This window comes from Streptomyces sp. NPDC058741 (assembly GCF_042746715.1).
In the GTDB taxonomy this organism is placed as follows: Bacteria; Actinomycetota; Actinomycetes; order Streptomycetales; family Streptomycetaceae; genus Streptomyces.
Map to the genome: position 1 here is coordinate 1 of NZ_JBHYQH010000037.1, position 54,773 is coordinate 54,773.

The 54,773-nt window shown below is 71.9% G+C and carries 52 protein-coding genes and 7 pseudogenes (1 of these 59 running past the window's edge); 30 read left to right on the top strand and 29 right to left on the bottom strand.

Annotated elements, in window-relative coordinates; all coding sequences use genetic code 11:
• Positions 1-125: 125 nt before the first annotated feature.
• The 5 genes from pgl to tkt are packed head-to-tail and all read right to left on the bottom strand — an operon-like array spanning position 126 to position 6,812.
• The gene (gene pgl / locus ACFW6P_RS24735) at positions 126-911 is read right to left on the bottom strand and encodes a 6-phosphogluconolactonase (RefSeq protein ID WP_386358374.1); all 786 of its coding nucleotides are present in this window, start codon (positions 909-911) and stop codon (positions 126-128) included.
• The gene (gene opcA / locus ACFW6P_RS24740; protein WP_386424816.1) at positions 908-2,047 is read right to left on the bottom strand and encodes a glucose-6-phosphate dehydrogenase assembly protein OpcA; all 1,140 of its coding nucleotides are present in this window, start codon (positions 2,045-2,047) and stop codon (positions 908-910) included. The genes pgl and opcA overlap by 4 nt, the downstream gene beginning before the upstream one ends.
• Positions 2,044-3,567: a glucose-6-phosphate dehydrogenase gene (gene zwf, locus ACFW6P_RS24745; protein ID WP_386358377.1), complete on the bottom strand. Its 1,524-nt coding sequence runs from the start codon at positions 3,565-3,567 to the stop codon at positions 2,044-2,046. The genes opcA and zwf overlap by 4 nt, the downstream gene beginning before the upstream one ends.
• A gap of 4 nt (positions 3,568-3,571) precedes the next feature.
• The gene (gene tal, locus ACFW6P_RS24750; protein WP_386424819.1) at positions 3,572-4,690 is read right to left on the bottom strand and encodes a transaldolase; all 1,119 of its coding nucleotides are present in this window, start codon (positions 4,688-4,690) and stop codon (positions 3,572-3,574) included.
• 34 nt (positions 4,691-4,724) lie between these two features.
• Complete coding sequence (gene tkt, locus ACFW6P_RS24755) at positions 4,725-6,812, bottom strand: transketolase (protein WP_386358380.1); 2,088 nt, start codon at positions 6,810-6,812, stop codon at positions 4,725-4,727.
• A gap of 382 nt (positions 6,813-7,194) precedes the next feature.
• Here tkt and ACFW6P_RS24760 point away from each other — a divergent pair, with 382 nt between their 5' ends.
• The 3 genes and pseudogenes from ACFW6P_RS24760 to ACFW6P_RS24770 all read left to right on the top strand — a co-directional run.
• The gene (locus ACFW6P_RS24760) at positions 7,195-8,112 is read left to right on the top strand and encodes a heme o synthase (protein WP_386358462.1); all 918 of its coding nucleotides are present in this window, start codon (positions 7,195-7,197) and stop codon (positions 8,110-8,112) included.
• A 58-nt stretch (positions 8,113-8,170) separates the two neighbouring features.
• Positions 8,171-8,503, top strand: coding sequence for a hypothetical protein (locus tag ACFW6P_RS24765; RefSeq protein ID WP_386358382.1), 333 nt, complete (start codon positions 8,171-8,173; stop codon positions 8,501-8,503).
• 109 nt (positions 8,504-8,612) lie between these two features.
• Positions 8,613-9,674 (top strand): annotated as a pseudogene (locus ACFW6P_RS24770) (amidohydrolase family protein); the annotation flags it as partial.
• 50 nt (positions 9,675-9,724) lie between these two features.
• Here ACFW6P_RS24770 and ACFW6P_RS24775 read toward each other — a convergent pair.
• The 4 genes from ACFW6P_RS24775 to ACFW6P_RS24790 all read right to left on the bottom strand — a co-directional run bounded on the left by ACFW6P_RS24775 (position 9,725) and on the right by ACFW6P_RS24790 (position 13,465).
• Positions 9,725-10,747, bottom strand: a complete 1,023-nt coding sequence (locus ACFW6P_RS24775) for a heme A synthase (protein ID WP_386424822.1) — start codon at positions 10,745-10,747, stop codon at positions 9,725-9,727.
• A gap of 58 nt (positions 10,748-10,805) precedes the next feature.
• Positions 10,806-11,522 (bottom strand): ABC transporter permease, encoded by a 717-nt coding sequence (locus ACFW6P_RS24780; protein WP_386424862.1) that lies wholly within the window; start codon positions 11,520-11,522, stop codon positions 10,806-10,808.
• Positions 11,523-11,664: 142 nt separating this feature from the next.
• Positions 11,665-12,588, bottom strand: a complete 924-nt coding sequence (locus ACFW6P_RS24785; protein WP_386358386.1) for an ABC transporter ATP-binding protein — start codon at positions 12,586-12,588, stop codon at positions 11,665-11,667.
• Between the two features lie 31 nt (positions 12,589-12,619).
• Entirely contained in the window at positions 12,620-13,465 is an 846-nt protein-coding gene (locus ACFW6P_RS24790) for an aminoglycoside N(3)-acetyltransferase (RefSeq protein ID WP_386358387.1), read from the bottom strand.
• 160 nt (positions 13,466-13,625) lie between these two features.
• On the opposite strand from ACFW6P_RS24790, the gene ACFW6P_RS24795 reads away from it, so the two are divergent.
• The 8 genes from ACFW6P_RS24795 to ACFW6P_RS24830 are packed head-to-tail and all read left to right on the top strand — an operon-like array spanning position 13,626 to position 20,252.
• On the top strand, positions 13,626-14,378 hold the full coding sequence (locus tag ACFW6P_RS24795; RefSeq protein WP_386358389.1) for a helix-turn-helix transcriptional regulator: 753 nt from the start codon (positions 13,626-13,628) through the stop codon (positions 14,376-14,378).
• Positions 14,375-15,796, top strand: a complete 1,422-nt coding sequence (gene sufB, locus ACFW6P_RS24800; RefSeq protein ID WP_386358391.1) for a Fe-S cluster assembly protein SufB — start codon at positions 14,375-14,377, stop codon at positions 15,794-15,796. The genes ACFW6P_RS24795 and sufB overlap by 4 nt, the downstream gene beginning before the upstream one ends.
• Before the next feature lie 57 nt (positions 15,797-15,853).
• Positions 15,854-17,074 carry a Fe-S cluster assembly protein SufD gene (gene sufD / locus ACFW6P_RS24805; protein ID WP_386358393.1) on the top strand — a complete coding sequence of 407 codons (1,221 nt, stop codon included), beginning with the start codon at positions 15,854-15,856 and terminating at the stop codon, positions 17,072-17,074.
• A complete protein-coding gene (locus tag ACFW6P_RS24810; protein WP_386358395.1) occupies positions 17,071-17,388 on the top strand; it encodes a non-heme iron oxygenase ferredoxin subunit in 318 nt (105 codons plus the stop codon). The genes sufD and ACFW6P_RS24810 overlap by 4 nt, the downstream gene beginning before the upstream one ends.
• A gap of 7 nt (positions 17,389-17,395) precedes the next feature.
• Positions 17,396-18,181, top strand: coding sequence for a Fe-S cluster assembly ATPase SufC (gene sufC / locus ACFW6P_RS24815; RefSeq protein ID WP_386424825.1), 786 nt, complete (start codon positions 17,396-17,398; stop codon positions 18,179-18,181).
• On the top strand, positions 18,178-19,434 hold the full coding sequence (locus ACFW6P_RS24820) for a cysteine desulfurase (protein ID WP_386358398.1): 1,257 nt from the start codon (positions 18,178-18,180) through the stop codon (positions 19,432-19,434). The genes sufC and ACFW6P_RS24820 overlap by 4 nt, the downstream gene beginning before the upstream one ends.
• A gap of 18 nt (positions 19,435-19,452) precedes the next feature.
• Positions 19,453-19,923: a Fe-S cluster assembly sulfur transfer protein SufU gene (sufU, locus tag ACFW6P_RS24825; RefSeq protein ID WP_386358400.1), complete on the top strand. Its 471-nt coding sequence runs from the start codon at positions 19,453-19,455 to the stop codon at positions 19,921-19,923.
• Positions 19,920-20,252 carry a metal-sulfur cluster assembly factor gene (locus ACFW6P_RS24830; protein ID WP_386424828.1) on the top strand — a complete coding sequence of 111 codons (333 nt, stop codon included), beginning with the start codon at positions 19,920-19,922 and terminating at the stop codon, positions 20,250-20,252. Before sufU ends, ACFW6P_RS24830 begins: the two co-directional genes overlap by 4 nt.
• Positions 20,253-20,310: 58 nt before the next feature.
• Here the strand turns inward: ACFW6P_RS24830 and ACFW6P_RS24835 are convergent, their stop codons facing one another.
• Entirely contained in the window at positions 20,311-20,430 is a 120-nt protein-coding gene (locus tag ACFW6P_RS24835) for an AbfB domain-containing protein (protein WP_386358404.1), read from the bottom strand.
• Between ACFW6P_RS24835 and ACFW6P_RS24840 the strand changes: the two genes are divergently transcribed.
• Both ACFW6P_RS24840 and dapD read left to right on the top strand, forming a co-directional pair.
• Complete coding sequence (locus tag ACFW6P_RS24840) at positions 20,422-20,967, top strand: TetR/AcrR family transcriptional regulator (protein ID WP_386358406.1); 546 nt, start codon at positions 20,422-20,424, stop codon at positions 20,965-20,967. The genes ACFW6P_RS24835 and ACFW6P_RS24840 overlap by 9 nt on opposite strands.
• A 148-nt stretch (positions 20,968-21,115) precedes the next feature.
• Positions 21,116-22,105, top strand: a complete 990-nt coding sequence (gene dapD / locus ACFW6P_RS24845) for a 2,3,4,5-tetrahydropyridine-2,6-dicarboxylate N-succinyltransferase (protein WP_386358407.1) — start codon at positions 21,116-21,118, stop codon at positions 22,103-22,105.
• A gap of 129 nt (positions 22,106-22,234) precedes the next feature.
• Here the strand turns inward: dapD and ACFW6P_RS24850 are convergent, their stop codons facing one another.
• Positions 22,235-22,699, bottom strand: coding sequence for a hypothetical protein (locus tag ACFW6P_RS24850; RefSeq protein WP_386358409.1), 465 nt, complete (start codon positions 22,697-22,699; stop codon positions 22,235-22,237).
• A 9-nt stretch (positions 22,700-22,708) separates the two neighbouring features.
• Entirely contained in the window at positions 22,709-23,593 is an 885-nt protein-coding gene (dapA, locus tag ACFW6P_RS24855) for a 4-hydroxy-tetrahydrodipicolinate synthase (protein WP_386358411.1), read from the bottom strand.
• A gap of 156 nt (positions 23,594-23,749) precedes the next feature.
• Between dapA and ACFW6P_RS24860 the strand changes: the two genes are divergently transcribed.
• The 3 genes from ACFW6P_RS24860 (at position 23,750) to ACFW6P_RS24870 (ending at position 25,065) form a co-directional block, all read left to right on the top strand.
• Entirely contained in the window at positions 23,750-24,172 is a 423-nt protein-coding gene (locus tag ACFW6P_RS24860) for a phage holin family protein (RefSeq protein WP_386358413.1), read from the top strand.
• Complete coding sequence (locus tag ACFW6P_RS24865; RefSeq protein WP_386358415.1) at positions 24,169-24,531, top strand: DUF3618 domain-containing protein; 363 nt, start codon at positions 24,169-24,171, stop codon at positions 24,529-24,531. The genes ACFW6P_RS24860 and ACFW6P_RS24865 overlap by 4 nt, the downstream gene beginning before the upstream one ends.
• 192 nt (positions 24,532-24,723) lie before the next feature.
• Positions 24,724-25,065 (top strand): hypothetical protein, encoded by a 342-nt coding sequence (locus ACFW6P_RS24870; protein ID WP_386358417.1) that lies wholly within the window; start codon positions 24,724-24,726, stop codon positions 25,063-25,065.
• Between the two features lie 36 nt (positions 25,066-25,101).
• Here ACFW6P_RS24870 and ACFW6P_RS24875 read toward each other — a convergent pair whose 3' ends face one another.
• The gene (locus ACFW6P_RS24875) at positions 25,102-26,931 is read right to left on the bottom strand and encodes an endonuclease/exonuclease/phosphatase family protein (RefSeq protein ID WP_386424832.1); all 1,830 of its coding nucleotides are present in this window, start codon (positions 26,929-26,931) and stop codon (positions 25,102-25,104) included.
• A gap of 304 nt (positions 26,932-27,235) precedes the next feature.
• On the opposite strand from ACFW6P_RS24875, the gene ACFW6P_RS24880 reads away from it, so the two are divergent.
• The 3 genes from ACFW6P_RS24880 (at position 27,236) to ACFW6P_RS24890 (ending at position 32,179) form a co-directional block, all read left to right on the top strand.
• On the top strand, positions 27,236-28,654 hold the full coding sequence (locus ACFW6P_RS24880) for a hypothetical protein (protein ID WP_386358420.1): 1,419 nt from the start codon (positions 27,236-27,238) through the stop codon (positions 28,652-28,654).
• Between the two features lie 155 nt (positions 28,655-28,809).
• Positions 28,810-30,255 carry an alkaline phosphatase PhoX gene (locus tag ACFW6P_RS24885; RefSeq protein ID WP_386424834.1) on the top strand — a complete coding sequence of 482 codons (1,446 nt, stop codon included), beginning with the start codon at positions 28,810-28,812 and terminating at the stop codon, positions 30,253-30,255.
• A 340-nt stretch (positions 30,256-30,595) separates the two neighbouring features.
• A complete protein-coding gene (locus ACFW6P_RS24890) occupies positions 30,596-32,179 on the top strand; it encodes a TROVE domain-containing protein (RefSeq protein ID WP_386424837.1) in 1,584 nt (527 codons plus the stop codon).
• Between the two features lie 253 nt (positions 32,180-32,432).
• Here the strand turns inward: ACFW6P_RS24890 and ACFW6P_RS24895 are convergent, their stop codons facing one another.
• A complete protein-coding gene (locus ACFW6P_RS24895) occupies positions 32,433-32,708 on the bottom strand; it encodes a hypothetical protein (RefSeq protein WP_386424840.1) in 276 nt (91 codons plus the stop codon).
• 145 nt (positions 32,709-32,853) lie between these two features.
• Between ACFW6P_RS24895 and ACFW6P_RS24900 the strand changes: the two are divergent.
• The 3 genes and pseudogenes from ACFW6P_RS24900 to ACFW6P_RS24910 all read left to right on the top strand — a co-directional run.
• Positions 32,854-33,138, top strand: a pseudogene (locus ACFW6P_RS24900) (VOC family protein); the annotation flags it as partial.
• A gap of 118 nt (positions 33,139-33,256) precedes the next feature.
• Complete coding sequence (locus ACFW6P_RS24905; RefSeq protein ID WP_386358425.1) at positions 33,257-34,300, top strand: LacI family DNA-binding transcriptional regulator; 1,044 nt, start codon at positions 33,257-33,259, stop codon at positions 34,298-34,300.
• Positions 34,301-34,385: 85 nt separating this feature from the next.
• Entirely contained in the window at positions 34,386-34,970 is a 585-nt protein-coding gene (locus tag ACFW6P_RS24910) for a TetR/AcrR family transcriptional regulator (protein WP_386424842.1), read from the top strand.
• A 343-nt stretch (positions 34,971-35,313) separates the two neighbouring features.
• Here ACFW6P_RS24910 and ACFW6P_RS24915 read toward each other — a convergent pair whose 3' ends face one another.
• The 8 genes from ACFW6P_RS24915 to ACFW6P_RS24950 all read right to left on the bottom strand — a co-directional run bounded on the left by ACFW6P_RS24915 (position 35,314) and on the right by ACFW6P_RS24950 (position 43,001).
• Positions 35,314-36,516 (bottom strand): TerD family protein, encoded by a 1,203-nt coding sequence (locus tag ACFW6P_RS24915; protein ID WP_386358466.1) that lies wholly within the window; start codon positions 36,514-36,516, stop codon positions 35,314-35,316.
• Between the two features lie 64 nt (positions 36,517-36,580).
• Positions 36,581-36,802, bottom strand: coding sequence for a hypothetical protein (locus tag ACFW6P_RS24920; RefSeq protein WP_386358429.1), 222 nt, complete (start codon positions 36,800-36,802; stop codon positions 36,581-36,583).
• 71 nt (positions 36,803-36,873) lie between these two features.
• Positions 36,874-37,863, bottom strand: a complete 990-nt coding sequence (locus ACFW6P_RS24925; protein ID WP_386358431.1) for a zinc-dependent alcohol dehydrogenase family protein — start codon at positions 37,861-37,863, stop codon at positions 36,874-36,876.
• Positions 37,860-38,726: a carbohydrate ABC transporter permease gene (locus ACFW6P_RS24930; protein WP_386358432.1), complete on the bottom strand. Its 867-nt coding sequence runs from the start codon at positions 38,724-38,726 to the stop codon at positions 37,860-37,862. Before ACFW6P_RS24930 ends, ACFW6P_RS24925 begins: the two co-directional genes overlap by 4 nt.
• Positions 38,726-39,670 carry a carbohydrate ABC transporter permease gene (locus ACFW6P_RS24935; RefSeq protein ID WP_386358434.1) on the bottom strand — a complete coding sequence of 315 codons (945 nt, stop codon included), beginning with the start codon at positions 39,668-39,670 and terminating at the stop codon, positions 38,726-38,728. The genes ACFW6P_RS24930 and ACFW6P_RS24935 overlap by 1 nt, the downstream gene beginning before the upstream one ends.
• Complete coding sequence (locus ACFW6P_RS24940; RefSeq protein WP_386358436.1) at positions 39,667-41,034, bottom strand: ABC transporter substrate-binding protein; 1,368 nt, start codon at positions 41,032-41,034, stop codon at positions 39,667-39,669. Before ACFW6P_RS24940 ends, ACFW6P_RS24935 begins: the two co-directional genes overlap by 4 nt.
• A gap of 112 nt (positions 41,035-41,146) precedes the next feature.
• On the bottom strand, positions 41,147-41,917 hold the full coding sequence (locus tag ACFW6P_RS24945; RefSeq protein WP_386358438.1) for a DeoR/GlpR family DNA-binding transcription regulator: 771 nt from the start codon (positions 41,915-41,917) through the stop codon (positions 41,147-41,149).
• Between the two features lie 262 nt (positions 41,918-42,179).
• Positions 42,180-43,001, bottom strand: a complete 822-nt coding sequence (locus ACFW6P_RS24950; RefSeq protein WP_386358440.1) for an NAD-dependent epimerase/dehydratase family protein — start codon at positions 42,999-43,001, stop codon at positions 42,180-42,182.
• A gap of 220 nt (positions 43,002-43,221) precedes the next feature.
• Here ACFW6P_RS24950 and ACFW6P_RS24955 point away from each other — a divergent pair.
• Positions 43,222-43,543, top strand: a pseudogene (locus tag ACFW6P_RS24955) (dihydrodipicolinate synthase family protein); the annotation flags it as partial.
• Here the strand turns inward: ACFW6P_RS24955 and ACFW6P_RS24960 are convergent.
• Positions 43,512-43,775: pseudogene (locus ACFW6P_RS24960) on the bottom strand (MFS transporter); the annotation flags it as partial. The pseudogenes ACFW6P_RS24955 and ACFW6P_RS24960 sit on opposite strands and share 32 nt — an antisense overlap.
• A gap of 283 nt (positions 43,776-44,058) precedes the next feature.
• Between ACFW6P_RS24960 and ACFW6P_RS24965 the strand changes: the two are divergent.
• From ACFW6P_RS24965 to ACFW6P_RS24980, 4 genes and pseudogenes are all read left to right on the top strand, one after another.
• A complete protein-coding gene (locus ACFW6P_RS24965) occupies positions 44,059-44,667 on the top strand; it encodes a TIGR03086 family metal-binding protein (protein ID WP_386358442.1) in 609 nt (202 codons plus the stop codon).
• Positions 44,668-44,817: 150 nt separating this feature from the next.
• Positions 44,818-45,220: pseudogene (locus tag ACFW6P_RS24970) on the top strand (GntR family transcriptional regulator); the annotation flags it as partial.
• 1 nt (position 45,221) lies between these two features.
• Positions 45,222-45,407 (top strand): annotated as a pseudogene (locus tag ACFW6P_RS24975) (dihydroxy-acid dehydratase); the annotation flags it as partial.
• A 210-nt stretch (positions 45,408-45,617) separates the two neighbouring features.
• On the top strand, positions 45,618-47,075 hold the full coding sequence (locus ACFW6P_RS24980) for an NCS2 family permease (RefSeq protein ID WP_386358444.1): 1,458 nt from the start codon (positions 45,618-45,620) through the stop codon (positions 47,073-47,075).
• 111 nt (positions 47,076-47,186) lie between these two features.
• On the opposite strand, the gene ACFW6P_RS24985 is transcribed toward ACFW6P_RS24980, so the two are convergent.
• The 6 genes from ACFW6P_RS24985 to ACFW6P_RS25010 all read right to left on the bottom strand — a co-directional run bounded on the left by ACFW6P_RS24985 (position 47,187) and on the right by ACFW6P_RS25010 (position 53,040).
• A complete protein-coding gene (locus ACFW6P_RS24985) occupies positions 47,187-48,644 on the bottom strand; it encodes a peptidoglycan D,D-transpeptidase FtsI family protein (RefSeq protein WP_386424845.1) in 1,458 nt (485 codons plus the stop codon).
• 54 nt (positions 48,645-48,698) lie between these two features.
• A complete protein-coding gene (locus tag ACFW6P_RS24990) occupies positions 48,699-49,361 on the bottom strand; it encodes a response regulator (RefSeq protein ID WP_386424847.1) in 663 nt (220 codons plus the stop codon).
• Positions 49,358-50,707, bottom strand: a complete 1,350-nt coding sequence (locus ACFW6P_RS24995) for a sensor histidine kinase (protein WP_386358450.1) — start codon at positions 50,705-50,707, stop codon at positions 49,358-49,360. Before ACFW6P_RS24995 ends, ACFW6P_RS24990 begins: the two co-directional genes overlap by 4 nt.
• Positions 50,704-51,711, bottom strand: a complete 1,008-nt coding sequence (locus ACFW6P_RS25000; RefSeq protein WP_386424850.1) for a hypothetical protein — start codon at positions 51,709-51,711, stop codon at positions 50,704-50,706. The genes ACFW6P_RS24995 and ACFW6P_RS25000 overlap by 4 nt, the downstream gene beginning before the upstream one ends.
• A gap of 80 nt (positions 51,712-51,791) precedes the next feature.
• Positions 51,792-52,262, bottom strand: coding sequence for a GNAT family N-acetyltransferase (locus ACFW6P_RS25005; protein ID WP_386358454.1), 471 nt, complete (start codon positions 52,260-52,262; stop codon positions 51,792-51,794).
• A gap of 4 nt (positions 52,263-52,266) precedes the next feature.
• Positions 52,267-53,040: an IclR family transcriptional regulator gene (locus ACFW6P_RS25010; protein ID WP_386358455.1), complete on the bottom strand. Its 774-nt coding sequence runs from the start codon at positions 53,038-53,040 to the stop codon at positions 52,267-52,269.
• A 196-nt stretch (positions 53,041-53,236) separates the two neighbouring features.
• Here ACFW6P_RS25010 and ACFW6P_RS25015 point away from each other — a divergent pair, with 196 nt between their 5' ends.
• The 3 genes and pseudogenes from ACFW6P_RS25015 to ACFW6P_RS25025 all read left to right on the top strand — a co-directional run.
• Positions 53,237-53,794, top strand: a complete 558-nt coding sequence (locus ACFW6P_RS25015) for an aldehyde dehydrogenase family protein (RefSeq protein ID WP_386424853.1) — start codon at positions 53,237-53,239, stop codon at positions 53,792-53,794.
• Positions 53,795-53,830: 36 nt separating this feature from the next.
• Positions 53,831-54,257, top strand: a pseudogene (locus tag ACFW6P_RS25020) (GNAT family N-acetyltransferase).
• Positions 54,258-54,330: 73 nt separating this feature from the next.
• On the top strand, positions 54,331-54,773 hold the 5' portion of the coding sequence (locus ACFW6P_RS25025) for a DsbA family oxidoreductase (RefSeq protein ID WP_386358459.1). It continues 274 nt past the right edge of the window; 443 of the gene's 717 nt are visible here — the first part of the coding sequence; the start codon lies at positions 54,331-54,333; its stop codon lies beyond the right edge, outside the window.

Genomic DNA, 54,773 nt, shown 5'->3' on the forward strand with positions numbered 1-54,773 from the left:
CTCCGGGCCGGGCCCTGGGGGGGGGGGGGGGGGGGGGGGGGGGTAGACCGGTGACCCCCCGCGCCGCGGCTCCCCCCGCGCCCCGCTGGCGCCCCCCCGGCTTGGGCGGAGAGGGGCGCGCGTGGTCAGGCGGACGCCGGCGGATACAGCGACCGCGGAAGCTGCGAGGCCGCCGCCGCGTCCAGCAGCCACAGCGTGCGGCCGCGGCCGTACGCGCCCGCCGCCGGGGCCTGGATCTCGCCCGCGCCCGAGAGGGCGATCGCCGCGGCCCTGGCCTTGTCCTCCCCGGCCGCGAGCAGCCACACCTCTCGGGCGGCGCGGATCGCCGGGAGGGTCAGCGTGACCCGCGTCGGCGGCGGCTTGGGCGCGCCGTGGACGCCCACGACCGTGCGGTCCGTCTCGCGCACCGCCGGCAGCTCCGGGAACAGCGACGCGACATGCGTGTCGGGCCCCACTCCCAGCATCAGGACGTCGAACGCCGGGACGGGGCCGTGGTTCTCCGGGCCCGCCGACGCCGCCAGTTCCTCCGCGTACGCGGCCGCCGCCGCGTCCACGTCGTCGCCGTGCGGGCCGTCCGACGCGGGCATCGCGTGCACCCGCTTCGGATCGAGCGGCACCGCGTCGAGCAGCGCCTGCCTGGCCTGGGTGACGTTGCGGTCCGGGTCGCCCTCGGGCAGGAACCGCTCGTCGCCCCACCACAGGTCCAGCCGGCTCCAGTCGACGGCGTCCCTGGCCGGGGCGGCCGCCAGCGCGGCCAGCAGGCCGTTGCCGTTGCGGCCGCCCGTCAGGACCACCGACGCCGAGCCCCGGGAGGCCTGCGCGTCCACGATCCGGGTGATCAGCCGGGCCGCCGCGGCCTGCGCCATCAGCTCCTTGTCGCGGTGGACGACCAGCTGCGCTGCCGTGCTCACTTCGGCGCCTTCCGTACCGGTTCCAGCCTGGACGGCTCCTGCGTCACCGGCGCCTGCGCCGCCGCTTCCGCAGCGGGTGCTTGCGCAGCCTTCCCGGCGGGAGCGGGGAGGGGGAGCCGGTCACTTCTGGGATCGCCCCGCTCTCCTTTGGCCACCGGCTCGTCGCCGGCCGGGGACTCGTCGGACACCGGCTGCGCCGGAGCCGACCAGGAGGACTTCAGCCGGTCCACCCCGTACCGCAGGGCAGACGCGTACGTGTCGTCCGGGTCCAGGCGCCGCAGCTCCTCCGCGATCAGCTCCGCCGTGTCGCGCCGCTTGAGCGCCACCGCCCGGTCGGGCTGGCCCTCGATGGACAGCGTCGCCAGGGAGCCGTCGGCCCGGTCCAGGTTGATCGGGCCGCAGTTGGTGACCATGCGCACCGCCGTCAGGCCCGGGCCGCTGGACAGCGAGCGCTTGACGGGCACGTCCAGCCGGTCCGCGAGCCACATCGCCAGCAGCTCGCAGCTCGGGTTGAACTCCTCGCCCTCCACCTCGACGGCCCGCACCTCGCAGGCCACCTGGTCGAGCGCCGCCGCCAGCATCGAACGCCAGGGCGTGATGCGGGTCCAGGACAGGTCAGTGTCGCCCGGGGTGTACGTCCGGGACCGGGTGGCCAGGTCCCGCACCGGCTGCTCGGAGGCGTACGTGTCGGTGACGCGGCGCTGCGCGAGGGCACCCAGGGGGTCCTTCGCCGGGTCCAGCGGCGCGTTCACCGGCCACCACACCACCACCGGGGCGTCCGGCAGCAGCAGCGGCAGCACCACCGACTGGGCGTGGTCGGCGACCTCGCCGTACAGCCGCAGCACCACCGTCTCGCCGGTGCCGGCGTCCGCGCCGACCCGGACCTCGGCGTCGAGGCGGGACTTCGTGCGGTCGCGCGGCGAGCGGGAGACACGCTTGATGACGACGAGGGTGCGCGAGGGATGCTCGTGGGCGGCGTCGCTCCCGGCCCTCAGCGCGTCGTAGGCGTTCTCCTCGTCCGTCACGATGACCAGCGTGAGCACCATGCCGACGGCCGGGGTGCCGATGGCCCGGCGGCCCTGCACCAGCGCCTTGTTGATCTTGCTGGCGGTGGTGTCCGTGAGGTCGATCTTCATGGCCGACGCCAGCTCCGTCCGTGTCGCTCGAGCATCTCGTCCGCCTCGACGGGCCCCCAGGTACCGGCCGGGTACTGGGCGGGCTTGCCGTTGTTGTCCCAGTACTCCTCGATCGGGTCGAGGATCTTCCAGGACAGCTCGACCTCCTCGGTGCGCGGGAAGAGGTTCGAGTCCCCGAGGAGCACGTCCAGGATGAGGCGCTCGTACGCCTCCGGGCTGGACTCCGTGAAGGACTCGCCGTACGCGAAGTCCATCGACACGTCCCGGATCTCCATCGAGGTGCCGGGGACCTTCGAACCGAAGCGGACCGTGACGCCCTCGTCCGGCTGGACGCGGATGACGATCGCGTTGGAGCCGAGCTCCTCGGTGGCCGTCGAGTCGAAGGGGGAGTGCGGGGCGCGCTGGAAGACGACCGCGATCTCCGTGACCCGCCGGCCCAGGCGCTTGCCGGTGCGCAGGTAGAAGGGGACGCCCGCCCAGCGGCGGTTGTCGATCTCCAGCTTGATCGCGGCGTAGGTGTCGGTCTTGGAGGAGTGGTCGATGCCGTCCTCCTCCAGGTAGCCGCGTACCTTCGTGCCGCCCTGCCAGCCGGCCGCGTACTGGGCGCGCACGGTGTCGCGGCCCATGTCCTTGGGCAGTCGCACCGCGCCGAGCACCTTGGTCTTCTCGGCGGCCAGCGCGTCCGCGTCGAAGGACGCCGGCTCTTCCATGGCGGTGAGGGCCATGAGCTGCAGCAGGTGGTTCTGGATGACGTCGCGGGCGGCGCCGATGCCGTCGTAGTAGCCGGCCCGGCCGCCGATGCCGATGTCCTCGGCCATGGTGATCTGCACGTGGTCCACGAAGGACCGGTTCCAGATCGGCTCGAACATCGTGTTGGCGAAGCGCAGCGCCAGGATGTTCTGGACGGTCTCCTTGCCGAGGTAGTGGTCGATCCGGAAGACCTGCTCCGGGGCGAACACCTCGTGGACGACCTTGTTGAGTTCCTCGGCCGACGCCAGGTTGTGCCCGAACGGCTTCTCGATGACCGCGCGCCGCCAGGACCCGCCGGTCTGGTCGGCCAGCCGGTGCTTCCTCAGCTGCTGGATGACCACCGGGAAGGCCGACGGCGGCACGGACAGGTAGAAGGCGAAGTTGCCGCCGGTGCCCTGTGCCTTGTCCAGCTCGTCGATCGTGGAGCGCAGCCGCTCGAACGCGTCGTCGTCGTCGAACGTGCCCTGCACGAAGCGCATGCCCTGGATGAGCTGCTGCCAGACCTCTTCGCGGAACGGCGTGCGGGCGTGCTCCTTGACGGCGTCGTGGACCTCCTGCGCGAAGTCCTCGTGCGCCCACTCGCGGCGGGCGAAGCCCACCAGCGAGAAGCCCGGCGGCAGCAGACCCCGGTTGGCGAGGTCGTACACGGCCGGCATGAGCTTCTTGCGGGACAGATCGCCCGTGACACCGAAGATGACCAGGCCCGACGGCCCCGCGATACGCGGGAGCCGTCGGTCCGCGGGGTCACGCAGCGGGTTGCTGCTCGACACCTGTTCAGCCCTCCGAGGGGGCGAGGCGCTGGAGTTCGGCCTCGGTCGACTTCAGCAGGTCGGTCCAGGAGTCCTCGAACTTCTGGACGCCTTCCTCCTCCAGCAGCCGCACCACGTCGTCGTACTTGATCCCGAGCTCCTCGACCGCGTCGAGGTCGGCGCGGGCCTGCTCGTACGTCCCGGCGACGGTGTCGCCGGTGATCTGGCCGTGGTCCTCGGTGGCCAGCAGGGTGGCCTCCGGCATGGTGTTCACCGTGTTCGGCGCGACCAGCTCGGTGACGTACATGGTGTCGCTGTAGGTCTTGTCCTTCACACCGGTCGACGCCCACAGCGGACGCTGCTTGTTGGCGCCGGCCTTCTCCAGGGCGTTCCAGCGGTCCGAGGAGAAGACCTCCTCGTACGCCTGGTAGGCCAGGCGGGCGTTGGCGACGGCGGCCTTGCCGCGCAGGGCCTTGGCCTCGGCGGTGCCCAGCGCGTCGATCCGCTTGTCGATCTCGGTGTCCACGCGGGAGACGAAGAACGACGCCACGGAGTGGATCTGCGACAGGTCCAGGCCGCGCTCCCTGGCCTTCTCCAGGCCCTCCAGGAACGCGTCCATGACCAGGCGGTAGCGCTCCAGGGAGAAGATCAGCGTGACGTTGACGCTGATGCCCAGTCCGATGGTCTCGGCGATGGCCGGGATGCCCGCCTCGGTCGCCGGGATCTTGATGAGGGTGTTGGGCCGGTCCACCAGCCAGGCGAGCTGCTTGGCCTCGGCGACCGTCGCCCGCGTGTTGTGCGCCAGACGGGGGTCGACCTCGATCGAGACCCGGCCGTCCTTGCCGCCGGTGGCGTCGAAGACGGGCCGCAGGACGTCGGCGGCGTCACGGACGTCCGCCGTCGTGATCATGCGGACGGCCTCTTCGACGGTGACCTTGCGGGCGGCGAGGTCGGTCAGCTGCGTGTCGTATCCGTCGCCCTGCGAGATCGCCTTCTGGAAGATCGACGGGTTGGTGGTGACGCCCACGACGTGCTGCTGGTCGAGCAGCTCGGCGAGGTTGCCGGACGTGATCCGCTTGCGCGACAGGTCGTCCAGCCAGATCGCGACGCCCTCCTCGGAGAGGCGCTTGAGTGCGTCTGTCATGGAAATTCCATCTCCTACGTGTCGTATGTGAGCGTCAGCGCTGGGCTGCGGCGATAGATTCCCGGGCGGCGGCGGCCACGTTCTCGGCGGTGAAGCCGAACTCGCGGAAGAGCACCTTGCCGTCGGCCGACGCACCGAAGTGCTCCAGGGAGACGATGCGGCCCGCGTCTCCCACGTACTTGTGCCACGTCAGACCCACGCCGGCCTCCACCGCGACCCGGGCCCGCACGGACGGCGGCAGGACGCTGTCCCGGTACCCCTGGTCCTGCTGCTCGAACCACTCCACGGACGGCATGGACACCACACGCGTGGGCACGCCGGCGCCCTGGAGCTGCTCGCGCGCCTCGACGGCGACGTGCACCTCGGAACCGGTGGCGATCAGGATGACCTCGGGCTCGCCGCCGTCGGCCTCGAACAGGACGTACCCGCCCTTGGCCGCGTCGTCGTCGGGCTCGTAGGTCGGCACGCCCTGCCGGGTCAGCGCCAGGCCGTGCGGCTGGCCCTTGCCGAACTCCTTCGTCCAGCGGCGCAGGATCTCGCGCCAGGCGACGGCGGTCTCGTTGGCGTCGGCCGGGCGCACGACGTTCAGGCCCGGGATGGCGCGCAGCGACGCGAGGTGCTCGACCGGCTGGTGCGTGGGGCCGTCCTCGCCCAGGCCGATGGAGTCGTGCGTCCACACGTACGTCACCGGCAGGTGCATCAGCGCCGACAGCCGCACCGCGTTGCGCATGTAGTCGGAGAACACCAGGAACGTGCCGCCGTAGATCCGGGTGTTGCCGTGCAGCGCGATGCCGTTCATCTCGGCGGCCATCGCGTGCTCGCGGATACCGAAGTGGATCGTGCGGCCGTACGGGTCCGCCTCCGGCAGCGGGTTGTCCGCCGGGAGGAAGGAGCTGGTCTTGTCGATCGTGGTGTTGTTCGAGCCGGCCAGGTCCGCCGAGCCGCCCCACAGCTCGGGGATGACCCCGCCGAGGGCCTGCAGCACCTTGCCGGAGGCGGCACGCGTGGCCACGCCCTTGCCCACCTCGAAGACCGGGATCTTCTCCTCCCAGCCGGCGGGCAGCTCACCCTTGGCGATGCGGTCGTACTCGGCGGCGCGCTCGGGGTTGTTGTCCCGCCACTGCTGGTAGGCCTTCTCCCACACCGCGCGGGCCGCCTGGCCCCGCTCCAGCGCCTTGCGGGTGTGCGTGATGACCTCGTCGGAGACCTCGAAGCTCTGCTCCGGGTCGAAGCCCAGGACGCGCTTGGTGGCGGCGACCTCGTCGTCGCCGAGCGCCGAGCCGTGCGCGGCCTCGGTGTTCTGCGCGTTCGGCGCCGGCCAGGCGATGATCGAGCGCATCGCGATGAACGACGGCCGGTCCGTGACGGCCTTGGCCCGCTGGATCGCCTCGTAGATCGCGGCCGGGTCCAGGTCGCCGTTCTCCTGCGGCTCGACGCGCTGCACGTGCCAGCCGTAGGCCTCGTACCGCTTCACCGTGTCCTCGGACACGGCCGTCTCGGTGTCGCCCTCGATCGAGATGTGGTTGTCGTCCCACAGCAGGATCAGGTTGCCGAGCTCCTGGTGGCCCGCCATCGACGAGGCCTCGGCGGAGATGCCCTCCTGGAGGCAGCCGTCGCCGGCGATGCAGTAGACGAAGTGGTCGAACGGGGACTCGCCCTCGGCGGCCTCCGGGTCGAACAGACCGCGCTCGTAGCGGGCGGCCATCGCCATGCCCACCGCGTTGGCGACGCCCTGGCCGAGCGGCCCGGTCGTCGTCTCCACACCGGTCGTGTGCCCGTACTCCGGGTGGCCGGGGGTCTTCGAGCCCCAGGTGCGGAAGGACTTCAGGTCGTCCAGCTCCAGACCGAAGCCGGCCAGGTAGAGCTGGGTGTAGAGGGTCAGGGACGAGTGTCCCGCGGACAGCACGAAGCGGTCCCGCCCGACCCAGTCGGCGTCCGCCGGGTCGTGCCGCATCACCTTCTGGAAGAGGGTGTAGGCGGCAGGCGCCAGGCTCATCGCCGTACCCGGATGGCCGTTACCGACCTTCTGTACGGCATCGGCGGCCAGGACACGCGCGGTGTCGACGGCCCGCTGGTCCAACTCGGTCCACTCGAGGTCTGTCGTGGTCGGCTTGATGCTCACCCTGGGTCAGGGCTCCTCTCCACATGTCGGATGCCGGTGTATCGGGGCGCCCACCGGCCGCAGTCGAGCCTACCCCCGTGGGACGTGCGTTCTTCCGGGTCGCTCCGGAGTGCAGGGAGTCATCCGGATCCGCGCACGATGGGGCCGTACCGCGTTTCGACAGGTGAATACGGAGCGGCTCATCCGGGTGCTCAATCGAGCTCGCCGCCGCCCGTCGGAAGCCGTCCGCCAACACGGGAGGACCCCCGCGAATGTCCGACTCTGGGCAACGTCTAAAGTGGCGTGGTACGCGCGAGCCCTTACCGGGACTTCACACGGTGGGGCTCGCTGGACTGTCTCTGTAGGGGTGTGCGTGACGGCCGTTGAATCCCGTCCAGCGGGGATGCTCGGGACGGACCAGAGCCCGGCCCACCGGCCGTTCGGGGCCCGTGTGATGGCGTTCGTGGCTCTCACCAAGCCGCGGATCATCGAGCTGCTCCTGATCACCACCGTGCCGGTGATGTTCCTGGCGCAGCAGGGGGTGCCCGATCTGAAGCTCGTGCTGCTGACCTGCGTCGGCGGCTACCTGTCCGCGGGCGGCGCCAACGCCCTCAACATGTACATCGACCGCGACATCGACGCGCTGATGGACCGCACCGCGCAGCGCCCGCTGGTCACCGGCATGGTCAGCCCGCGCGAGTGCCTCGCCTTCGGCATCACCCTGGCGATCACCTCCACCCTGCTGTTCGGCCTCACCGTGAACTGGCTGAGCGCCTGGCTCGCCCTCGGCGCGCTGCTGTTCTACGTGGTCGTCTACACGATGATCCTCAAGCGCCGGACCTCGCAGAACATCGTCTGGGGCGGCATCGCCGGATGCCTGCCCGTGCTGATCGGCTGGTCCTCGGTCACGAACTCGATGTCGTGGGCGCCGGTCATCCTGTTCCTCGTCATGTTCTTCTGGACGCCGCCGCACTACTGGCCGCTGTCCATGAAGGTCAAGGAGGACTACGCGCGCGTGGGCGTGCCGATGCTGCCCGTGGTCGCCTCCAACAAGGTCGTCGCCAGGCAGATCGTGCTCTACAGCTGGGTCATGGTCGCCGTCTCGCTCCTGCTGACCCCGCTCGGCTACACGGGCTGGTTCTACACGGTGGTCGCCCTGCTGGCGGGCGGCTTCTGGCTCTGGGAGGCGCACGGCCTGCAGAACCGCGCGAAGGCCGAGGTCACGGGCGCGAAGCTGAAGGAGATGCGCCTGTTCCACTGGTCGATCACCTATGTGTCGCTGCTCTTCGTGGCGGTCGCGGTCGACCCGTTCCTGCGCTGACGCAGGTCACACCGCCCTGCTCTCGCGCGTCGATCTACTCGTGAGTAGCATTCTGGTCATGGCAGACACGCAGCAGGCAGACCCGAAGGCCGAGCGCAAGGTGGCCCGGCTCGCCAGGCAGATCACGTCCTTCTCCAAGGCCCACGGCGGTGCCGAGGGCCAGGTCGCCTACCTCGGTGAACGCGGCGCCCGCATCGTCCTCGTCGGTGAGGACGGCACCTGGGGCGACCTCGTGGCCCCCTCCTACGAGATCGCCGGGAAGGCCGTGGAGAAGTCGGGTGTCACCCGCCACGAGGCCTTCGACGGCGACTTCGCGGCCAAGGTGAGGACCGGCCCCTACGAGTGGTCGCGCATGGCCGGGATCCAGGTCGGCGGCCCCAAGAACACCTGACCCTCCCGGGAGCGCGGGCAACCGCATCCGGATCGCACCCGCCGGACACACCCCGCCACCGCCCCACCCCGGGAACGCGACCTCGAAGCCGGTTCACCCGTGAGGGCCCGTGAGAACGGCGGGGTCCACGCCGGGGAGCCCGGGTGATCGAAACGCCGTCCCTCGTGGACCAGTACTGCCACGGAGTGCTCCGCACCGGTCTGGGCCTCGGCACCTTCGAGGCCCACCTCGCGCAGTTGAGGGAACGCCGGCGCCCGGCACCTCGGCCTTCGACACGCAGACCGGCTTCGCCGTCAGACGCTGGTGCCCGCCCCTGATCGGCCTCGACCGCACCGCCCGCCCGCTCCCCGGCCCGCCGACGCGAACTGGGCGTCCAGGAGTCCGGCCGCCGGCTGCTGCGCGGCAGCGGCATCACGACGTACCAGGTCGACGCCGGCCTTCCCGGGGACCTCACCGAGCCCCCCGAGCCGGCCTCGGCCGCGGACGCCCGGGCCCACGAGGTCGTCCGCCTCGACCTGCTCGCCGAGCAGCTCGCCGACACCTCCGGGACCGTGGAGTCCTTCCTCGCCAACCTCGCCGAGTCCGTGCACGCCGCCGCGCACGCCGTCGCCTTCACCTCCGTGGCGGGACTGCGGCACGGCCTCGCCCTCGCGCCGGAGCCGCCCGGGCCGAGGTACGGGGCGCCGCCGGCCGCCGGCTCGCCGGGCGGGAGGCCGACGGGGAGCTGAACGACCCCGTGCTGCTGCGCCACCTGCTGTGGAGCGCCGTCGCCGCGGGGCTGCCGCTCCAGCTGCACGCGGGGCTCGGTGCGCCGGGGCTGCGCATCGACCGTACGGACCCGCTGCTGCTGACGGACTTGCTGCGGGCCACCGCCGGCCTCGGCACGGACCTGGTCCCGCTGCACGGCTACCCGTACCACCGCGGCGCCGCGCACCTGGCCGGTGTCCTGCCGCACGTCCACGTCGACCGCGGGGCGGCCCTGGTGCGCACCGGCGCCCGAGCCGCGACCGTCCTCGCCGAGGTCCTGGAGCTGGCCCCGTTCGGCAAGATCCTCTTCTCCACCGGCGCCCGGGGGCTGCCCGAACTGCACGTGGTGGGCGCCCGCCTCCTCCGCGAGGCCCTCGGCCGGGTGCTCGGCACCTGGGTCGCCGAGGGCGCCTGGTCCCTGACCGACGCGCAGCGGGTGGCGGGCGTGCCGGCCTCGGGCAACGCGCGCCGGGTCTACGGGCTGGACCAGGCCTTGCTCAGTGTGGTGTCGGGGGAGGGGCCGGGCACCTCGGCGGTGAGCTGCGGCCGCTCGCGCAGTGACAGCACCACGAGCAGCACCCAGATCCACATCACGGCCGATCCGAGCATGTGCAGCCCGACCAGCACCTCCGGCAGGTCCGTGAAGTACTGGACGTAGCCGATGGCGCCCTGCGCGAGCAGGATCACGAACAGCTCGCGGGTGCGGTCCAGCGGGCCCTTGGGCGCGTCGACCGCCTTCAGTACGAACCACAGGGCGAACGTCAGCGTCACCACGATCCACGCCAGCACGGCGTGCAGCTTGCTCACCGTCTCCCAGTCGACCGGTATCCGCGGGACCTCGCTGGAGTCGCCCGCGTGCGGGCCGGCGCCCGTGACGACCGTGCCGACCAGGATGAGGAGCACGGACGCCGCCACCAGGAACCAGACCAGCTGCTGCACGGCCTTGCCGACCAGCGGACGCGGGGCCCCGTCGCCCTCGCCGGCCCGCTGCCACATGACCGTGGCGACCGCGATCAGCGCGGAGGTTGCCACGAAGTGGGCCGCGACCGTGTACGGGTTGAGACCGACCAGCACCACGATGCCGCCGAGCACCGCGTTGCTCATCACGATCCAGAACTGCGCCCAGCCCAGCCGGGTCAGGCTGCGGCGGAACGGCTTCTGCGAGCGCGCGGCGACGATCGCCCAGCCGACGGCGGCGCACAGCACGTACGTCAGCAGGCGGTTGCCGAACTCGATGGCGCCGTGCACGCCCATCTCGGCGGTGGAGGCGAGCGAGTCGCTGGTGCACTTGGGCCAGGTCGGGCAGCCCAGGCCCGAGCCGGTCAGCCGCACGGCACCGCCGGTGACCACGATGATCACCGACATCACGAGTGCGGACAGGGCCGCCCGACGGACCGTCCGGGGGTCCGGGGTCCAGCGGTCGGCGATGAAGGCGAGCGGATTGCGCACGGCCGCCACCACGGCGTCGGCGCGGGTCACGTTTGGCACGCCGACCATCGTAGGCCGCCCGCTTGTGCATGCTTTCACGAGGGTCGTGATCGCGCGCGTGCCCGGCTCACTCCCAGCGGAAGAGGCGTCCGGCCGCCGCCAGGCCCACGACCGCCCAGGCCGCCAGGATCCCCAGGTGGCCCCAGGGCATCGTGGCCCCGTCCCGGAGCACGTCCCGCAACCCGTCGGACAGCGCGGCGACGGGCAGCAGGCCGAGCACGTCCTGGGCGGCGGAGGGGAACTTCTCCAGCGGGACCACGACCCCGCCGCCGACGAGCAGCAGCAGGAACACCAGGTTCGCCGCGGCGAGCGTGGCCTCGGCCTTCAGGGTCCCGGCCATCAGCAGGCCGAGCCCCGAGAAGGCCGCCGTACCGAGGACCAGGAGCAGCAGCACGGCGAACGCGTTGCCGTGCGGCGACCAGCCGAGCGCGAAGGCGATCGCCGTGAGCAGGATCACCTGGAGCACCTCGGTCGCCAGCACCGACAGCGTCTTCGCGGTCATCAGGCCCCAGCGCGGCAGGGGCGAGGAGGCGAGCCGCTTCAGGACGCCGTAGCGGCGCTCGAAGCCGGTGGCGATCGCCTGGCCGGTGAACGCCGTCGACATCACCGCCAGGGCGAGGACGCCGGGCGTGAGGAAGTCGACCGCCTCGCCGGACCCCGTGTCGACGATGTCGACGGTGCTGAACAGGACCAGCAGCAGCGTCGGGATGACGACGGTGAGCAGCAGCTGCTCGCCGTTGCGCAGCAGCATCTTCGTCTCGAGGACGGCCTGGGCCGCGATCATGCGGGACAGGGGCGCGGCCCCCGGCTTCGGCGCATAGGTGCCGGTGGCGGTCACGAACGCGGCTCCTTACGCGTGGGCTCCGGGCTGTGCCTTTCCGGGAGCCGGCCCCCGGAACCCCGGCCGGTCTCCGTGCGGACCGCGATCATGAGCGCAACTCCTTGCCCGTGAGCTCCAGGAAGACGTCTTCGAGGGTGTGCCGTTCCACCGAGATCCTGTCCGGCATCACCCCGTGCTGGGCGCACCAGGAGGTGACGGTCGCGAGGAGCTGCGGATCGACCTTGCCGGCGACCCGGTAGGAGCCCGGGGTCAGCTCGGCTGCCGAGCAGTCGGCGGGCAGGGCCTTGAGCAGCGAGCCCACGTCCAGTCCGGGCCGGCCGGAGAAGCGGAGGGTGTTCTCGGCGCCGCCGCGGCACAGCTCCTCCGGGGAGCCCTGCGCGATGACCCGGCCCGCGTCGATGATCGCCACGTCGTCGGCGAGCCGCTCGGCCTCGTCCATGTAGTGCGTGGTGAGGATCACCGAGACGCCGTCTGCGCGCAGGTCGCGGACCAGGTCCCAGGTGGCGCGGCGGGCCTGCGGGTCGAGTCCGGCGGTCGGCTCGTCCAGGAACACCAGCTCGGGGCGCCCCACCACGGCCATCGCCAGGGCGAGCCGCTGCTGCTGGCCGCCGGACAGCCGCCGGTACGTCGTCCGGCCGCAGGATCCGAGCCCCAGGCGCTCGATGAGCGCGTCCACGTCGAGGGGGTGCGCGTGCAGCCTGGCCACGTGCCGGAGCATCTCGTCGGCGCGGGAGCCGGAGTAGACGCCGCCGGACTGGAGCATCACGCCGACGCGGGGCCGCAGCTCGCGGGACTGGCGGACCGGGTCGAGGCCCAGGACGCGCACCGTACCGGAATCCGGCTTCCGGTACCCCTCGCAGGTCTCGACCGTGGTCGTCTTGCCCGCCCCGTTGGGGCCCAGCACGGCGGTCACGCCCTGGCGTGCCACCAGGTCGAGTCCGTCCACCGCGGTCTTCGTGCCGTACCGCTTCAGCAGGGCCTGGACCTGGACCACGGGCTCACTTCGCATGGGTCCAGAGTCTAGGTACGCCGCCGGAGTCTCAGACCCGGGGGTCCCCGGGCGCCCGGGTGGCCGGGGGCGGAGGGTGCGGGAGTTCCTCCTCACGGGGCCGGTGCACCGCCAGCCACCGCTCGGCGTAGGCCACCGCGTCCGCCACCGGGAACAGCCGAGCCTCGGCCGCCCCGACCTTGCCGCGTACGACGGGCCGGTCCCGCTCGAAGTCGTAGCCCAGCTCGTCGAAGCGGTCGGAGCTGATCGACACCTCGGTCACGGTCTCCCAGCCGCCGGGTCCCGGTCGTCCCACCGCGACGCGCGGGGACGGTATGCGGTACTCGGCGAGGTGGAAGCTGGTGCAGGAGGCGTATCCGGCGCCGAGCAGCAGGACCCGGGCCCCCGTCGCCTCCAGGGTGGCGAGCGGGCTGCGCTCGCCGAGCCGGCAGTCGGGCGCGTGTCCCTCCACCACCTGTGCCGCGCGCGGTCCGAGCGCCGCGAACGAGGTCTGCGGGTGCGCGCTGCGCAGGGCGCCGGGCCAGGTGCGGACGGTCTCCGGCACGACGCCGACCCCGAGCGAGGGCGTGATCCGCGGGTCGTAGGCGGGCATCGAGGCGCGGATGTCCGGCCACCACTGCGGCGGCACGGGCGGGTTGCTCCACAGGGACGGGTCGGAGAGGTGGCCGGTCTGTGTGGGCACCACCAGCGTGCCCTCGGGGCCGAGGGCGTCGAGCAGTCCGAGTACCACCGCGACGGGACCGCCGCTCACCCAGCCGAGGGAACGGAGCGAGGAGTGCACGAGGAGCGTCTCGCCGGGCCGCACGCCCAGCTCGCCCAGCTGTTCGCGCAGGGTGTCCCGGGTGACGAGAGGGCCGGTGGGAGGGTGTGTGGACATGGTCCCGGAGTCTCCCCGAAGGAGCTTCCCCATGCCACCCCCTGATCGATCACCGATCGTCCCCGCAGGTCAGGTTAGCTTTACCTAAGTGATGCAGGGCACCGCCGGGTCCGTCGCTCGCGGCTTGCCCGGCCCGGATGAATTACGCAACAATGGCGTTGTGAAAAACGTCGGCGAGGCTCGGGAGACCCCCACGGGGACCCCGCAGGATGAGCTCGCGGCTGGGATGCGCTCGGACCGCTCGACGCGCAACCGGGTCGCGCGATCCATCCTGGACCACGGCCCGTCGACCGTCGCGGACCTCGCCGGGCGGCTGGGCCTCACCCAGGCGGCCGTGCGCCGGCATCTCGACGCCCTCACCGGCGACGGTGTCGTGGAAGCCCGCGACCAGCGGGTCTACGGCACGCGCACGCGCGGGCGGCCCGCCAAGGTGTTCGCCCTGACCGACTGCGGGCGCGACGCCTTCGACCAGTCCTACGACCAGCTCGCCGCGGACGCCCTGCGCTGGATCGCCGACCGCGAGGGCGGCAGCGAGGCCATCGCCGCCTTCGCCCGCGCACGGATCGCCGAGCAGGCCCAGGCCTACCGCTCGGCCGTCGAGTCTGCGCCCCCCGAGCGGCGCGCCGAAGCGCTGGCCAAGGCCCTGAGCGCGGACGGGTACGCTGCTACCGCGCGCAGCGCGCCCCACCCCCAGAAGGGTGAACAGCTCTGCCAGCACCACTGCCCGGTCGCCCACGTCGCCGGGCAGTTCCCCCAGCTGTGCGAGGCGGAGACCGAGTTTTTCGCCGAGCTGCTCGGTACGCACGTACAGCGGCTCGCCACCATCGCGCACGGCGACGGCGTCTGCACGACGTACATCCCCAAGATTTCCCACAACGCATCCGCTAGCACGGCCGGGAGGAACCCCGCATGACTCTCCCCACGGAGACTGCCCACCCTGAGCTCGAGGGCCTGGGCAAGTACGAATACGGCTGGGCCGACTCCGACACGGCCGGCGCCTCCGCCAAGCGCGGCATCAACGAGGACGTCGTCCGCGACATCTCCGCGAAGAAGAGCGAGCCGGAGTGGATGACCAAGCTCCGCCTCAAGGGCCTGCGCCTGTTCGAGAAGAAGCCCATGCCGAACTGGGGCTCGGACCTGTCAGGCATCGACTTCGACAACATCAAGTACTTCGTGCGCTCCACGGAGAAGCAGGCGGAGTCCTGGGAGGACCTGCCCGAGGACATCAGGAACACCTACGACAAGCTCGGCATCCCCGAGGCGGAGAAGCAGCGCCTCGTCGCCGGCGTCGCCGCGCAGTACGAGTCGGAGGTCGTCTACCACCAGATCCGCGAGGACCTGGAGGAGCAGGGCGTCATCTTCCTCGACACCGACACCGCGCTGAAGGAGCACCCGGAGCTCTTCAAGGAGTACTTCGGCACGGTCATCCCCGCCGGTGACAACAAGTTCGCCGCGCTGAACACCGCCGTGTGGTCGGGCGGCTCCTTCATCTACGTGCCGCCGGGCGTGCACGTCGAGATCCCGCTCCAGGCCTACTTCCGCATCAACACGGAGAACATGGGCCAGTTCGAGCGGACCCTGATCATCGTCGACGAGGGCGCCTACGTGCACTACGTCGAGGGCTGCACCGCCCCGATCTACAAGTCGGACTCGCTGCACTCCGCGGTCGTCGAGATCATCGTCAAGAAGAACGCCCGCTGCCGCTACACGACCATCCAGAACTGGTCGAACAACGTCTACAACCTGGTCACCAAGCGCGCCGTGGCGTACGAGGGCGCGACCATGGAGTGGATCGACGGCAACATCGGCTCCAAGGTGACGATGAAGTACCCGGCCGTCTACCTGATGGGCGAGCACGCCAAGGGCGAGACGCTGTCCATCGCCTTCGCCGGCGAGGGCCAGCACCAGGACGCGGGCGCCAAGATGGTCCACATGGCCCCCAACACGTCGTCCAACATCGTCTCCAAGTCGGTGGCGCGCGGCGGCGGCCGCACCTCCTACCGCGGTCTCATCGAGATCGGCGAGGGCGCCCCCGGCTCGAAGTCGAACGTCCTGTGCGACGCGCTGCTGGTGGACACCATCTCCCGCTCGGACACCTACCCCTACGTGGACGTCCGCGAGGACGACGTGTCCATGGGCCACGAGGCGACCGTCTCCAAGGTCTCCGAGGACCAGCTCTTCTACCTGATGAGCCGCGGCCTGAGCGAGGACGAGGCCATGGCGATGATCGTGCGCGGCTTCGTCGAGCCCATCGCCAAGGAGCTCCCCATGGAGTACGCGCTGGAGCTCAACCGGCTGATCGAGCTGCAGATGGAAGGCGCGGTCGGTTAGTTCCGGACCGATCCCCGTCAAGCCCCTACGCAACGGAAAGCGAGCACTACGACAGCCATGGCTGAGGCCCAGAACTCCCCCACCCTCGACTCCGCTCGGGCGGGAGGACCCCTACCGGTGGGCTCCACCACCACCGGCTCGATCGCGGTGGCGGCGGAGTCGACCGTCGCCACGCGCATGAGCGCGCCCCCCTCCTTCGACGTGGCGGACTTCCCCGTCCCGCACGGCCGTGAGGAGGAGTGGCGGTTCACCCCGCTGGAGCGCCTGCGCGGCCTGCACGACGGCACCGCCGTCGCCACCGGCAACGGTGTGAAGGTCGAGGTCCAGGCCCCCGAGGGCGTCATCGTCGAGACCGTCGGCCGTGACGACGCGCGGCTCGGCAAGGCCGGCACCCCGGTGGACCGCGTCGCCGCCCAGGCCTACTCCGCGTTCGAGAAGGCCTCGGTCGTGACCGTCCCCAAGGAGACCGTCCTCACCGAGCCGATCCGCATCGCGGTGCACGGCGAGGGCGGCACCGCCTTCGGCCACCAGGTGATCGAGCTGGGAGCCTTCGCCGAGGCCGTCGTCGTCATCGACCACACCGGCGACGCGGTGCTCGCCGCCAACGTCGACTACCTCCTGGGCGACGGCGCCAAGCTGACCGTCGTCTCCGTCCAGGACTGGGACGACAAGGCCGTCCACGTCGCGCAGCACAACGCGCTCGTCGGCCGCGACGCCTCCCTGAAGTCCGTCGTCGTCACCTTCGGCGGCGACGTCGTCCGGCTGCACCCGCGCGTGCGGTACGCCGGCCCCGGCGGCGAGGCCGAGCTGTTCGGCCTGTACTTCACCGACCAGGGCCAGCACCAGGAGCACCGCCTCCTGGTCGACCACAACGTCCCGCACTGCAAGTCCAACGTCGTCTACAAGGGCGCGCTGCAGGGCGCCGCCGCGCACGCGGTCTGGATCGGCGACGTGCTCATCGAGGCCAAGGCCGAGGGCACCGACACGTACGAGATGAACCGCAACCTGGTCCTCACGGACGGGGCGCGCGTGGACTCCGTGCCGAACCTCGAGATCGAGACCGGCGAGATCGTCGGCGCCGGCCACGCCTCGGCGACCGGCCGCTTCGACGACGAGCAGCTCTTCTACCTCATGGCCCGCGGCATCCCGGAGCAGGAGGCCCGCCGCCTGGTGGTCCGCGGCTTCTTCGCCGAACTGGTCCAGCAGATCGGCCTCCGCGACATCGAGGAGCGCCTGATCGCCAAGATCGAGGAGGAGCTGGAGGCAGCGGTCGCATGACCTTCGTACGCGTCTGTGGACTGGGCGAACTGGAGGAGGACACCCCGAAGCGGGTGGAACTCGACGGCACGCCCGTGTCCCTCGTGCACACGGACGGCCAGGTGTTCGCGATCCACGACATCTGCTCGCACGCGAACGTCTCCCTGTCCGAGGGCGAGGTCGACGACTGTCACATCGAGTGCTGGCTGCACGGCTCGCGCTTCGACCTCCGCTCCGGCAAGCCCGACGCCCTCCCGGCGACGCGCCCCGTCCCCGTATACCCCGTCAAGATCGAAGGGGACGACGTGCTCGTCTCCCTCACCCAGGAGTCCTGAGGCACCCATGGCAACGCTTGAAATCCGAGACCTGCACGTCACCGTCGAGGTCGAGAACGGCACGAAGGAAATCCTCAAGGGTGTCGACCTCACCGTGAAGCAGGGCGAGACGCACGCCATCATGGGCCCCAACGGCTCGGGCAAGTCGACCCTCGCCTACTCCCTCGCGGGTCACCCGAAGTACACGATCACCGGCGGCACCGTCACCCTCGACGGCGAGGACGTCCTGGAGATGTCCGTCGACGAGCGCGCCCGCGCCGGCCTGTTCCTCGCCATGCAGTACCCGGTCGAGGTCCCCGGCGTGTCCGTGTCGAACTTCCTGCGCACCTCCGCCACCGCCGTGCGCGGCGAGGCGCCCAAGCTGCGCACCTGGGTGAAGGAGGTCAAGGAGGCCATGCAGCGCCTCAACATGGACCCCGCCTTCGCCGAGCGCAACGTCAACGAGGGCTTCTCCGGCGGTGAGAAGAAGCGCCACGAGATCCTCCAGCTGGAGCTGCTCAAGCCGAAGGTCGCCATCCTCGACGAGACCGACTCCGGCCTGGACGTCGACGCCCTGCGCGTCGTGTCCGAGGGCGTGAACCGCGTCCGTGAGACGGGCGAGGTCGGCACCCTGCTGATCACCCACTACACGCGCATCCTGCGCTACATCAAGCCCGACTACGTCCACGTCTTCTCCGGCGGCCGCATCGTCGAGTCCGGCGGTGCCGAGCTCGCCGACAAGCTGGAGAACGAGGGCTACGAGGCATACGCGAAGCACGACGGGGTCGACATGAAGGGTGGCGTATCCGCGTGACACAGCTGCCGGGCCTCCTCGACACCGAGGCGATCCGCAAGGACTTCCCCATCCTGGACCGCCAGGTCCACGACGGCCGGAAGCTCGTGTACCTGGACAACGCGGCCACCAGCCAGAAGCCGCGCCAGGTGCTGGACGCACTCAGTGAGTACTACGAGCGCTACAACGCCAACGTCCACCGCGGTGTGCATGTGCTCGCCGAGGAGGCCACGGCGCTGTACGAGGGCGCGCGCGACAAGGTCGCGGAGTTCGTCAACGCGCCCTCGCGCGACGAGGTGATCTTCACCAAGAACGCCTCCGAGTCGCTCAACCTCGTGGCGAACATGCTGGGCTGGGCCGACGAGCCCTACCGCGTGGACTCCGAGACCGAGATCGTCATCACGGAGATGGAGCACCACTCCAACATCGTGCCGTGGCAGCTGCTCGCCCAGCGCACGGGCGCGAAGCTGAAGTGGTTCGGCCTCACCGACGACGGCCGCCTCGACCTGTCGAACATCGAGCAGGTCATCACGGAGAAGACGAAGATCGTCTCGTTCGTGCTGGTCTCCAACATCCTGGGCACCCAGAACCCGGTCGAGGCGATCGTCCGCCGCGCCCAGGAGGTCGGTGCGCTGGTGTGCGTCGACGCCTCCCAGGCCGCGCCGCACATGCCGCTGGACGTGCAGGCCCTGCAGGCCGACTTCGTGGCCTTCACCGGCCACAAGATGTGCGGCCCGACCGGCATAGGCGTCCTCTGGGGCCGCCAGGAGCTGCTGGAGGACCTGCCTCCGTTCCTCGGCGGCGGCGAGATGATCGAGACGGTGTCGATGCACTCCTCGACGTACGCGCCGGCGCCGCACAAGTTCGAGGCGGGCACGCCCCCGATCGCCCAGGCGGTCGGCCTCGGTGCGGCGATCGACTACCTCAACGCGATCGGCATGGACAAGATTTTCGCCCACGAGCACGCGCTCACCGAGTACGCGGTGAAGCGGCTGACGGAGGTCCCGGACCTGCGCATCATCGGCCCGGCCTCGGCCGAGGACCGGGGCGCGGCGATCTCCTTCACCCTCGGCGACATCCACCCGCACGACGTGGGCCAGGTCCTCGACGAGCAGGGCATCGCGGTCCGGGTCGGCCACCACTGCGCGCGGCCGGTCTGCCTGCGGTACGGAATTCCCGCGACCACGCGAGCGTCGTTCTACCTGTACTCCACGCCGGCCGAGATCGACGTGCTGGTCGACGGCCTGGAGCACGTTCGGAACTTCTTCGGCTGAAGGGCGTGAGCTGAGACAGTGAAGCTGGACTCCATGTACCAGGAAGTCATCCTGGACCACTACAAGAACCCGCACGGGCGTGGTCTGAGGGATGGCGACGCCGAGGTGCACCACGTCAACCCGACGTGCGGCGACGAGATCACGCTGCGCGTGAAGTACGACGGCACGACGATCGAGGACGTCTCCTACGAGGGACAGGGCTGTTCCATCAGCCAGGCCTCGGCGTCCGTGCTGAACGAACTGCTGGTCGGCAAGGACCTGGCGGACGCGCGGAAGATCCAGGAGACCTTCCTGGAGCTGATGCAGTCCAAGGGGAAGCTGGAGCCCGACGACGCGATGGAGGACATCCTGGAGGACGCGGTCGCGTTCGCCGGGGTGTCCAAGTATCCGGCCCGGGTCAAGTGCGCCCTGTTGAGCTGGATGGCCTGGAAGGACGCGACGGCCCAGGTGCTGGGCGGAGCCGACGCCGAGAAGGAGACGACGGCATGAGCGAGACCGTGGAGATGAAGCCGGCCTCGGAGGAGGAACTCCGTGAGGCCCTGATGGACGTCGTCGACCCCGAGCTGGGCATCGACGTCGTCAACCTCGGCCTGATCTACGGCATTCACGTCGACGAGGCGAACATCGCGACCGTCGACATGACCCTGACCTCGGCGGCTTGCCCGCTGACGGACGTCATCGAGGACCAGGCGAGGTCCGCCACGGACGGCCTCGTGAACGAGCTGCGCATCAACTGGGTCTGGATGCCGCCGTGGGGCCCCGACAAGATCACGGACGACGGCCGCGAGCAGCTGAGGGCGCTCGGCTTCAACGTCTGAGGTCCACGCAACCGCCGCAGGGGCGGCACCCTTCGGGGTGCCGCCCCTGCGCGTGTCCTCAGCCCGGCCCGGCCACCGGGTGGAACGCCGAGTCCGCGTGGTACGGATCGCTCTGCTCGTACGGTTCCAGGCGGAGCTGGAAGTCGCGGTGGCGCAGGTAGCGGCCGGGGTGGTTCACCGACTGCGGCATCGTCGCGCGGCCGCCGACGGACGGCGGCAGCGGATCATCGACGCGGCGATCCGGGTCGTGGGGGAGAAGGGCGTCGCCTGGCTGAGCCACCGCACCGCCGCCGCCGAGGCGGACGTGCCGCTCGGCTCGACGACGTACCACTTCGCCACCCTCGACGAACTGCTCGTCGCCGCGCTGCGCCAGGCCAACGAGGACTTCGCCAAGGTCATCGTCTCGCGCGGCGGCCCGGAGGACCCCCGCACCGATCTGGCCGCCGAACTCGCCGGGTGGATCGGTGAGTGGCTCGCGGGCGACCGCACGGGCGTGGAGCTGGAGTACGAGCTGTACCTCGCCGCCCTGCGCAGACCGGCGCTGCGGCCCGTCGCCGCCGCGTGGGCCGAGGGGGTCGCCGAGCTGCTGTCCCGGCGCACCGATCCGGCGACGGCCCGGGCGCGGGTGGCGGTCATCGACGGCATCTGCCTGCAGGTGCTCACAGAGGTGCCGTACGACGAGGAGCACGCGCGGGAGGTGCTGGGCGCCGGGTGATCGGCTGAGGGGCCGGGGCGCCGCCGGCGGGAGCGCTGGGGTTCCCCGGCCGCCGGCGCCGGGGCCCGGCCCCGCGGGGCGGCTCGCACCCTGAGACGCCCCGTGCCCGGGTTAGCCCCGACCCGCCCCGGCCGGTTAGGTTGCCCTCATGACCGACACGACTGCTCCTCGCACCACCGGCGCCGTGGCCGCCGGCCTCGCCACGATCGCCGCCGACGGCACCGTTCTCGACACCTGGTTCCCCGCGCCCGGGCTCGCCGACGAGCCCGGCCCGTCCGGCACCGAGCGGCTGTCCGCCGAGCGTGCCGCGGAGCTGCTCGGCGGCGGCGCCACCGCGGCGGTCGGCCCGGACGCCCGCAGGGGCGTCGAAGTGGTCGCTGTCCGCACGGTCATCGCCTCGCTCGACGAGAAGCCCGTCGACGCGCACGACGTCTACCTGCGCCTGCACCTGCTCTCCCACCGCCTGGTCAAGCCGCACGGCCAGAGCCTGGACGGCGTCTTCGGCCACCTCGCCAACGTCGCCTGGACCTCGCTCGGCCCGGTCGCCGTCGACGACCTGGAGAAGGTGCGGCTCAACGCCCGCGCCGAGGGCCTGCACCTCCAGGTGACCTCCGTCGACAAGTTCCCGCGCATGACGGACTACGTGGCCCCCAAGGGCGTCCGCATCGCCGACGCCGACCGGGTCCGCCTCGGCGCTCACCTCGCCGAGGGCACCACCGTCATGCACGAGGGCTTCGTCAACTTCAACGCCGGCACGCTCGGCACGTCGATGGTCGAGGGCCGCATCTCCGCCGGTGTCGTCATCGGCGACGGCTCGGACATCGGTGGCGGCGCCTCCACCATGGGCACCCTGTCCGGCGGCGGCAACGTCATCATCTCCATCGGCGAGCGCTGCCTGATCGGCGCCGAGGCGGGCGTCGGTATCGCCCTCGGCGACGAGTGCGTGGTGGAGGCCGGCCTCTACGTCACCGCCGGCACCCGCGTCACCCTGCCCGACGGCCAGATCGTCAAGGCCCGCGAGCTGTCCGGCGCCTCCCACATCCTCTTCCGCCGCAACTCGGTCACCGGCACCGTCGAGGCCCGCCCGAACAACGCGGTGTGGGGCGGTCTGAACGAGGTGCTGCACAGCCACAACTGATCCAACTGGGGCCGTGATCTGCGGCCGCGTAGTGGGTCAACGCTCTGACCTGCTGCTGAGTTGGCGGCAGTTGTCGACGTTGGTCATCGTCGAGCGCCCTTCCACGGCCCGAGGACGGCCCGGACCGACTCAGTCCGGGCCGTCGCTCCATGCCGCCCCCAGTGCGACGCTCTCACAGCGAATCCGAGACTGCTTTTGGGGGGCGGGATTCAGCGGGCGGTCCTGTGAGAGCAGCGCCACCACATTCTGGACCGCTTCGACGCAGTTGGCCAGATGGTTCCCGTCGACGCGGACGCGCTTGTCCATGACGTCGAAGCGGCCGGACCCCTGCTCGTGGAACGGGCAGCCTCGGGCGAACGCCACCACACCCGTGGTCTGGAAGTCGCGGATGTCCACGACTCCGTTCTCGACCTTGTCGAAAGTGAACATCTCGGCGCGCTCTTCCACGACGGTCTCGATGTCGTCATCGATGGAGCGAAGTACGGCGGCGTAGGCCGACGCTGAACCCATGTACTGGGTCAGCCGGTTCTCTGCGATCAGGTGGACCTTCGGCAGTTCACGCCCAGGCTTCCTGTAGGCGGGTCGCGACGGCACGAGCGGTGATCAGGCCTCGGTCAGGTCCGCGTGGAGCGACGACAGGGTGGCGGTCGCGGCGGGGCCGGCCGGGCGCAGCGGCGCGCGGACCGGCCCCGCGGGGAGGGCCAGGGCGTTCAGCAGCGCCTTCACCGTGACGGCGCCCGGCAGGCCCGCCGACATGATCGCCTCGATGAGGGGGGTGGCCCGGAGCTGGAGCCGGGCCGCCTCCGTCGTGCGCCCGGCGTCGAAGGTGTCCAGGACGGCTCGCAGGTGGTCCGGGATCACGTTCGCGACCGTGCTGACGTATCCCGAGCCGCCCACGGCGTACAGCGCCAGGTTGTGCTCGTCGCAACCCGCGTAGTACGCCAGGTCCGTGCGCGCCAGGATCTTCTGGGCGGCCAGGAAGTCATGGGAGCAGTCCTTGACGGCGACGATCCTCGGATGCTCGGCGAGGCGGAGGATCGTCTCCGGCTCCACGCGGGTCCCGGTGCGCGCGGGGATGTCGTACAGCATGACGGGGAGCGTGGTGGCGCCGGCGATCTCGCGGAAGTGCGCCTCGACCGCGTCCTGTGGGGGCCTGCTGTAGTACGGCGCCACCACCAGCACGCCGTCCGCGCCCGCCTTCTCCGCAGCCCGGGCCAGCTCGACGGTGTGGCGGGTGTCGGGGGTGCCGACGCCGGCGACGATCGACACGCTGTCGCCCACGGCCTCGCGGACGGCTGTGATCAGGGCGGACCTCTCGGCGTCCGTGGTGGTCGGGGACTCGCCCGTCGTGCCGGAGAGGACGAGGCCGTCGCAGCCGTGGCCGACCAGGTGGGCGGCGAGCCGCTGGGCACCGTCCGGGTCGAGAGCGCCGGACGGGGTGAAGGGGGTGATCATGGCGCAGAGGGCGCGGCCGAAGGGGAGGGTCATGGCAGTAGTCTCGGCAACCCGTCCTCTTAGCTCCAGTTACATTCGGTGCGGCTTATCTTTAAGCAGTGCTTCAGGTTCCGTCGGTGGCCGGTGCGAGGGTAACCAGGGAGTGTCCGGGTACTCGGTGGTTCCTGCGTCGAGAGGAGGCGGAACACCGTGACCGGGACCATGGATCATCGCGTCGCCGTGCGCGACGAGCACCACTCCGTGGGGCAACTCGTCGGACAGGCCGCGGAGCAGCTCTCCCGGCTCGTGCGGCAGGAGGTGGCCCTCGCCAAGGAGGAGATCGCCGCGAAGGGGCGACGGGCGGGACGGGGCGGCGGGCTGCTCGGCGCGGCGGGCGCCGTCGCCTACGCCGGGTTCCTCGCGCTGGCCGGCACCGGTGCCGCCGCTCTCTCCGTGGTGGTGCCCGTCTGGGCCGCTGCGCTCATCGTGACGGGAGTGCTGTTCGCCCTCGCGGCCGTGCTGGCCGTTGCCGGGCGGGGGCAGCTGCGGCGGGCCGCGCCGCCGACGCCCGAGGAGACGCTGGGGAGCGTCCGGGCGGACGTGGAGGAGATCAAGGAAAGGGCGCATCGATGACCGAACCGACGGGTGGGGCGAAGGGGCCCGATGAGCTGCGGGCGCAGATCCAGCGGACGCGCAGCGAACTCGGGGACACCGTGGAGGAGCTGGCCGGGAAGGCCGACGTGAAGGGCAGGGCGCGGGCCCGGGCCGCCGACCTCCGGGACAAGGCCGGGGCGATGACGGTGCAGCTGCGGAGCACCGCGGCCCACGCGGGGCACTCCGTGCAGGAGCGGGCGGCGCATACGGGGCCCGGGCCGGTGCGGACGGTGGTGCAGGCCGGGTTGCGGCATCCCAAGCCGGTGCTGGTGGCGGGGGCCGCCGCGGGGGCTGTGGCCGTCGGGGTGTGGTGGAGGTCCTCGCACGGACATCGGTGATGCGGTGATGCCTGTGGCGGCTTCGGTGGGGTGCGCGGGGGCTGTCGGGTGGGCCGTTGCGGGGTGGGTGCCTGCGGCGGCCTGTGGCTGGTTCGGTGGGGGTGCGCGTCGCGCCTGCCGGCCTTGAGTGGGGCGGAGCCGCGCCGGGGGGGGGTGTCCGTCCTCGGATCGGCGCGATGGAGTCGCGTATCGGTGCTGGCGTTGACGCGCCGACCGCTGCGGGCGGGCACCCCCCGGCACGTCCGTGCGTGCGCGTGCGCGCGGATCGACTTCACGGGTGACGCCGAGGAGTGGGTCGACCTCGTGCTGAAGGCGCTGGCGGAGGGGCACGCGGGGCTGGTGTCCGCCCATTTCCATGTCCGTACGGACGGCGGGCACGTGCTCAACTACGCGGAGTGGGAGAGCGCCGAGCTCTGTGAGCGGGCCCTCGCCGCGCGGGCCGACGGCGCCTGGGAGCGGGTGCGGGCCCATCCGGGGATCGTGAGGGTCACCGGCAGCCGGTACGAGCACGCTCTGGGCTTGCTGCCCGGGTGAGGTGGGGGCCGGCCGGTGGGCCGGCCCCCTGCCGTGTCACGGGCGGAAGCGCAGGACCTGCGGGTCGTGGTCGCTGATCTGGTCGTGGAACTCCGCGTTGACGTGCACGCTGTCGTACTCGAAGTCGCAGCCGCGGCGGATCGACGGGCTGATCAGGATCTGGTCGAGGACCTGGCTGTTGCCCTGGTAGACGTACGAGTAACGCTCGCTGCGGGGCAGCGACTTGATCGCCGACCACAGTTCGCCGCGGCCCTCGAGGAGCTTCGCGGTCTGCGAGAACTCGAAGTCGTTGATGTCGCCGAGCGTGACGACGTCCGCGTTCTTCTGGGTGTCGAGGATGTCCTTGACGAAGGCGTTCACCAGGGTCGCCTGCTGGTGGCGCTGGGTCTCGGAGCTGCGGGACGGCGGCTGGTACCGGGAGGTCAGGGGCTGGTCGCCGCCCTTGGAGTTGAAGTGGTTGGCGATGACGAAGACCGTGCGGCCGCGGAAGACGAACTCGCCGGCCAGCGGCTTGCGGCTGTCCTCCCAGGCCGCGTCGGTCGGGGCGATGCGGCCGGGGCTGAGCGTCAGGTGCGCCTTGCCGCGCCTCTTCGTCACGCCCGTCGCGGTGGTGGCGTCGCCGCCCGGGCGGTCGGCGAAGGACACGCGCTCCGGGTTGAACAGGAACGCCTGGCGGATGTTGCCGCCGGGCTGGCCGCCGTCGACGCCGTCGGCCGGGTCGATCGAGCGCCAGTCGTACCTCGGGCCGCCGGCCGCGACGACGGCGTCGATCAGCTTGTCCAGCGTCTGGTCGGCGGCCACGGTGCCGTCGTTCTTCGAGCCGTTGTTGTCCTGGATCTCCTCCAGGGACACGATGTCCGGCGACTGCAGGTTGTTCACGATCGCGGACGCGTGCGCGGTGAAGGTGTCGTCGGACGGGTCGAGGTTCTCGACGTTGTAGGTGGCGACCGCCAGTTCGGAGGAGCGCTGCTCGCGGGTCGTCTCGCGCTCCAGGCCGCCGCTCTCGAGTGTGCCGAGTTCGCTGGCGACCAGGGTGTAGCCGCCGTACTGGCTGTAGTCGAGGGGGCCGGTGGTGGCGCCCTCCAGGGTGTCGCCGACGTTCGCCTTCGGGAAGGCGGCCGGTGTGCCGAGGGACTGGATCTGCAGGCGGCCCGTGTTCTGGGCGCCGTAGGAGCCGTAGACCGCGCCGCCGCGGCGGCTGGGGTTCTCGTGCGGCTTCACCGTCACCCAGAGCTCGGTGTAAGGGTCGGTGGCGCCCACGACGCGGGTGTCGGCGACCCGGACCGTCATGCCCTCCAGCGACTCGTAGTAGTCCAGGGCGTACGCCGAGGGGTGGAGGGGCAGGGCGTTGATCGAACCGTCGGCCGCCGCGTCGCCCTCGGGGGCGTAGGCGTCCGGAACCGAGTCCGCGGTCACGGCCGTGGCGGCGGGGAGCGCGTTGCCGCTGGAGACGACGGTGGTCGTCGCCTTGGTGATCTCGGTCAGGGCCTGGTTGCCGGAGGACGTGCCGCCGGGGACGTACTCGGAGACGGTGCCGTTGACCGTGACCGCGTCACCGACCGCGACACCCTTGGGCGCGGAGCCGGTGAAGACGAAGACGCCCTCGCTGGTCGCCGGGTCGGCGTCCGGGGCCGGGTCCTGGATCCAGAAGCCGCGGGCCGAGCCGTAGGCCCGGATGCCGGTGACGATTCCGGCCACGTCCGTGACCTGCTTGCCGGCGTACGGGGACGTCCGGGTGCTGCCCTGGATGTCGTGGATGCGGACCGACTCCGCGTGCGCGGGAGTGGTGAGGACGATCGTGGAGGCCGCGGAACACGCGGCGGCGACGGTGAGCGCGGCGAGACGCGCGGACGACTTGCTCGGCAACGGGATTCCCTCCGGGGACGTGACAGGGCGCCGGGATGAGGGTGGTGCGTGGACTGTGTGCCGCTACCTGTGGGGCGGGCGGTTGACGCGTGTAGAGAGCCGTGGACGGGCCCTGTGGTGGGGGCGGCCCGGTGAACAGGTGTCCGCCGACTTCTACGCGCGTCAATCTGTAGCCTGTGCATGTCACTTGTCAAGGTTTCGGCCATGTACGGCGGCTGACGGGGAGATGAAGTGGGCGGCATGGGTGGAAATCCGTCTAGGCTGAGCGGTTGAGTCACCTGAGGCGCGCTAGGAGAAACAGCCGATGTCAGACAGCTCCCCCCTGCCGCCGGTGCGGCTGCACACCGAAGCGGAGCTGGCGCGCGACGCCCTGTCCACGCCGTTGCTGTCCCGGGCCGTCCGGCTCGCCCGCTGGGCCGGTCCCGACACCCGTGTCGACGCCGGAGGAGGGCTCGTCGCCGAGCAGCTCCCCCTGGCCGCCGAGGCGCTCGGGCTGAGCGGGGACGACGCCGCCGCCGACGCCGGTGAGGCGTGGCGGGTCGCGGTGGACACCGGGCTCGTCGAGGTCGCCGACGAGGAGGAGGGCACCGTCCGGGCGGGCTGGGAACTGGCGCTGCTCACCGGCGGATCGCCGCAGGACGTCCTCACCGTGTGGCTCGCCGCCCTGGAGACGGTGCTCGCCGACGCGAGCGTGCCCGACCTGGACGGACTTCTCGGCGACGACGGCGAGGTGGACCTGTCCGCCCTCGACTGGGACCCCGAGGCCGAGGCCGAGTTCCTCGACGGTGTGCTCGGCAACCTCTACCTGCTCGTCACCGGCGAGGACGCGCCCGGCGGCGCCCCGGTGCCGCTGCCCGCCCTGGCCGCGTCGGTGATCGTGCCCGGCGACATGAGCGAGCCCACCAACGACGTCCTGGAGCAGGTCTCCGACGCGATGATGCGGCTGGACGCCCAGTTCCGGATGCTGGAGCCGGTGGGCCTCGTCGTGTACCGGCCCGTCGACGAGGCGCTCATGGCCGACCTCGACGAGGAGCCCGCCGCGCCCGTCGACGACACCGACGTCTCCCGCTACGGCATGGTCGGGCTCACCCCGCTCGGGCTGTACGGCATGCGGGCCCGCCTGCTGGCGGCCGGTTTCGACGCGCCGGCCGTCGGCGACCTCGCGGACAAGGGCGCCGACGCGCTGCTCGACGGTACGGCGGCGTTCCCGCCGGCGGCCGCGCAGGCCGAGACCGAGCAGTGGCTCGCCCGGCGTGAAGCGCTCGCCGCCGCACGGGAGTTGCTGGCGGCGGCGCGCGGCTCGGACGCCGGGGCGCCGTTGCGGCGGCTGCGGTGCCAGCAGGCGCTGTCCCTCGTGGGCGCCTCGGCCGAACCGGCGCTGCGGGAGGTGCTCGGCGATCCCGAGCTGGGCGGGCTCGCCCGGGTGTGGCTGACCGAGCACGGCGCGGCCGACGTGCCGGCGCCGTCCGAGGCGATGGTGTACTGGCTGACCATCGACACGCTGGCCGCTCAGCTTGCCGCGGAGGGGAACTCCGAGGAGCTGCGGGCGCTGGTGGAGGGGCTGGCACAGCAGCACGGCGGGTTCTTCACGGCGGTGTGGCGGGTCGACCACCCCGCGACCGCCGACGTGCTGGAGGCCATGGGGCGGCTGCATCCCGACAGGAAGGTCGCCAAGGAGGCGCGGAAGGCCGCGTTCAAGGCGCGGTCGCAGCAGGGGGGGTGATCCTCGATCCGCGGGTGCGGCGTCGTCGTGGCTTGTCGCGCCGTTCCCCGCGCCCCCGGGGCGTTGTTCAACCCTTGTTCACATGTGAGCGGAACGGTGTCGCCGAACGAGGTCCGCCACCCTCCACGGCATCCTCACCGTCACAGGAGACACCCATGTCGCTCACCCGCAGGGACTTCGCCAGAAACTCCGCGATCACCGGGGCCGGTGTCGCGCTGGCGGGCAGTGTCGGCGCCCTCGCCTCCGCTCCCCAGGCCCTCGCGTCCTCCGACACCGACAGCGCGGGCGAGGCCGCCGCGGACGCCCGGCACAGCGTCGGCTACGGGCCGCTCGTGCCCGACCCGCAGGGCATCCTCGCGCTGCCCGCCGGCTTCACGTACCGGGTCCTCACCCACAGCGGGAGGACCAGGCTGGAGACGGGCGAGTTCACGCCGTCCAACCATGACGGCACGGCCACCTTCGACGGGCCCCGCGGCACCACCCTCCTCGTCAACAACCACGAGCTGAAGGGCCCGCGCGCCAAGTGGGCCTACCCGGTGCCGCTCACCGAGGGCCTCGTCTACGACCCGGCCGCGGCCGGCGGCTGCACGGTCGTCGAGGTCCGCCCCGACGGACGCGTCGCCGAGTGGGTCGGCATCGCCGGCACCTCCACCAACTGCGCCGGCGGCCGCACCCCGTGGGACACCTGGCTGACCTGCGAGGAGAACTCCGACAAGGCCGGCGTCAACGGCATGACCAAGGACCACGGCTACGTCTTCGAGGTCGACCCCTGCGACCGGCGCGCCAACCGCGACCCCAAGCCGCTGAAGTTCTTCGGCCGCTACGACCACGAAGCCGTCGTCATCGACCCCAAGCGCGGCCACGCCTACCTCACCGAGGACGCCTCCAACCCCAACGGCCTGCTCTTCCGCTGGACCCCGCCGCGCGGATTCGCCTACGGCCCCGGGAAGTTCCGGGGGCTCGCCGACGACGCCGGGGTCCTCCAGGCGCCCAAGTGCTACGACTCCGGCGGCCGGTTCGTCGACGACCTGTCCCGCGCCACGAGGATCGGCACCGTCTACGGCGTCGACTGGGTGGACGTCCCCGACCGCGACGCCCGGACCACCCCCGTGCGCAAGCAGTTCGCCGACGGCGAGGTGACCCGCGCCCGCAAGCTGGAGGGCATGTGGTGGGGCGACGGGGGCGCCTACATCGTCTCCTCCTTCGCCCGCGACGAGAGCCCCGTCCAGCACGACGGGCAGGTCTGGTTCTACGACCCCGGGCGCCGCACCCTGACGCTGAAGGTCCTGCTCGGCGTGAATCCCGACCCCGCCGGGGACGGCGCGTTCGACGGACCCGACAACATCACCGTCTCCCCGTACGGCGGGCTCGTCATCGCCGAGGACGGGGACGGCGTGCAGCACCTGTTCGGGGCCACCGACAGCGGGCGGACGTATCCGATCGCACGCAACGAACTGAACCTCGGCACCGAGGAGGAGCCCGAGTACAGCGAGTTCGCCGGCGTCACCTTCTCACCCGACGGCCGCACTCTCTTCGCCAACATCCAGACGCCCGGCATCCTGCTCGCCATCACGGGGCCCTGGAAGCGGCAGAAGCGGTAGGTAATTCGCTCGCAGTTCCGGTGACGCGCCTCCTAGAGTGAGATCACAACGTCACGCACCTCCCGGTGCGATGGCGGCGGCTCCTTCTCTTCCAGGAATCCGACGCCGCCGCCGACTTGATCTCGGGAGGCGCGGCATCGGGTGGGTGCCCGGTGCGCAGGCAACGGTTACTTCCTTTGACCGGACGGTTGCGGGTTCGAGTCCCGTCTGCGACTTCGGGTCGCTGTAGCTCAATCGGCAGAGCTTCCGGATGAGTCCGTCGCCGACTTCTGTTCTCGGGCACCCTCCTTTTCCGTGCCGCGTCCCCTCGAACACCACAGAGATTTCGGGGGAGATCATCATGGCGCGATTCAACGGCAAGGCGGCGCGGACGCGTCCCGTCTCGCGGGTGACGTCCACGGGGCGCGTGCTGCGCACCTACGAGGGCGGCCGGGGCCGCGAGCGTGACGCACGCTCCGAGCTGTTCCTGCTCGCCGTGTCGAACTTCGTCGGTCAGCGGACCTTCTACGAGAGCGCCGGCGGCCGCGACGACCGCTTCGCGGAGCTGATGCGCGAACGCGCCGTCACCGACCCGGAGTGGACGGCCGGCCTGCTCGGCTGGCTGCGCGGCGCGGGCAACCTGCGCACGGCGTCCCTGGTGGGAGCCGCCGAATACGTCAAGGCCCGCCTGGACGCGGGCGCGACCGGCGGTCCCTCCAACCGGAAGGTCGTCGACTCCGTGCTCCAGCGGCCCGACGAGCCCGGTGAACTGCTCGCGTACTGGACCACGACCCACGGGCGCAGTGTGCCCAAGCCGGTCAAGCGCGGCATCGCCGACGCCGTACGCCGGCTCTACCACGGCAAGGCGCTGCTGAAGTACGACACCGCCTCCAAGGGCTACCGCTTCGGGGACGTCCTCAACCTCGTGCACGCCGCCCCCGACCCGGACAAGCCGTGGCAGGGCGAGCTGTTCCGTTACGCGCTCGACCGGCGGCACCACCCGGACACCGCCGTGCCGCCCACCTCCAGCCGGACGCTGGCCGCGCACCGCGAGCTGATGGCGCTGCCCGTCGAGCAGCGGCGGGCGCTGGTGACCTCCGAGGGCGGTGCCGAGCGGCTGGCCGAGGCCGGGATGACGTGGGAGATGCTCGCGGGCTGGCTGCAGGGGCCGATGGACAAGGCGGCCTGGGAGGCCGTCATCCCGTCGATGGGCGCGATGGCGCTGTTGCGCAACCTGCGCAATTTCGACGAGGCCGGCGTATGCGACGAGGTCGCCGAGCGGGTCGCCGCGCGGATCGGTGACCCGGCGGAGGTCACGCGCTCGCGGCAGTTCCCCTTCCGCTACCTCGCCGCGTACCGGCACGCGCCGTCGCTGCGCTGGTCGTACCCGCTGGAGCGGGCTCTCGGCCACTCGCTGGCCAACGTGCCCGCGCTGCCCGGCCGGACGCTGGTGCTCGTGGACCGCTCGGGCTCCATGTTCTGGTCGCGGCTGTCCGACCGCTCGGAACTCACCCGGGCCGACGCGGCGGCGATCTTCGGTACGGCCCTCGCGCTGCGGGCGGAGCGCGCGGACCTCGTCCAGTTCGGCTCGACGAGCGACCGCGTGCGGTTCCGGCGGGGCGAGTCCGTGCTGAGGATCCTCGACCGCTTCGGCGACCTGGGCGGCACCGACACCACGGAGGCCGTGCGCCGGCACTACAGGAAGCACGACCGGGTGCTGATCGTCACCGACGAGCAGTACACGTCCCACCACCGGGGTGACCCCACCGAGCAGGTCCCGGCCGACGTGCCGGTCTACACCTGGAATTTCGCCGGGTACCGGGCGGGCCACGGCCCGTCGGGCACCGCGAGCCGGCACACCTTCGGCGGGCTGTCGGACGCTGCCTTCCGCATGGTTCCGCTGATCGAGGCCTCCCGGAACGCCGACTGGCCCTGGGCGGCCTGAGACACCGTGGCCCGCACCACGCGGGGAGTGCGGGCCACGGCCCCGTCCGCATCCGCGGCGGGAAAGGGCCTCCGCTGCGGCTGACGCCTGACGTCCCCTCAAGACCGCAACCCGACCGCGACGTCGTGCAGGCCGGATGACGCGTCTCCGCCGACGCAGTTGGCCGCCCCGGTGCTCAGAGCCGCCTGTCCGACGCCGGGCGCCGGCACAGCTCGGGACGCTCCGTGCCTGCTGGACCTCATGCTGCACGTCACTACAAGAGCATCAGGATCAGAATCAGCGCGGCGGGCGTGAACAGCATCGTGGCCAGGTGGCTGAACACGGCCCGCGCCATACCCAGCCCGGAGAGCAGCATCAGCCCGCCCGCGAGCCAGCCCCCGAAGATCTGGGCCGCGAGGATCCAAGCGGCGGTCTCCTGCTCCCGGGTGGTCGCCCCGAAGCCCGGCAGCCCGCCGATCATCATCACGAGGAGCACGCCGCAGAGCAGCACGTTCCCCACGCCGACGATGACAGCTACCGGCTTGTCCACCCGGCGTACCCGTCTCCTGAGTGGTGCGGCGCTCACGGGTACGGGAGCCTATCCAGGGGTGCACCCGCCCACGACTGTCGACTGCGGCCGTTCGGTCTGCGCGGGCACGCGGCGGTGGACCGGGAGTCGTACGTCCCGCGCTCCCGGACGGGCGACCCGGACCGCTGCCGGGCGGCGCCCTCCACGGCCGGAGCTGACCGATCCGAACCACGCCGCGCTCATCGACGAGGTCGAGGTCGGCCGGCGGGTCGCCGGGCACGTCCGGGTCGCCTTCCAGGTCGACGGCTCCACCGCCGCCACCGCGAGGCTCGCCGCCGCCGGAGCCGAGGTCGTCGCCGAACCCACCCGCACCCCCTGGAACTCCCTGAACTCCCGCCTCGAAGCCCCCGGCGCTCTCCAGCTGACCCTGTTCACCGAGCTGGGCGACTGAGCGGGCCGGGTCCCGTCGGCACCCCGCTGACCTGCGACGCCGCGGACACTTCCGGGGCGTTTACACCCGTACGGCCGCCCGTGCCGGGCCCTGTCCGCCGCCGACTACAGTGCTCCGCATGTGGACGGACAAGCAGCGCGCGGGGTCGGAGCCGGAGCGGGAGCGGCCGGACGGTGAGCGGCGCCGGGCCACGATCCACGACGTCGCGCGGCTGGCCGGGGTGTCACGGCAGACGGTCTCCCGCGCGGTCAACGACAAGGGCGAGATCGACCCGGGCACCAAGGAGCGCGTGCTGCAGGCGGCCCGGCTCCTGGACTACCGGCCGAGCCGGTTCGCGCGCGGACTCGTCCGGAAGGGGGCGGTGACGGCCGGTCTGGTCATCCCGGACCTGCGCAACCCGTACTTCCCCGAGGTCGCCGCGGGGGTGCTGGAGGCGGCGGAACAGCGCGGCTGGCAGGTCGTCGTGTGGGACTCCCGGCTGGACCAGACCCGGGAACGGCAGGCCCTCGACGTGCTCTCCCACCAGGCGGACGCGGTGGTCGGCTACTTCAAGGACCCGGACGACGTGCTCACGCGGCACCTCGGCGGGGTCCCGCTGGTGCTGCTGGAGCGCGGCCCGCAGCAGACCCGGTTCGCCGCCGTGGGCACGGACGCCGCCACCGGTGTCGAACAGGGCGTGCACCACCTCTACGGCGCCGGGCACCGCAGGATCGGCATGCTCGACGGCGTGCACGGCCCCGGCCTGCGTCGGCGGACCTTCCTGGAGCAGGCGCGGCGGCTCGGCCTGCCGGTCGACGAGGACTGGGTCGTCACCTGCTCCGAGCACAGCGTGGCGGGCGGCGAGGCCGGGATGGAACGGCTGCTGCGGGACCGGCCCGAGGTGACCGCGGTGTTCGGCTTCAACGACCTGATCGCGGTCGGCGCGATGCGCACCGCCCGCCGGCACGGCCGGAGCGTTCCGGGCGACCTGGCCGTGCTGGGCTTCGACGGTCTCTCCCTGGGCGAGCTGGTCGAACCCGCCCTGACCACCCTGCACATCGACAAGCGGCGGCTGGGACGCCTGGCCGTGGAGCAGGTGGCGCGGCTGCACGCCGGCGAGGAGCCGCTGCGCGGCACGGACGCGTGGGTGACGCCCGAGCTCGTGGTGCGCCAGTCCGCCTGACCGGGCCCGTACTCGCCGCCGGACGCGCGGCGCGCCTGTGTCGGTAAGGTGCGCAGAGGGTCCCGGTTCGTGGAGGAGTGGCTGCGTGGCGCAGGTCAGGCCCATGCGGGCGGATGCTCGGCGCAACTACGAGCGGTTGCTGAAGGTGGCCGTGCGGGCGTTCGCCGAGCACGGGGAGAGCGCGTCGCTCGATGACATCGCCAAGCGGGCCGGGGTGGGGTCGGGCACGCTGTACCGGCACTTCCCGAACCGGCACGCGCTGCTGGAGGCCGTGTATCTGGACCGGATCGAGGCGATGGCCGGGCGGGCCGACGACCTCGCGGCCGGCCTGCCGCCGGGCGAGGCGCTCACGGAGTGGCTGTACGAACTCGCCGCCGGACTCGTCCGGATGCGCGGCCTGAAGGCCCTGCTCGGCCCGGCCGTCGCGGCGGGCGACTCGGCGCCGGCCACCGTCTGCGGCGACTCGGTGAACAGCGCGGCGGCCCGGCTGGTCCGGGCCGCCCAGCGTGCGGGTGCGCTGCGCGGAGACGTCGAGCCGGTCGAGGTGCTCCGCCTCGCCCACGGCATGGCGACGGCGTCGGAGCTGGCGGACGCGGACGGCGGGCAGCTCCGCCGTTATCTGACGCTGCTGACGGAGGGGTTGCGCCCCTGCGGCGACGGTGACCGCTGAGGCGGCGGGTCTGGGCGGTGCCGCGTGCGTGGACCGACGGCGTGTCCGCGAAGGCCGAGCCGACCATCCACGTTCCCGCTTGCGTTCCGGCCGCGGGTGCCGGGATCTGCCTGCTCATCGGCACCCGTACGGCCGTCACGGCCTGCCCGGTGGGCCTGCCGGGGCCGTCGCGGCGGGAGGTACCTGATGTGGAGCGGCGAGGGGGCCGGGCCCGGATGTGCCCGGCCCTGACCCATGCGGGACGGCCGCTCCCCACACGCGCCGGGCGTCTCACCCGCGGGCCGGACAGCCGGACGCCCCCTGCGGGCAGGGGGCGTCCCGGGAGTCGTGCGGGCGGATGGCGTCACAGCGCCTGGGCGGCCGGCTTCACCATCCCCCGTACCGTGCGGGACTTCACGAAGTCGCCGATGGCCGTCATCTCCCACTCGCCGGAGAACTGGCGGATCAGCTTGGCCATCATCACGCCCGTCTGCGGCTCGGCGCTGGTGAGGTCGAAGCGGACCAGCTCCTCGCCGGACGAGGCGTCCAGGAGGCGGCAGTAGGCCTTGGCGACCTCCGTGAACTTCTGACCGGAGAAGGAGTTGACCGTGAAGACCAGGCCCGTGACCTCCTGGGGCAGGCGGCCGAGGTCGACCGTGATGACCTCGTCGTCCCCGCCGCCCTCACCCGTGAGGTTGTCGCCGGAGTGCCGGATCGCGCCGCCCACGATCTGCAGCTTGCCGAAGTAGCAGCTGTCGATGTGGTTGCGCTGCGGTCCGTAGGCGATGACCGAGGCGTCCAGGTCGATGTCCTTGCCGCGGTACGCCGGCTCCCAGCCGAGGCCCATCCGGACCTGCGAGAGCAGGGGGCGGCCGCCCTTGATGAGGGAGACCGTCTGGTTCTTCTGGAGGCTGACGCGGCCCTTGTCGAGGTTGATCTTCCCGGCGCCGGGTGCCGCGGCGGGCGGGGGAGGCGTCGCTGGGGCGGCCGGCGCCGCGGCGGGCGTGGCGACGGGCGGGGCGGGCGGCTGCGCGGGCGGCGGCGGGGTCACCGGCTGGGCGGCGGCGGGTGCCGGTTCCTCCACCGAGACACCGAAGTCCGTGGCGATGCCCGCCAGGCCGTCGGCGTAGCCCTGGCCGACCGCGCGGGCCTTCCACCGGCCGCCGCGCTGGTAGATCTCCACGATCACCAGGGCCGTCTCGTTGCCGAGCTGCGGCGGGGTGAACGTGGCCAGGACGGAGCCGTCGTCGGTGTCGCGGATCGTGGCCGTCGGCTCGATGCCCTGGAAGGTCTGTCCCGCGGCGTCGGGGCTCGCCGTGACGACGATCTTCTCGATGCCCGGGGGGAGGGCGGTCGTGTCGACCGTGATCACGTCGGGCGCGGCGCCGCCGCCCGAGCGGTACGTCACGCCCGGGCCGGAGGGCTGGTTGTAGAAGATGAAGTCGTCGTCGGAGCGCACCTTGCCGTCGGCGGTGAGCAGCAGGCCCGAAACGTCGAGCCGCACCGGGGCGGCGACGTCCACCGTCACGCGGGCGGCGGACAGGGGGATGTTCGAGCCGGGGGTCATAGCTGTCATGCCGGGTGAACGAGCGAGGTGGTTTTGCCGTTCCCTTACCTTGCGGCCGATCGGGTCAGCGGCGGTTGCGCGGGTGGTCGCGGGCGGCGCGTCCGTCGCCGCGCTGGTAGTTCCCGGTCCAGCGGGCCATGACCCGCTGCGTGTCGGAGCCCTCGACCCCGGCGAGGAACCGGGCGGCCCGGGCGCCGTTCAGGGTGGTGGCGGGGCGGCCGTGGTGGGTGATGCGGACGGTGCCGCCGGTGTGCTGCTCGTAGCTGAATCCGTGCGGTCGTGGCATGCCGCGAGCGTACGGGCGGGGAGGCGGGAGTGCCACCGGTTTTCGCCTGCCCCGCCCGGGGCGCGGATGCCCTACGGCACGACCACGATCTTGCGGCCGACGCCCGCCGCGAACTGCTCCAGCGCCTGCGGGTAGCGCTCCAGCGGGACGCGGTCGGAGATGAAGACCTCGGGGTCGAGGACGCCGTTCGCGAAGAGTTCCGCCGCCCGTTCGAAGCTGTGCAGCACCGCCATCGAGCCGGTGATGGTGATCTCCTGGTTGTAGATGCGGTACGGGTCGATCGTCACGCGGGTCGCGTAGTCGGCCACACCGAACTGCAGGAACGTTCCCGCTTTCGCCACCCGGTCCAGTCCGTCCTGGATCGCCGCCGCGTTGCCGGTCGCGTCGACGACCAGGTCCCAGCCCTGCGGGCGGTCGAGCTCGTCCGGGTTCGCCGCCGCCGCCGAGACGCCGAGGCGGCGGGCGGTCTCCAGCCGGGCCGGGTTCACGTCGACGACGTCCACGCTGGCCGCTCCCGTGCGTTTGGCCAGCTCCAGCATCATCAGCCCCATCGTGCCGGAACCGTAGATCAGCACGTGCGCGCCGAGGCGGGACTGGAGCACGTCGTAGCCGCGCACCGCGCAGGACAAGGGCTCCACGAGCGCCGCGTCCTCGGTGCGGACGTGCTCGGGCAGCTTCACGCAGTTGGCCACGGGGGCGACGGCGTACTGGGCGGCCCCGCCGGCCGTCGTCACACCGATCGCCGCCCAGCGTTCGCAGAGGTTGTTGTGGCCGGTACGGCAGTAGCGGCACTCGTGGCAGTACAGGGAGGGGTCGACGGCGACCCGGTCGCCGACCGCCACCTCCGTGACCCGGGTGCCGACGCCGACCACCTCGCCCGCGAACTCGTGCCCGGGCACGATCGGGAGCTTCGGGGCGAACTCGCCCTGGAGGATGTGCAGGTCGGTGCCGCACAGACCGCAGGCCGCGACCTGGACGACGACCTCCCGCGGGCCTGGCGTCGGGTCCGGGACCTCGGTGACGACGGCCTTGCCCACGGACTCGATGACGGCGGCCTTCATTTCACGGCTCCCAACGACAGGCCCTGGACCAGCTTGTCCTGAGCGGCGAACCCCGCGGCGAGCACCGGCAGGGAGATGACGAGCGACGCGGCGCACACCTTCGCCAGGAACAGGCCCTGGCTGGTGATGAAACCGGTCAGGAAGACGGGGGCGGTCTCGGCGACCACGCCGGTCAGCACCCGGGCGAACAGCAGCTCGTTCCAGCTGAAGATGAAGCAGATGAGTGCCGTGGCGGCGATGCCGGGCAGGGCGATGGGGGCCACCACGCGCCCCAGGATCGTGGGGAGTCGGGCGCCGTCGATCTGTGCCGCCTCGATGATCGCGGCCGGCACCTCGGAGAGGAACGACTGCATCATCCACACCGCGATCGGCAGGTTCATGGCCGTGTAGAGGATGACCAGGGCCCAGATGTTGTCGAGCAGGCCGGTGTTCTTGGCGAACAGGTAGATCGGGAGCAGGCCCGCCACCAGCGGCAGCATCTTGGTGGACAGGAAGAAGAACATGACGTCGGTCCACTTCCTCACCGGCCGGATGGACAGCGCGTACGCCGCCGGCAGGGCGAGGAGCAGGGTCAGCAGTGTCGAGACCACGGAGGCCGTCATCGAGTTGGTGAGCGCGGGCCAGGGGCTGGCGCCCCCGTCGACGCCGAAGAACTCGCGGTAGCCGTCCAGGGTGAGCGAGGCCGCCAGGGAGGGTGGGTTGGTCGCCGCGTCCGCCTCGGAGTGGAAGGAGGTCAGGACCATCCAGAGAAGGGGCAGGACGAACAGGAGGCCGGCCAGCCAGGCGGCCATGCCCAGGGCGGCACCCTGGAACCGGCGGCGGCGCGGGGGCCGTTGGGGGGCGGTGGTGGTGACGGCGGTCATCAGCGGGACACCTCCGCGCGGAAGAGGGACGACACGACCCGCAGGGCGAAGGTCGCGAGGACGAGCGAACCGATGACGACGATCACGCCGGCCGCCGAGGCCAGGCCGTTCTCGTGCGCCTGGTAGAAGGTCTGGTAGATGGTGTACGGCAGGTTCGCGGTGCCCAGGCCGCCGGAGGTGATGGTGTACACCGCGTCGAAGTTCTGCACGATGTAGATCGAGCCGAGCAGCACGCTCAGTTCGATGTATCGGCGCATGTGCGGCAGGGTGATGTGGGCGAAGATCTGCCAGTCGTTCGCTCCGTCCATGCGGGCCGCCTCGAGCAGCTGCGTGTCGCGGCTCTGCAGTCCGGCGAGCAGGATCAGCGTCATGAACGGCGTCCACTGCCAGATCAGCGAGGCCTCGACCGCCATCAGCGGCATCTCGGAGATCCAGTCCGGCTGGGGCGCACCGTCTCCGCCGATCCAGTGCAGGATGCCGTTGAACAGGCCGTACTCGGGGTTGAACAGCACGTGCTTCCACAGCAGCGCGGCAGCGATCGGCACCAGCAGGAAGGGCGCGATCAGCATGGTGCGCACGGCGGCCCGGCCCCGGAACCTGCGGTCGAGCAGCAGGGCCAGTGCCAGTCCGAGCACCAGACTGACGAGCACGACCGTGACGGTCAGCAGGACGGTCGTCATCACCGACTTGCGCAGGTCGGGGGTGCTCAGCACCTCCGAGTAGTTGGCCAGGCCGGCGAAGTGGCGGTCGGCCGGGTACAGCGCGTTCCAGTCGAAGAACGAGATCACGAGGGTGGCCACGAAGGGCAGCTGCGTCACGAGGATCATGAAGATCAGCGCGGGAAGCAGGGGGGCCCGGGTGGCCCACGCCCGGGTACGGTTGGGCCGCCGGGCCGCCGACCGCTGGGGGGCGGCGACCCGGGTGGGGGGAGTGGCGACGGTCATGATCCCTCGTACTTCTTTCCTACGGTCTCGGCGAGCTCCTGCGCCTTCTTCAGCGCGCTGTCCACGGACTGGCGCCCGGCGATGGCGGAGCTGATCTCCTGGGAGACCTTGGTGCCCAGGTCGGTGAACTCGGGGATGCCGACGAACTGGATGCCGGGCGCGGGCCGGGGCTGGACGCCCGGGTCCTCGGGCTTGGCGCTCGCGATGGCGTCCCGGGTGACGTCCGCGAAGGCGGCCGCCTCCTTGCGGTACTGCGGGATGTCGTACGTCGACGTCCGCTTGCCGGCCGGCACGTTGGCCCAGCCGACCTTCTCGCCGACGAGCTTCTCGTAGTCCTTGCCGGAGGCCCAGGAGATGAACTTCCAGGCGTTCTCGGAGTTCTTGGACGCCTTCTGTATGCCCCAGGCCCAGGTGTAGAGCCAGCCGGAGCTGTCGGTCTTCTCGACCGGGGCCGGGACGTAGCCGATCTTGCCCTTGACGGGGGACCCGGAGGCCTCCAGGGAGCCGGCGCCGGCCGTGGCGTCGTACCACATGGCCGTCTTGCCCTGGGTCATGTTGTTCAGGCACTCGGCATAGCCGGCCTGCGCGGCGCCGGACTCGCCGTGCTTGCGCACGAGGTCGACGTAGAACTGCGTGGCCTCCTTGAACTCCTTGGAGTCCAGCTGCGGCTTCCAGTCCTTGTCGAACCAGGTGCCGCCGAAGGTGTTGACGACCGTGGTCAGCGGGGCCATGACCTCACCCCAGCCGGGCAGGCCGCGCAGACAGATGCCCTTCATGCCGGAATCTTCCGCGTCCACCTTCGCGGAGAGGTCGGCGACCTGCTGCCAGGTGGGCTTGTCGGGCATGCTCAGGCCCGCCTTCTCGAAGACGTCCTTGCGGTACATCAGGAACGAGGACTCGCCGTAGAAGGGCTCGCCGTAGAGCTTGCCGTCCTCCGCGGTGAGGGCCTGCGTCATCGGCGTGAGGATGTCGCCCTGGTCGAAGGCCTTGTCCTTCTCGACGTACGAGTCCAGGGAGTGGAGCCAGCCGTTCTTGGCGTAGATGGGGATCTCGTAGTTGCTGAGGGTGGCGACGTCGTACTGGCCGGCCTGGTTGGCGAAGTCCTGGCTGATCTTGTCCCGGACATCGTTCTCCGGCAGGACGGTGAAGTTCACCTTGATGCCGGTGTCCTTGGTGAAGTGGTCGGCGGTGAGCTTCTGCAACTCCACCATCTGCGGGTTGTTCACCATCAGGACGTTGATGGCGTCGCCGCCGCTGGATCCGGCCCCGCCGGCGCCCGAGCAGGCGGCGAGTGAGGTGATCAGCGTCCCTGCGGCTGCCACGGCAAGGAAGGCGCGTGGCGCGCGTCGGCTCTGGGTTCGCATGGAGTGCTCCTGAACATTGCGTGACCTTTGCGGTGCAAAGGGTGTCGTGCGGGGATGCTTCGGTTGGGTGTGCTGCCTTGTCGGGTGGCGTCCGCGGGGTGCGGCTCGTGCGTCAGACGCGGATGACCTGGGGTCCCAGCAGGGAGTAGCGGTGGGCCTCGGCCGAGGGCAGCAGGGTGCTCGTCACGATCGTCTCCAGTGCGCCGATCTCGGCGAACCGGCAGAAGCTGACCGCTCCGAACTTGGTGTGGACGCCCGCGAAGACGGTCCGGCGGGCGGCCCGGATCGCTTGCGCCTTGACGTCGCTGACGGCCGGGTCGGGGGTGGTGAGGCCGTGCTCGCGGGAGATGCCGTTGGCGCCGATGAACGCGAGGTCGAGGACGAAGCCGGTGAGCATCTTCGTCGTCCAGTGGTCCACGGTGGCGAGGGTGCCGGAGCGGACCCGGCCGCCGAGCAGCAGCACGGAGACGCTGTCGCTCTCGGCCAGCGCGCCCGCGACCGGCAGGGACGCGGTGACCACGGTCAGCGGCCGGTCCCGGGGGAGCGCCTCGGCGATGAGCTGCGGGGTGAAGCCCTCGTCGACGAAGACGCTCTCGGCGTCCCCGAGCAGTTCGGCCGCGGCGGCCGCGATCCGGCGCTTCTCGGGGACGTGGCTGGTGGCGCGGAAGGCGAGCGTGGTCTCGAAGCCGGCGCTCTCCACCGGGTAGGCGCCGCCGTGGGTGCGGCGGAGCAGGCCGTGGTCCTCCAGGACGCGCAGGTCCCGCCGCACGGTCTCCTTGGCCACGCCCAGTGCGGCGGCGAGGACGGTGACGTCGACCGCGCCGTCCCGGCGGGCCGCCAGCACGATCTCGCGCTGGCGTTCTTCCGCCGTCCTCGTGCTCATGCCGGCACCCGTCTTCCGCTTGTGCTGCCCGTTCGGGCCCGGTGCGGCCCGTGGGGGAATTTCTACAGCGGTGAAGCGGTGGTGACCAGGCCTGTTGTGGGCCCGATGCTGCCCGGTTGTGCCCGTTCGGCCCGGGGGGTGCCCGCTGCGGACCTGCGCCGGTGCCGCCGGGGGCGTGGGATCGGGCAGCGGCGGTGCCCGAATGCGGAGGCGGGCGGGCCCGTTCGGTGCCCGCCCGCCCTGGTCCGGCGACTCTTTCCGGTCAGTCGGGCCAGATCGGCGGGTCCGTCACGAAGTGGCCGCCGAGGCGGGCGTGCGCCTCGTTGTCCGGGTCCAGTTCGCCCTGCTCGGCGATGAGCTTCTCGGCCCACGGCTCGGAGTCGTCCTGCGGTTCGTAGCCGAGCGCCCGGGCGGTGCCGAGGTCCCACCACAGCCGGGTGTTGGCCGAGGAGCCGTGGACGACGGTGTGCCCGACGTGCTCGGCCGTCAGGGCCGCGTGGAAGAGGCGGGCGCCGTCGGCGGGGCTCATCCACACAGAGAGCATGCGCACGCTGGTCGGTTCGGGGAAGCAGGAGCCGATCCGCACCGAGACCGTCTCCAGGCCGTGCTTGTCCCAGTAGAGCTGGGCGAGGTCCTCGCCGAAGCACTTGGACAGGCCGTAGAAGGTGTCCGGGCGGCGCGGGGTGTCGACCGGGATGAGCGCGCTCGGGTCGAGAGGGGTGCCGCCCTGGGGGCGGGGGGTGTAGCCGACGGCGTGGTTGGAGGAGGCGAAGACGATCCGGCCGACGCCTTCCTGGCGGGCCGCCTCGTAGAGGTGGTAGGTGCCCTCGATGTTCGCCCTGAGGATCTTCTCGAAGCGGGCTTCCAGGGAGATGCCCGCGAGGTGGATGATCGCGTCGACGCCCCGGACGGCCTCGCGCACGGCGTCCTGGTCGGCGAGGTCGGCGGTGATCGCGTCCGCGCCTTCGACGGGTCGCACGTCGAGCAGGCGCAGTGCGTAGCCGTAGTCGGGGAGCAGGTCCCGCATCAGGGTGCCGAGGCCGCCGGCGGCGCCGGTGAGCAGGACGGTGCGGGGAGCGGGCATCCTCGGTTCTCCTTGATCGCCAACCATGCAGAGGAGCGTGAGGCATTCATATGTGTGGACACGCTAAGGAGCCGGGGTCGGGGCCGTCAAGGGGGGCGCGGACGGGTGAATCCGCTGGTGCATTACTCGTTTGCGTGCTTGACCGGCGCCGCGGGGGCGCCTTGGTGTGACGCCGTTCAGAAACATAGACGACAATCATGAATGTGGAACGGGGGGCCTTGTGGCACCAGCCCTTCTCGCCGCTCGACTCGACACCACCGGCGGACCGCTGTTCTTCCCGGTCACCGCCTTCGCTCCCGACGGCTCGGTGGACCTCGGCGCCTGCCGCACCCAGGTGCGGCACGGGGTGGAGGCCGGGGCCGCCGCCGTGTTCGCCTGCAGCGGCACAGTTCCACGCGCTCACCCCCGAGGAGTTCGACGCCTGCGTCCGGGCCGCCGTCGCGGCGACCGAGGGGCGCGTGCCCGTCGTCGCGGGCGCCGGGTGCGGCACCGCGCTCGCCGTGCGCTACGCAGGTTCGTACCCACCAGCAAGCGCTTGCGGCGAGCCCGGTCGGCGACCGGGCCGAGCAGCGGCCCGGCCAGGGCCGGCAGCCACAGGGCGAGCAGGCACGGCGCGGCCAGGCCGTCCGAGCCGGTGAGGTCCTTGACCCACACGCCGGACGCCAGCCACAGCGCCGAGGTGCCGAAGCCGGAGACCACCACGCCGGACAGGAGCAGGCGCGCGTCGCGGTCGCGCAGAACGCGCACGAGGGGCCAGGTCGTTTCGCTCGTCATGCCTGGCCACTGTGGAGCTGCGGACGGTGCGCGGGGATCGGGAAGGTGCCTCGGATCCAGCCGGAACGGGTGGCCGCCGAGCCGGCCCTCACCCCCGTCTCCGGTGTGCCGGACGAGCTCCCGACCAGGTGGAACCGCCTGCCTTCCAGGGGCTGCATCGCCGCCCGGCAGGCACCGTCCGGGCCGAGGCCGGGCCGATCCCGGAGGACGGGCGGCGTCCGGGCGATGAGTTCCGGGGGCGCGGCCGGTCTGCATCCCAGGAACGAACCACGAGGAGCAGCCGATGACGGACACGACACCGACCCCGGTTCCGGCCCTGGACCTGGGACCGCAGACCGCGGTCCTGGCACGCCTGGCCGAGGGCGTCACCGACGGGCAGCTGGCGGACCCGACGCCCTGCCCCGCGTACGCGGTGCGCAACCTGCTGGGGCACCTGGCGGGGCTGGCCGTCGCCTTCCGCGACGCCGGCCGCAAGGAGCTGGGCGTCACCACCGGCACCAGCCCGGACTCCGCCGTGCCGGACGTCGGGCCCGGCTGGCGGGAGGACCTGCCCAAGGTCCTCGCCGAACTGGCCGACGCCTGGCGCGACCCGGCCGCGTGGACCGGCATGACACGGGCCGGAGGCGTGGACCTGCCGGGCGGGATCGCGGGACTCGTCGCCACCGACGAACTGGTGATCCACGGCTGGGACCTGGCCCGTGCGACCGGCCAGGAGTACGCCCCCGACCCGGCGGCGCTCCGGGCCTGCCACGACTTCCTCGCCGCGAGCGCCGACGACCCCGGCCGGGGCGAGATCTTCGGCCCGGTCGTCCCCGTCGACCCCGAGGCGCCCCTGCTGGACCGGGCCGCGGGCCTGAGCGGCCGCGACCCGGGATGGACGCGCCGCCCGTAGAAAGCCAGTGCAGTTTCTCCCGCCGGAAGCCTTGACGAAGCAAGCGCGCCCTCCCACCGTCATCGCGTCGTACTTCGTACGTCATATACGAGACGCGATACGTGAGATCCGATACGCGTTCCATCGGGACGCGAGATCCGAGAGGCGCGCATGACCTCCGTGCCCATGCCGATCCCCTCCCGCACGCAGTACGTGCGGGAGGGGATCAAACACCGCATCCTGACCGGGCGGCTGACCCCGGGACGGGCGCTGGTCGAGACCGAGCTCACCGCGCAGTTCAAGGTGTCCGAGACCCCCGTGCGGGAGGCGCCCAAGACCCTCGCCGGCACCGGGCTGGTCGTGATGAGCCAGTACAGGGGTGTCACGGCGCGCATGGTGGACGCGGACATGGGGCGCGAGGTCTACGACGTGCGGCTGCTGCTGGAGCCCGAGGCCCCGAAGCGGGCCGTGCGGCGCGGAGCCTCCCTGGACCCCGCCCGGGACGCCCTGACCCGGGCCGACGTCGCCACCCGCACCGCCGAGCGCCCCTGCCAACCGGGAGTTCCACAGCGCCCAAGCGGGCCGCGGTCAGAGGCGACGGCGAGATGCAGGAGCTGGAGAGCGGCCTGGCCCGCTCGCCCGGCCACTGCATGACGATGGGCACCGCCTCCACCCTGACCGCCGCCGAGGCCCTCGGTGTCACCGTCCCGGGCGCGTCCAGCGTCCCGGCCGTCCCCGGCCGGGACGCCCTGTGTGCGTCGTGCAGGTGACATGTGGTCACCCGGAGGAGGCCCGGACGAGATCGGGAAGCGCAGCAGCGATCTCCGGGTGTTTCGCACAGAGCTTCGAGCGATGTGGGGCGGGCCGAACTCTGATTCCGTAACACGAAGAACACCCGAACGGGGTTCAGGACGGGCACAATCCGGCCAGCACCCGCACACCGATCCGCCCGTCACCGAGGAGTCCTCACGATGTCCGAACCACAGCAGGTCACCGACCGGCCGCCCACCACCCCGCCCCCGGCCAACGGCGTCGACCGGTTCTTCCGGATCTCCGAACGGGGCTCCACCCTCGGCCGGGAGATACGCGGCGGGTTCGCCACCTTCTTCACGATGGCCTACATCCTTGTCCTGAACCCCATCATCCTGGGCAGCGCGAAGGACCAGTCCGGGCAGCAGCTGGACCCCGCTCAGCTCACCACCGCCACCGCCCTGGTGGCCGCCGTCATGACGATCATCATGGGCGTCGCCGGCAACCTGCCCCTCGCCCTGGCCGCCGGACTCGGCCTGAACGCCGTGGTCGCCTTCCAGATCGCCCCGCTGATGAGCTGGGACGACGCGATGGGCCTGATCGTCCTCGAGGGCCTGCTGATCTGCGTGCTGGTGGTGACCGGACTGCGCGAGGCCGTCATGCACGCCATCCCGCAGCCGCTGAAGCAGGCCATCAGCGTCGGCATCGGGCTGTTCATCGCCTTCATCGGCTTCGTCGACGCCGGCTTCGTCAGCCGCATCCCGGACGCCGCCAACACCACCGTCCCCGTGCAGCTGGGCGGGGACGGCACCCTCACCGGCTGGCCGATGCTGGTCTTCTGCCTCGGCGTACTGCTGACGGTCGCCCTGCTCGCCCGCAAGGTCAAGGGCGCCATCCTGATCGGCATCGCCGCCATGACCGCGCTGGCCCTCGTGATCAACTCCCTGGCGGACATCAGGACCTGGGGCCTGACGACCCCTTCCTGGCCCGACCGGCTCGTCGACACGCCCGACTTCGGACTGCTCGGCGACTTCGACGTCCTCGGCGCCTTCAGCGCCCCCGGCGTCGGCGTCGTCACCGTCGTCCTGCTGGTGTTCACCCTGATCCTGTCCGACTTCTTCGACACCATGGGCACGGTCGTCGGCGTCAGCGCCGAAGCGGGGCTGCTGGACGAGGAGGGCAAGGTCCCGAACCTCGGCCGGGTCCTGCTGATCGACGGTGCCGCCGCCGTCGCGGGCGGTGCGGCCTCCGCCTCCTCGGCGACCTCCTACATCGAGTCCGCGGCCGGCGTCGGCGAGGGCGCGCGCACCGGCTTCTCCAACCTCGTCACCGGCGGCCTGTTCGGCCTCGCGCTGTTCCTGACGCCGCTGCTCACCATCGTCCCTCTCCAGGCCGCCGCCCCGGCCCTGGTCGCCGTCGGCTTCCTGATGATGACCCAGGTCAAGCACATCGACTGGGAGCGCTACGACATCGCCGTCCCGGCGTTTCTCACCATCGCGGTGATGCCGTTCACCTACTCCATCACCAACGGCATCGGCGCCGGCTTCCTCGCCTACGTCGTCATCAAGACCGTGCTCGGCAGGGCGAAGGAGATCCACTGGCTGCTGTGGGGGACCTCGGCGCTGTTCGTCGTGTACTTCGCGATCGACCCGATCGAACAGCTCCTGGGAGTGAAGTAGCCGAGCCCCGCGGGAGCGACGGCACGGCGAAGGGCCGCCCCCGGGGGGAAGGGGGCGGCCCCACCGTGCAGACGCCGTCCGGACGCCGCGGGTTCAGCCTCCGGCGCCGGTTCAGCCCTTCAGCGCCGCTTCCATCATCGCCCGGGCGACCGGCGCCGCCAGGCCGTTGCCGCTGACCTCCGAACGGGCCGCGTCCGACTGCTCGACCACCACCGCCACGGCGACCTCCTTGCCCGACGCGTCGGACGTGCCGTACGACGTGAACCAGGCGTACGGCACCTGGCTGTTGTTCTCGCCGTGCTGGGCCGTACCGGTCTTGCCGCCGACCGTCGCGCCCGGCACCCGGGCGTTGCTGCCGGTGCCCTTCTCCACGACCGTCCGCATCGCCGACCGCAGCTGCTCGGCCGTCGAGGAGGAGACGATCTCCTTGGTCTCCGCCTCGTCGTCGTAGTCCCGCAGCACACCGCCGCCCCCGTCGGTGATCCGCGAGACCATGTGCGGCGAGACCAGTTCGCCGCCGTTGGCGAGGACCGCCGACACCATGGCCATCTGCAGCGGGGTCGCGGTGACGTCGAACTGGCCGATGCCGGTCAGCGCGGTCTGCGACGGGTTCATGTCGGAGGGGTACACGCTCGTGTAGGCCCGCACGGGCACGTCCAGCCGGTCGTCGTTGAAGCCGAACTTCTCGGCCATCGCCCTCACCTTGTCCTGGCCCAGCGCCACGGCCATCTTCGCGAAGACGTTGTTGCACGAGTACTGCAGCGCCGTGCGGATCGAGGCGTTCGTGCAGGGCGCGTCCGGGTTCTCGTTGGTCAGGTCCCGGGTGGTGCCCGGCAGGGTGTACGGGTCCGGGCTGTCGGTCCTCTCGTCCACCGACGTGTACAGACCGTCCTCCAGCGCGGCCGCCGCCACGACCAGCTTGAACGTCGAACCCGGCGGCAGCGGCTGCCGCAGTGCGCGGTTGATCAGCGGCTTCTCCGGGTCCTTGGTGAGCTTCTCCCAGGCCGCACCCGCGGTGTTGGCGTCCGTCAGCGCCGACGGGTCGTACGACGGGCTCGACACCACCGCCAGGATCCTCCCGGTCTTCGGGTCGAGGGCGACGGCCCCGCCCTTCTTGTCGCCGAGGGCCTCGTAGGCCGCCTTCTGCACGTCCGGGTCGATCGTCGTGACCACGTTGCCCGGGTCGGCCCGCCGGCCGGTGAGGGTGTCCAGCACGGACCTCAGCCGCGGGTCCGTGCCGTTGAGCAGGTCGGTGTAGATGCCCTCCAGCTGGGTCGGGGCGTAGGCCTGCGACGCGTATCCCGTCACCGCCGCGTACAGCTCGCCGTCCGTGTACGTCCGTTTGTACCGGAGGTCGCCCGTCCCGGTCGGCGCGGAGCCGGTGACCGACCGGCCGCCCACGATGATGTTCCCGAGCGGCGCCGAGTACGTCTCGATGGCGTTCCGCCGGTTGTCCTTGTCCTCTGCGAGCGCACGGCCCTCGTAGAACTGCACCCAGGTCGCCCTGACCAGCAGGGCCAACACCAGCAGCAGCGTGAAGACCGATGCGCGCCTGATCGTCTTGTTCATCCCGGAGATGAGGACGAGCGAGGTGGGGTGGTTCGTTCCCCGGCGTCCGGATTCTCATCCGGCGTTCAGGAAACCCGCCTCGTACGCGGCGATGACCGCCTGGGTGCGGTCCCGGGTGCCGGTCTTGGCCAGGATCGCCGCCACGTGCGACTTCACCGTGGCGGGACCGACCTCCATCCGGCGGGCGATCTCCGCGTTGGTCAGCCCCTGCGCCATGTGCCGCAGCACCTCGCCCTCGCGTGCCGTGAGCTTCGCCACCCAGGCGGGCGGCGCCGGGCGGGCGCGGGCGTGCTCGGTCGCCAGCGTGCGCACGGCCGCCGGGAACAGCAGGCTGTCGCTGCCCGCCACCAGCCGGACCGCCTGCACGAGCGCGTCGGCGTCGGCCCGCTTCAGCAGGAATCCGGCGGCTCCGGCGCGCAGCGCGTCGTACACGTAGGAGTCGTTCTCGAACGTCGTCACCACGATGATCCGGGGAGGCTCCGGCAGGCCGGCCAGGATCTGCTCGGTGGCGCGGATCCCGTCGACCTCCGGCATGCGGACGTCCATCAGGACCACGTCCGGACGCAGCTCGCGCACGACCGCCACGGCCTCGGCGCCGGTGGCCGCCTCGCCCACCACCTCCAGATCGGGCTCGGCGGAGAGGATCGCCCGCAGCGCGGAGCGCACCATGCGCTCGTCGTCGGCCAGGACGACACGGAGGGGGACGGGCCGGGTCATGCGGATCCCTTCAGGGGCAGACGTACGTGCAGTTGCCAGATGGGGGCGGGGGCGGCTGTCTCGGTGGCCCCGGTGGCCCCGGTGGTTTCGGCTGTCTCGGCCGGTGCGGCGGAGCCGGCCGCTCCTGCGGTGCTGCCCAGCCCCCTGGTCCCGGCCGTCATCGTGCCGCCCAGCAGTCTGGCCCGGTCCGCGATGCCGCGCAGCCCGTGGCCGCCGCCGGGGCGGGGGGCGGCGGGGCCGGTCAGCGGGTTCTCCACGGTGATCTCCACCTGCCCGTCCGCCACCGCGATCCGCACGTCCACGGCGACCCGCCCGCGGCCGGCGTGCCTGAGGGCGTTGCTCAGCCCCTCCTGCACGATGCGGTACGCCTCGCGGGACAGCACCGTGGGCAGTGCCCCCGGGTCGGCGTCGACCGTGGCCGTCACCCGCGCTCCGCCCGCCCGCGTCCGCGACAGCAGGCCGTCGAGGTCGGCGGCGAGGGTGGGTGCCGGGGCCGTTCCGGGGGCGTCGCCCTCGCGCAGCACACCGAGCACCGCGTCGAGTTCGCCCACGGTCCGCCGGGTCGTGTCCTCGATCGCGGCGAGGGCCTCACGGACGAACTCCGGGTCGGAGCCCAGCACCCGGCGCGCCGCGCTCGCCTGGAGGGTGACCGCGCTCAGGGCGTGACCGACCGAGTCGTGCAGCTCGCGCGCCAGCCGGTTGCGTACGGCGAGGTCGGCGGCGCGTGCCTCGGCGGCGGCGAGCCGGTCCGCGGGGGAGGGCGCGAGCAGCACCGGCGCCCAGCGGGCCAGCAGCGCGCCGCATCCGGCCGCGCACCCCGCCAGGGCCAGCAGCGACGCCACGCCCGCGACCGGGGCCAGCGCCAACGCCCAGGTGTGGTCGAGGAGTTCGGGCAGCCCGAGCCGGGAGTCGCGCAGCCCCGCGAAGAGAGGCAGCACGATCAGCACGGCGGCGAACGGCGGCAGCGCCAGCGACATCCCCGCGACGATCCCGCCGAACCCCAGATGCAATGTGAACCACGCCGCCGTCCGGCCCCGCTCGCCCCAGGTCCGGGCCGGGCCCGAGGCGATCCGGTCGGTGTCGACGTCGCACAGCCACCGCACGTTGGCGGCCTCCAGCGGCCGGGCCGTGGGGAACAGGGAGGAGACGGCGGCCAGCGGCAACCCCACGCCGAAGGAGGCGAGTTGCAGCGGGAAGGACCCGAAGACGTCGGTGGATCCCGTGGCCGGGCCGATGATCAACGTGCCGACCAGGACGTACGGCATGGCGAGCGCGCCGCCGAGGATCAGATGGACCCAGCGCAGGCGCGCCCGCCGGCCGAACAGGAACCGGGCGAGCCCGATCACGCCGCCCGCCGCGCGGCCCTGGCCGAACGCTCCGCGAGGTAGTAGGCGCCGAGGGCGGCGACGAGGAAGCCGACGAGCATCTGCCCAGCGTAGACAAGGTTCATCAGCGGCGTCGGACGTTCCGCGATGTCCTCCACGGCGGCGAGGGAGGTGAGCAGGAGCCAGCCGCCCCAGCAGGCCGCGGCACCGGAGCCGACCCAGGCGAGTGCCAGCGGCACCCGGACGGGCAGGGCCCGGCCCCGCCGGAAGGCCAGCAGCAGACCCCCGGTGACGGCCGCGAGGAGAAAGACCGCGAAGAGGGCCTCCACGACGTGGAAGACGCCGGTGCGCTCCGCGGCCCGGCCCGCGCTGAGTCCGGCCGTGCCGCCGCAGGCCCAGACGAGGTGCACGGCGAGCGGCGGCAGGGCGAGCGCGGCGGCGGCGACGGCGAGGGCGCGATGGGCCGGTCCGAGGGCACCGACGGGCAACTCCCACACCCTCCCGCGCCACAGGTGCCCCCAGCGGTCGCGCGCGTAGAGCACGAAGAGGCCGCCGAGGGCGAGTCCCTGGAAGACGAACCCCGAGTACACGACGGCGAAGACCCACTCGTGCAGGAAGCCGTCGCGCCCCGGTGACCCGGCGCCCTCCGCGCCGAACGCCCTCACCACCAGCTGCGCCGGGAACCCCGCCGTGATCGGCGCGAGCAGCCCGGTGGCGACCCAGACGGGGAACGCCAGCAGCCAGGCGGGCACCCGCAGCCCCCATGGCCGGGTCAGCACCAGCGCCAGCACGATCGCCGCGCTGTCCAGCAGCACGGTCAGGACGTTGACCACGGCCATGGTCAGGCGGTGGTCGAGCAGCGCGCTCCCGGCGGGGATCCCGAGGTGATTCCCGGCGATCCAGGCGATCTTGAGCCCGAGGTAGGGCATACAGGAGACGACGGCCACGGCGCGCAGGGCCCGCCGGGGACGGCTGAGCGGGACGGCGGGCCGGGGAGCGGCGGGTGGAGCGATCGACTGCGTCATGCGATCAGGCTCCCGTGCGGCGGCCCCGCGGCGCCTCCTGCACGCGCACGATCCGTCTCCGCCGCGCGGGGGAGACGGCCTCAGCCCTCCAGGATCAGCACCGTCTCGTCGATCTCGGCGCTCCGGGCCTGCGCGTAGCCCCGGGCGGCCGCCGCCACGCGGAACCCGCACTTCTCCAGTACCCGCAGCGACCCCGCGTTGTCCGCGGCCGCCCGGGCGTACAGCGGGCGCTCCGGCACCTCGGCGAGCAGGGCCCGCAGCGCCGCCGTGGCGATGCCCTTCCCCCAGTACGCGCGGTCGACCCAGTACGTCACCTCGCGCTCGCCCGGCGTCCCGTAGACCGCCGCGCTGCCGACCACGTCCCCGTCGGCGAGGACGGTCCGCAGCACGGCGGTCGAGGAGCGGATCCTTGCCCAGTGGGCGTCGAAGGCGTCCCGGTCGGCGGGGTCCTTCGGGGTGAAGGCCGCCATGTGCAGCGACTCCGGGTCGTTCATCTGCCGGAAGAACACCGGCAGATCGCTGTCGTGGACGGGGCGCAGTGCGACGTGCATGTGTTCAGAGCCTCCGGGTCGCGAGGGTCAGCCGGTCCCGCGCGTCGAAGAGCGCGTCCTTCACCAGTTGTTCGTGCGCCGGGGTCAGCCGGGCCACCGGCACCGAGCAGCTGATCGCGTCCCGGGCGGGCGTGCGGTAGGGGATCGCCACGCCGAAGCAGCGCAGCCCCAGCGTGTTCTCCTCGCGGTCCACGGCGAAACCCTGCTCGCGCACCTGGTGCAGCTCCTCGATGAGCTTCTCCCGGTCGGTGATCGTGTTCTCGGTCAGCGCGGGCAGCGTCTCCGGGAGCATCGTGCGGACCTGCTCGTCGGAGTACGTGCTCAGCAGCGCCTTGCCGAGGGACGTGGAGTGCGCGGGCAGCCGGCGGCCGACCCGGGTGAAGGGCCGCAGGTAGTGCTGGGACTGCCGGGTGGCGAGGTAGACGACGTTCGTGCCGTCGAGTCGGGCGAGGTGGATCGTCTCGGTGGTGTCGTCCGAGAGCCGGTCCAGCGTCGGGCGGGCCGCCGCCACGACCTCGTCGCCGTCGATGTACGACGTGCCGACGAGCAGCGCCCGTACGCCGATGCCGTACCGCGTGCCCGTCGCGTCGGTCTCCACCCAGCCGAGCTCGACCAGGGTGCGCAGCAGCATGTACAGGCTGGACTTGGGATACCCGACCGCCTCCTGGACCGCCGCGAGGGAGTGCATACCGGGGCGCCCGGCGAAGTGTTCGAGCAGTTCAACCGTCCGCACAGCGGACTTGACCTGCGCCCCGCCGCCCGTCTCGCCAGCCGACATCGCCCTTGACCCCTTCGTTCGTCGGGAAATGGTCTCCCCAGCATATTCACCATCAAAGACAGTGTTCAGTATATCGAACGCCCCTGGTGGGTGACCCCCGTACTGCGCCATGACATGTGTGGAGGGACCCGCGGTGGCAGCAGCGCCAGTCTGGAGTGTCGCCCCCCGAACCGGGAAGCAGCGCGAGCAGGTTGCGGTGGAGGCCACAGCCCAGGAGGTCGACGCCGCCGTCCGTGCCGTGCACGAGGTCCGCGGTTCCCTCGCGGACCGTACCGTGCTCGCCGCCTTCCTGCGCAGCGCCGCCGACAGGCTGGAGGCGGCCCGGGACTCCCTCGTCGAGACCGCCGACGCCGAGACCGCGCTCGGCCCGGTCCGGCTGACCGGCGAACTCGCCCGCACCTGCCACCAGCTGCGGGCCTTGGCCGGCATCGTCGACGAGGGCGCCTTCCTCGACGTCGTCATCGACCACCCCGACGACACCGCGGTCCCGCCCGTCCCGGACCTGCGCCGCTACAAGGTGCCCCTCGGCGTCGTCGCCGTCTACTCGGCGTCGAACTTCCCCTTCGCCTTCTCGGCCCCGGCGGCGACACCGCCAGCGCCCTCGCGGCCGTGTCCCGTCGTCGTCAAGGCCCACCCGGACCACCCGGCGCTGTCCGAGTACGCCGCCAGGTGCTGCGCCGCGCCGCCGCCCGGCACGGCATCCCCGACGGCGTCCTCGGCCTGGTGCACGGCTTCGCGGCCGGCGTCGAGCTGATCGAGCACCCGCTGGTCGCGGGAGGACGTCGTCGCGCTGCACGCGCGGGTCCGGGCGACGTACCACCCGGACGGGGTGCCCGAGGACGGCACCGACTGGCTCGCCGCCTGGCGCGACGCCCTCGTACGGACGGCCGGCCGGGTGCTGTGCGTCGTCGAGGAGGGACGCCTCATCGCCCTGGCCTCCTTCCGCACCCCCGAGGGCGGACCGGCGGACACGGTGAAGCCGTACCAGTTCCACGTCGACCCCGGCCACTGGCGCCGGGGCGTCGGCGCCGCCCTGCACACGGCCTGCGTCGCGCAGTGGCGTGCCGACGGCCGGCGCGCGGCCGTCCTCGACGTCCACGTGGACAACCTGCGCGCAGGCCTTCTACGCGCGTCAGGGCTGGACGCCGGACCCGGAGCACCCGCCCGCCGACGGCGACCACCACCGGTGCCTGCGCTTCACCGTGCCCGGGGAATGAACACCACTGCTTGAACGCTCATGCACACGGCGGAGGCGGCCCCCGCCCCCTGAGACCCGGAGAGAGCCGAGACATGCGCGTCGAGATCTGGAGCGACATCGCCTGCCCCTGGTGCTACGTGGGCAAGGCCCGCTTCGAGAAGGCGCTCGCGGCCTTCCCGCACCGCGACGAGGTCGAGGTGGTGCACCGCTCCTTCGAGCTCGACCCCGGCCGCGCCAAGGACGACGTCCAGCCCGTGATCACCATGCTCACCAGGAAGTACGGGATGAGCCGGGCCCAGGCCGAGGCCGGCGAGGACAACCTGGGCGCACAGGCCGCCGCAGAGGGGCTCGACTACCGCACCCGGGGCCGCGACCACGGCAGCACCTTCGACCTGCACCGGCTGCTGCACCTCGCCAAGGACCACGGCCGCCAGGAGCGGCTGCTGGACCTGATGTACCGGGCCAACTTCGCCGAGGAGCGCTCGCTGTTCGCCGAGGGCGACGAGCGGCTGGTGGAACTGGCCGTGGAGGCCGG

Bases quoted from the DNA above. Each gene is read 5' to 3' on its own strand.
- ACFW6P_RS24885 (WP_386424834.1), top strand. From the start codon at position 28,810: ATGTCGCTCACCCGCAGGGACTTCGCCAGAAACTCCGCGATCACCGGG.
- tal (WP_386424819.1), bottom strand. From the start codon at position 4,690: ATGACAGACGCACTCAAGCGCCTCTCCGAGGAGGGCGTCGCGATCTGG.
- ACFW6P_RS24830 (WP_386424828.1), top strand. From the start codon at position 19,920: ATGAGCGAGACCGTGGAGATGAAGCCGGCCTCGGAGGAGGAACTCCGT.
- ACFW6P_RS24930 (WP_386358432.1), bottom strand. From the start codon at position 38,726: ATGACCGCCGTCACCACCACCGCCCCCCAACGGCCCCCGCGCCGCCGC.
- dapA (WP_386358411.1), bottom strand. From the start codon at position 23,593: ATGACCCTCCCCTTCGGCCGCGCCCTCTGCGCCATGATCACCCCCTTC.
- ACFW6P_RS24785 (WP_386358386.1), bottom strand. From the start codon at position 12,588: ATGCGAAGTGAGCCCGTGGTCCAGGTCCAGGCCCTGCTGAAGCGGTAC.
- ACFW6P_RS25005 (WP_386358454.1), bottom strand. From the start codon at position 52,262: ATGCACGTCGCACTGCGCCCCGTCCACGACAGCGATCTGCCGGTGTTC.
- ACFW6P_RS24890 (WP_386424837.1), top strand. From the start codon at position 30,596: ATGGCGCGATTCAACGGCAAGGCGGCGCGGACGCGTCCCGTCTCGCGG.
- sufC (WP_386424825.1), top strand. From the start codon at position 17,396: ATGGCAACGCTTGAAATCCGAGACCTGCACGTCACCGTCGAGGTCGAG.
- ACFW6P_RS24920 (WP_386358429.1), bottom strand. From the start codon at position 36,802: ATGCCACGACCGCACGGATTCAGCTACGAGCAGCACACCGGCGGCACC.
- ACFW6P_RS24880 (WP_386358420.1), top strand. From the start codon at position 27,236: ATGTCAGACAGCTCCCCCCTGCCGCCGGTGCGGCTGCACACCGAAGCG.
- ACFW6P_RS24790 (WP_386358387.1), bottom strand. From the start codon at position 13,465: ATGTCCACACACCCTCCCACCGGCCCTCTCGTCACCCGGGACACCCTG.
- ACFW6P_RS25010 (WP_386358455.1), bottom strand. From the start codon at position 53,040: ATGTCGGCTGGCGAGACGGGCGGCGGGGCGCAGGTCAAGTCCGCTGTG.
- sufB (WP_386358391.1), top strand. From the start codon at position 14,375: ATGACTCTCCCCACGGAGACTGCCCACCCTGAGCTCGAGGGCCTGGGC.
- ACFW6P_RS24915 (WP_386358466.1), bottom strand. From the start codon at position 36,516: ATGACCCCCGGCTCGAACATCCCCCTGTCCGCCGCCCGCGTGACGGTG.
- ACFW6P_RS24905 (WP_386358425.1), top strand. From the start codon at position 33,257: ATGTGGACGGACAAGCAGCGCGCGGGGTCGGAGCCGGAGCGGGAGCGG.
- ACFW6P_RS24945 (WP_386358438.1), bottom strand. From the start codon at position 41,917: ATGAGCACGAGGACGGCGGAAGAACGCCAGCGCGAGATCGTGCTGGCG.
- ACFW6P_RS24810 (WP_386358395.1), top strand. From the start codon at position 17,071: ATGACCTTCGTACGCGTCTGTGGACTGGGCGAACTGGAGGAGGACACC.
- ACFW6P_RS24780 (WP_386424862.1), bottom strand. From the start codon at position 11,522: ATGATCGCGGCCCAGGCCGTCCTCGAGACGAAGATGCTGCTGCGCAAC.
- dapD (WP_386358407.1), top strand. From the start codon at position 21,116: ATGACCGACACGACTGCTCCTCGCACCACCGGCGCCGTGGCCGCCGGC.
- ACFW6P_RS24925 (WP_386358431.1), bottom strand. From the start codon at position 37,863: ATGAAGGCCGCCGTCATCGAGTCCGTGGGCAAGGCCGTCGTCACCGAG.
- ACFW6P_RS24950 (WP_386358440.1), bottom strand. From the start codon at position 43,001: ATGCCCGCTCCCCGCACCGTCCTGCTCACCGGCGCCGCCGGCGGCCTC.
- ACFW6P_RS24935 (WP_386358434.1), bottom strand. From the start codon at position 39,670: ATGACCGTCGCCACTCCCCCCACCCGGGTCGCCGCCCCCCAGCGGTCG.
- ACFW6P_RS25000 (WP_386424850.1), bottom strand. From the start codon at position 51,711: ATGACGCAGTCGATCGCTCCACCCGCCGCTCCCCGGCCCGCCGTCCCG.
- sufD (WP_386358393.1), top strand. From the start codon at position 15,854: ATGGCTGAGGCCCAGAACTCCCCCACCCTCGACTCCGCTCGGGCGGGA.
- ACFW6P_RS24990 (WP_386424847.1), bottom strand. From the start codon at position 49,361: ATGACCCGGCCCGTCCCCCTCCGTGTCGTCCTGGCCGACGACGAGCGC.
- ACFW6P_RS24775 (WP_386424822.1), bottom strand. From the start codon at position 10,747: ATGGTCGGCGTGCCAAACGTGACCCGCGCCGACGCCGTGGTGGCGGCC.
- ACFW6P_RS24965 (WP_386358442.1), top strand. From the start codon at position 44,059: ATGACGGACACGACACCGACCCCGGTTCCGGCCCTGGACCTGGGACCG.
- ACFW6P_RS24985 (WP_386424845.1), bottom strand. From the start codon at position 48,644: ATGAACAAGACGATCAGGCGCGCATCGGTCTTCACGCTGCTGCTGGTG.
- ACFW6P_RS24980 (WP_386358444.1), top strand. From the start codon at position 45,618: ATGTCCGAACCACAGCAGGTCACCGACCGGCCGCCCACCACCCCGCCC.
- ACFW6P_RS24765 (WP_386358382.1), top strand. From the start codon at position 8,171: ATGGCAGACACGCAGCAGGCAGACCCGAAGGCCGAGCGCAAGGTGGCC.
- ACFW6P_RS24760 (WP_386358462.1), top strand. From the start codon at position 7,195: ATGCTCGGGACGGACCAGAGCCCGGCCCACCGGCCGTTCGGGGCCCGT.
- opcA (WP_386424816.1), bottom strand. From the start codon at position 2,047: ATGAAGATCGACCTCACGGACACCACCGCCAGCAAGATCAACAAGGCG.
- ACFW6P_RS24940 (WP_386358436.1), bottom strand. From the start codon at position 41,034: ATGCGAACCCAGAGCCGACGCGCGCCACGCGCCTTCCTTGCCGTGGCA.
- ACFW6P_RS24865 (WP_386358415.1), top strand. From the start codon at position 24,169: ATGACCGAACCGACGGGTGGGGCGAAGGGGCCCGATGAGCTGCGGGCG.